The 56451-nt window shown below is 71.1% G+C and carries 53 protein-coding genes and 1 pseudogene (2 of these 54 cut by a window edge); 26 read left to right on the top strand and 28 right to left on the bottom strand.

The annotated features are described in order from the left end of the window. Nucleotides 1–457 carry the beginning of a carboxylate-amine ligase gene (locus tag IL992_RS15385; protein ID WP_193204021.1) on the bottom strand. 731 nt of this gene lie to the left of the window's left edge, so only the first 457 of its 1188 coding nucleotides appear in the window; its start codon is at nt 455–457; its stop codon lies off the left edge, out of view. Between the two features lie 263 nt (nt 458–720). Between IL992_RS15385 and IL992_RS15380 the strand changes: the two genes are divergently transcribed. Continuing rightward, a complete protein-coding gene (locus IL992_RS15380) occupies nt 721–1095 on the top strand; it encodes an STAS domain-containing protein (RefSeq protein WP_193204020.1) in 375 nt (124 codons plus the stop codon). Between the two features lie 83 nt (nt 1096–1178). Then, on the top strand, nt 1179–1619 hold the full coding sequence (locus IL992_RS15375) for an ATP-binding protein (protein ID WP_193204019.1): 441 nt from the start codon (nt 1179–1181) through the stop codon (nt 1617–1619). A gap of 876 nt (nt 1620–2495) precedes the next feature. Here IL992_RS15375 and IL992_RS15370 read toward each other — a convergent pair. Next, a complete protein-coding gene (locus tag IL992_RS15370) occupies nt 2496–2744 on the bottom strand; it encodes a hypothetical protein (RefSeq protein WP_193204018.1) in 249 nt (82 codons plus the stop codon). Between the two features lie 23 nt (nt 2745–2767). Then, nucleotides 2768–3814 (bottom strand): NAD-dependent epimerase/dehydratase family protein, encoded by a 1047-nt coding sequence (locus IL992_RS15365; protein WP_193204017.1) that lies wholly within the window; start codon nt 3812–3814, stop codon nt 2768–2770. A 221-nt stretch (nt 3815–4035) separates the two neighbouring features. On the opposite strand from IL992_RS15365, the gene mads6 reads away from it, so the two are divergent. From mads6 to IL992_RS15345, 4 genes and pseudogenes are all read left to right on the top strand, one after another. Continuing rightward, a complete protein-coding gene (mads6, locus tag IL992_RS15360) occupies nt 4036–5442 on the top strand; it encodes a methylation-associated defense system protein kinase MAD6 (protein WP_193204016.1) in 1407 nt (468 codons plus the stop codon). A 49-nt stretch (nt 5443–5491) separates the two neighbouring features. Continuing rightward, a pseudogene (locus IL992_RS15355) lies at nt 5492–5979 on the top strand (response regulator transcription factor). A gap of 75 nt (nt 5980–6054) precedes the next feature. Further along, nucleotides 6055–6462, top strand: coding sequence for a pyridoxamine 5'-phosphate oxidase family protein (locus IL992_RS15350; protein WP_193204015.1), 408 nt, complete (start codon nt 6055–6057; stop codon nt 6460–6462). A gap of 213 nt (nt 6463–6675) precedes the next feature. Next, nucleotides 6676–7302: a nucleoside/nucleotide kinase family protein gene (locus IL992_RS15345; protein ID WP_193204014.1), complete on the top strand. Its 627-nt coding sequence runs from the start codon at nt 6676–6678 to the stop codon at nt 7300–7302. Here IL992_RS15345 and IL992_RS48360 read toward each other — a convergent pair. From IL992_RS48360 to IL992_RS15330, 3 genes are read right to left on the bottom strand one after another with little or no spacing between them, the layout of a single operon-like run. Then, a complete protein-coding gene (locus IL992_RS48360; protein WP_319018557.1) occupies nt 7299–8726 on the bottom strand; it encodes a dihydrolipoyl dehydrogenase family protein in 1428 nt (475 codons plus the stop codon). The genes IL992_RS15345 and IL992_RS48360 overlap by 4 nt on opposite strands. Before the next feature lie 13 nt (nt 8727–8739). Beyond that, nucleotides 8740–9429, bottom strand: a complete 690-nt coding sequence (locus tag IL992_RS15335) for a response regulator (protein ID WP_193204013.1) — start codon at nt 9427–9429, stop codon at nt 8740–8742. Then, entirely contained in the window at nt 9429–10613 is a 1185-nt protein-coding gene (locus tag IL992_RS15330) for a sensor histidine kinase (protein WP_319018556.1), read from the bottom strand. Before IL992_RS15330 ends, IL992_RS15335 begins: the two co-directional genes overlap by 1 nt. Nucleotides 10614–10744: 131 nt before the next feature. Between IL992_RS15330 and IL992_RS15325 the strand changes: the two genes are divergently transcribed. After that, nucleotides 10745–11629 (top strand): ABC transporter ATP-binding protein, encoded by an 885-nt coding sequence (locus IL992_RS15325; protein WP_193204012.1) that lies wholly within the window; start codon nt 10745–10747, stop codon nt 11627–11629. Then, entirely contained in the window at nt 11626–12408 is a 783-nt protein-coding gene (locus tag IL992_RS15320) for an ABC transporter permease (RefSeq protein WP_193204011.1), read from the top strand. Before IL992_RS15325 ends, IL992_RS15320 begins: the two co-directional genes overlap by 4 nt. 4 nt (nt 12409–12412) lie before the next feature. Here IL992_RS15320 and IL992_RS15315 read toward each other — a convergent pair whose 3' ends face one another. Next, complete coding sequence (locus tag IL992_RS15315) at nt 12413–13534, bottom strand: hypothetical protein (RefSeq protein ID WP_193204010.1); 1122 nt, start codon at nt 13532–13534, stop codon at nt 12413–12415. A gap of 236 nt (nt 13535–13770) precedes the next feature. On the opposite strand from IL992_RS15315, the gene IL992_RS15310 reads away from it, so the two are divergent. After that, nucleotides 13771–14487 (top strand): maleylpyruvate isomerase family mycothiol-dependent enzyme, encoded by a 717-nt coding sequence (locus tag IL992_RS15310; protein ID WP_193204009.1) that lies wholly within the window; start codon nt 13771–13773, stop codon nt 14485–14487. Between the two features lie 552 nt (nt 14488–15039). On the opposite strand, the gene IL992_RS15305 is transcribed toward IL992_RS15310, so the two are convergent. The 9 genes from IL992_RS15305 to IL992_RS15265 form a co-directional block, all read right to left on the bottom strand. Beyond that, nucleotides 15040–15873, bottom strand: coding sequence for a CPBP family intramembrane glutamic endopeptidase (locus IL992_RS15305; RefSeq protein ID WP_193204008.1), 834 nt, complete (start codon nt 15871–15873; stop codon nt 15040–15042). A 39-nt stretch (nt 15874–15912) separates the two neighbouring features. After that, a complete protein-coding gene (locus tag IL992_RS15300; RefSeq protein ID WP_193204007.1) occupies nt 15913–16968 on the bottom strand; it encodes a polysaccharide deacetylase family protein in 1056 nt (351 codons plus the stop codon). 97 nt (nt 16969–17065) lie between these two features. Further along, nucleotides 17066–18172 carry a mannose-6-phosphate isomerase, class I gene (manA, locus tag IL992_RS15295; RefSeq protein WP_193204006.1) on the bottom strand — a complete coding sequence of 369 codons (1107 nt, stop codon included), beginning with the start codon at nt 18170–18172 and terminating at the stop codon, nt 17066–17068. A 39-nt stretch (nt 18173–18211) separates the two neighbouring features. Next, nucleotides 18212–20617: a glycoside hydrolase family 2 protein gene (locus IL992_RS15290; RefSeq protein WP_193204005.1), complete on the bottom strand. Its 2406-nt coding sequence runs from the start codon at nt 20615–20617 to the stop codon at nt 18212–18214. Beyond that, nucleotides 20614–21546: an ABC transporter ATP-binding protein gene (locus IL992_RS15285; RefSeq protein ID WP_193204004.1), complete on the bottom strand. Its 933-nt coding sequence runs from the start codon at nt 21544–21546 to the stop codon at nt 20614–20616. Before IL992_RS15285 ends, IL992_RS15290 begins: the two co-directional genes overlap by 4 nt. Further along, nucleotides 21547–22491 (bottom strand): ABC transporter ATP-binding protein, encoded by a 945-nt coding sequence (locus IL992_RS15280; protein WP_193204003.1) that lies wholly within the window; start codon nt 22489–22491, stop codon nt 21547–21549. A gap of 1 nt (nt 22492) precedes the next feature. After that, nucleotides 22493–23371: an ABC transporter permease gene (locus tag IL992_RS15275; RefSeq protein ID WP_193204002.1), complete on the bottom strand. Its 879-nt coding sequence runs from the start codon at nt 23369–23371 to the stop codon at nt 22493–22495. Next, the gene (locus IL992_RS15270) at nt 23368–24360 is read right to left on the bottom strand and encodes an ABC transporter permease (RefSeq protein WP_193204001.1); all 993 of its coding nucleotides are present in this window, start codon (nt 24358–24360) and stop codon (nt 23368–23370) included. Before IL992_RS15270 ends, IL992_RS15275 begins: the two co-directional genes overlap by 4 nt. A gap of 67 nt (nt 24361–24427) precedes the next feature. Further along, complete coding sequence (locus tag IL992_RS15265; RefSeq protein WP_193204000.1) at nt 24428–26200, bottom strand: ABC transporter substrate-binding protein; 1773 nt, start codon at nt 26198–26200, stop codon at nt 24428–24430. Between the two features lie 222 nt (nt 26201–26422). Between IL992_RS15265 and IL992_RS15260 the strand changes: the two genes are divergently transcribed. After that, complete coding sequence (locus IL992_RS15260) at nt 26423–27436, top strand: LacI family DNA-binding transcriptional regulator (RefSeq protein WP_193203999.1); 1014 nt, start codon at nt 26423–26425, stop codon at nt 27434–27436. A gap of 3 nt (nt 27437–27439) precedes the next feature. Here the strand turns inward: IL992_RS15260 and IL992_RS15255 are convergent, their stop codons facing one another. Then, nucleotides 27440–27940 carry a hypothetical protein gene (locus tag IL992_RS15255; RefSeq protein WP_193203998.1) on the bottom strand — a complete coding sequence of 167 codons (501 nt, stop codon included), beginning with the start codon at nt 27938–27940 and terminating at the stop codon, nt 27440–27442. A gap of 210 nt (nt 27941–28150) precedes the next feature. On the opposite strand from IL992_RS15255, the gene IL992_RS15250 reads away from it, so the two are divergent. After that, a complete protein-coding gene (locus IL992_RS15250) occupies nt 28151–29566 on the top strand; it encodes an LCP family protein (protein ID WP_193203997.1) in 1416 nt (471 codons plus the stop codon). A 10-nt stretch (nt 29567–29576) separates the two neighbouring features. On the opposite strand, the gene IL992_RS15245 is transcribed toward IL992_RS15250, so the two are convergent. Then, entirely contained in the window at nt 29577–30542 is a 966-nt protein-coding gene (locus IL992_RS15245) for a hypothetical protein (protein ID WP_193203996.1), read from the bottom strand. A gap of 192 nt (nt 30543–30734) precedes the next feature. Here IL992_RS15245 and IL992_RS15240 point away from each other — a divergent pair, with 192 nt between their 5' ends. The 8 genes from IL992_RS15240 to IL992_RS15205 all read left to right on the top strand — a co-directional run bounded on the left by IL992_RS15240 (nt 30735) and on the right by IL992_RS15205 (nt 37857). Beyond that, entirely contained in the window at nt 30735–31754 is a 1020-nt protein-coding gene (locus tag IL992_RS15240; RefSeq protein WP_193203995.1) for a sulfate ABC transporter substrate-binding protein, read from the top strand. A gap of 19 nt (nt 31755–31773) precedes the next feature. Beyond that, entirely contained in the window at nt 31774–32586 is an 813-nt protein-coding gene (cysT, locus tag IL992_RS15235; protein ID WP_193203994.1) for a sulfate ABC transporter permease subunit CysT, read from the top strand. Next, complete coding sequence (locus IL992_RS15230) at nt 32579–33376, top strand: sulfate ABC transporter permease (protein ID WP_193203993.1); 798 nt, start codon at nt 32579–32581, stop codon at nt 33374–33376. The genes cysT and IL992_RS15230 overlap by 8 nt, the downstream gene beginning before the upstream one ends. Then, nucleotides 33366–34328 carry a sulfate/molybdate ABC transporter ATP-binding protein gene (locus tag IL992_RS15225; protein ID WP_193203992.1) on the top strand — a complete coding sequence of 321 codons (963 nt, stop codon included), beginning with the start codon at nt 33366–33368 and terminating at the stop codon, nt 34326–34328. The genes IL992_RS15230 and IL992_RS15225 overlap by 11 nt, the downstream gene beginning before the upstream one ends. A gap of 18 nt (nt 34329–34346) precedes the next feature. Next, on the top strand, nt 34347–34739 hold the full coding sequence (locus IL992_RS15220; protein ID WP_079320363.1) for an RrF2 family transcriptional regulator: 393 nt from the start codon (nt 34347–34349) through the stop codon (nt 34737–34739). A gap of 63 nt (nt 34740–34802) precedes the next feature. After that, on the top strand, nt 34803–36305 hold the full coding sequence (locus IL992_RS15215; RefSeq protein WP_193203991.1) for a serine/threonine-protein kinase: 1503 nt from the start codon (nt 34803–34805) through the stop codon (nt 36303–36305). 97 nt (nt 36306–36402) lie between these two features. Beyond that, nucleotides 36403–37359, top strand: coding sequence for an ATP-binding protein (locus tag IL992_RS15210; protein WP_193203990.1), 957 nt, complete (start codon nt 36403–36405; stop codon nt 37357–37359). Between the two features lie 111 nt (nt 37360–37470). Next, entirely contained in the window at nt 37471–37857 is a 387-nt protein-coding gene (locus tag IL992_RS15205) for an SCO5389 family protein (protein WP_079320359.1), read from the top strand. A gap of 30 nt (nt 37858–37887) precedes the next feature. Here the strand turns inward: IL992_RS15205 and IL992_RS15200 are convergent, their stop codons facing one another. The 4 genes from IL992_RS15200 to IL992_RS15185 all read right to left on the bottom strand — a co-directional run bounded on the left by IL992_RS15200 (nt 37888) and on the right by IL992_RS15185 (nt 42657). Further along, the gene (locus IL992_RS15200; RefSeq protein WP_193203989.1) at nt 37888–38898 is read right to left on the bottom strand and encodes an LLM class flavin-dependent oxidoreductase; all 1011 of its coding nucleotides are present in this window, start codon (nt 38896–38898) and stop codon (nt 37888–37890) included. 16 nt (nt 38899–38914) lie between these two features. After that, nucleotides 38915–39673, bottom strand: coding sequence for a glucose 1-dehydrogenase (locus IL992_RS15195; protein WP_193203988.1), 759 nt, complete (start codon nt 39671–39673; stop codon nt 38915–38917). Nucleotides 39674–39759: 86 nt separating this feature from the next. Further along, nucleotides 39760–41808: an HNH endonuclease signature motif containing protein gene (locus IL992_RS15190; RefSeq protein WP_193203987.1), complete on the bottom strand. Its 2049-nt coding sequence runs from the start codon at nt 41806–41808 to the stop codon at nt 39760–39762. Between the two features lie 219 nt (nt 41809–42027). Then, complete coding sequence (locus tag IL992_RS15185; RefSeq protein WP_193203986.1) at nt 42028–42657, bottom strand: TetR/AcrR family transcriptional regulator; 630 nt, start codon at nt 42655–42657, stop codon at nt 42028–42030. 72 nt (nt 42658–42729) lie between these two features. Here IL992_RS15185 and IL992_RS15180 point away from each other — a divergent pair, with 72 nt between their 5' ends. Together IL992_RS15180 and IL992_RS15175 are read left to right on the top strand one after the other, a co-directional pair. Beyond that, a complete protein-coding gene (locus tag IL992_RS15180; RefSeq protein WP_193203985.1) occupies nt 42730–44295 on the top strand; it encodes an FAD-dependent oxidoreductase in 1566 nt (521 codons plus the stop codon). Nucleotides 44296–44477: 182 nt separating this feature from the next. Further along, on the top strand, nt 44478–45134 hold the full coding sequence (locus IL992_RS15175; protein ID WP_079320098.1) for a GNAT family N-acetyltransferase: 657 nt from the start codon (nt 44478–44480) through the stop codon (nt 45132–45134). Between the two features lie 75 nt (nt 45135–45209). Here the strand turns inward: IL992_RS15175 and IL992_RS15170 are convergent, their stop codons facing one another. Beyond that, a complete protein-coding gene (locus tag IL992_RS15170; protein ID WP_193203984.1) occupies nt 45210–45743 on the bottom strand; it encodes a hypothetical protein in 534 nt (177 codons plus the stop codon). Between the two features lie 227 nt (nt 45744–45970). Here IL992_RS15170 and IL992_RS15165 point away from each other — a divergent pair, with 227 nt between their 5' ends. Then, complete coding sequence (locus IL992_RS15165; RefSeq protein ID WP_193203983.1) at nt 45971–48955, top strand: AfsR/SARP family transcriptional regulator; 2985 nt, start codon at nt 45971–45973, stop codon at nt 48953–48955. A 257-nt stretch (nt 48956–49212) separates the two neighbouring features. On the opposite strand, the gene IL992_RS15160 is transcribed toward IL992_RS15165, so the two are convergent. From IL992_RS15160 to IL992_RS15150, 3 genes are read right to left on the bottom strand one after another with little or no spacing between them, the layout of a single operon-like run. Next, complete coding sequence (locus IL992_RS15160) at nt 49213–50691, bottom strand: DUF7059 domain-containing protein (RefSeq protein WP_404804755.1); 1479 nt, start codon at nt 50689–50691, stop codon at nt 49213–49215. Nucleotides 50692–50702: 11 nt separating this feature from the next. Then, nucleotides 50703–51293 carry a TetR/AcrR family transcriptional regulator gene (locus IL992_RS15155; RefSeq protein ID WP_079320080.1) on the bottom strand — a complete coding sequence of 197 codons (591 nt, stop codon included), beginning with the start codon at nt 51291–51293 and terminating at the stop codon, nt 50703–50705. Then, nucleotides 51290–51808 (bottom strand): GNAT family N-acetyltransferase, encoded by a 519-nt coding sequence (locus tag IL992_RS15150; RefSeq protein WP_193203982.1) that lies wholly within the window; start codon nt 51806–51808, stop codon nt 51290–51292. Before IL992_RS15150 ends, IL992_RS15155 begins: the two co-directional genes overlap by 4 nt. Nucleotides 51809–51888: 80 nt before the next feature. Between IL992_RS15150 and IL992_RS15145 the strand changes: the two genes are divergently transcribed. The 3 genes from IL992_RS15145 to IL992_RS15135 all read left to right on the top strand — a co-directional run bounded on the left by IL992_RS15145 (nt 51889) and on the right by IL992_RS15135 (nt 54445). Beyond that, nucleotides 51889–52356, top strand: a complete 468-nt coding sequence (locus IL992_RS15145) for a winged helix-turn-helix transcriptional regulator (protein ID WP_226872968.1) — start codon at nt 51889–51891, stop codon at nt 52354–52356. A 37-nt stretch (nt 52357–52393) separates the two neighbouring features. Next, entirely contained in the window at nt 52394–53179 is a 786-nt protein-coding gene (locus IL992_RS15140; protein ID WP_193203980.1) for an SURF1 family cytochrome oxidase biogenesis protein, read from the top strand. A 69-nt stretch (nt 53180–53248) separates the two neighbouring features. Beyond that, nucleotides 53249–54445, top strand: a complete 1197-nt coding sequence (locus IL992_RS15135; protein ID WP_193203979.1) for an amidohydrolase family protein — start codon at nt 53249–53251, stop codon at nt 54443–54445. On the opposite strand, the gene IL992_RS15130 is transcribed toward IL992_RS15135, so the two are convergent. Beyond that, nucleotides 54442–55308 carry an alpha/beta hydrolase gene (locus IL992_RS15130; RefSeq protein ID WP_193203978.1) on the bottom strand — a complete coding sequence of 289 codons (867 nt, stop codon included), beginning with the start codon at nt 55306–55308 and terminating at the stop codon, nt 54442–54444. The two genes, IL992_RS15135 and IL992_RS15130, sit on opposite strands and share 4 nt — an antisense overlap. Continuing rightward, on the bottom strand, nt 55305–55913 hold the full coding sequence (locus IL992_RS15125) for a GNAT family N-acetyltransferase (protein ID WP_193203977.1): 609 nt from the start codon (nt 55911–55913) through the stop codon (nt 55305–55307). The genes IL992_RS15130 and IL992_RS15125 overlap by 4 nt, the downstream gene beginning before the upstream one ends. Before the next feature lie 95 nt (nt 55914–56008). Between IL992_RS15125 and IL992_RS15120 the strand changes: the two genes are divergently transcribed. Further along, on the top strand, nt 56009–56451 hold the 5' end (the start) of the coding sequence (locus IL992_RS15120) for a TetR/AcrR family transcriptional regulator C-terminal domain-containing protein (RefSeq protein WP_319018553.1). Its footprint extends 553 nt past the window's final position; 443 of the gene's 996 nt are visible here — the first part of the coding sequence; its start codon is at nt 56009–56011; its stop codon lies beyond the right edge, outside the window.

The following is a 56451-nucleotide window of genomic DNA, read 5'->3' as shown; positions in this document are numbered from 1 at the left end:
TGTGGCAGCCGCAGACGCCCTGACCGTCCATGATCGCCCCGAACTCGCGGAGCATGGCCTGGTAACGGGGGCACGACGACAGGGGCGGCACTCCCGGGTTGCCGTCCAGTGCGGTGCCGCACGCGACGAGCGCGAGCCCCACGCTCGCGGCGGCGTCGGCGGCGGCGCGCCGCATCTCCAGCAGGTCGCCGTGCAGATCCCGCAGGCTGGTGTGCACGGCGCTGTTGCTCTCCAGTTGGAACTGCGTCAGTTCGAACACCAGCCTGTCCGCCCCCGGTCCGGCCGCCCGCTCGCGAATCTGCCGCGCCGCCGGGACGACCCGTCCGGTTCGCGGGTCGGCGAGCAGGAACTCCTCCTCGACTCCGAGCGTGAGCGTCGCCGAACTCACGGTTGCCTGCGCGACGAGGGAGGGTCCGTGCACGGTGTCGAACTGGACCTCCCTTGTCACGTCTGGCATAAGCGGTCTCTTCAGGAGGGGTCCAGTCGGTCAATCCCCCATTCCCCCCGACCATCGGGCGAAAACCCCCATATGGCGTTTCTTGACCGTCCAGCGTGACCGTCCCGCTTGACCGTCCATCCGGGGCTTTCCCCAGACCGTACGCCCCGGTCGAGGGGCGTCGCTGCTCTAGACTGACGAACCTGGCCGGGCCCCGGCCAGGCCCCACCCCCTGTTCCCCCCACCGTCCGACCGTCCCCGCAGCGTCCGCCGAGGTGTGCTCCGTGACCGCCGCCGTCGTACTGACCCCCGTGTCCGCCCCCGTCGCCGACCATGTGCTGGTCGTCGCGCTGGACGGCGCCCTGGACTACACGAACGCCGAGCGGCTGCGCCGGGACGTCGAGGCGTCCCTCGGCGAGGAGCACCGCGAGCTCATCCTCGACCTGAGCGGCGTGAACTTCTGCGACTCCACCGGCATCCGGACCCTGCTGTCCGTACGGAAGCTGATGCAGGATCGCAAGGGCGCGGTGACGCTGGCGGCCCTGAACGCCCGGCTGGCGAGGATCTTCAGAGTCACCGGACTGATCAGCGCCTTCACGGTCGCACCGGACCTGGCGGAGGCCGTCGACGCGGTCGGCGCGCGGTCGACCCCCAGGTGAAGGCAGGGAACGGGTAACGAGACGGTAGCCTCGGAGACATCGGGCGGCAGACCCAGCCAGGAAGACAGTGGCGAGGAGGACAGGTGGTGGATCACCGCCGGCAGTGGCCGATAACGGATGATCTCGCGGCGCTCCGCGAGAACATCCAGCGGTACGCCGTGCAGGCGGGCCTCACCGGCCCTCGGCTGGACGACCTCGTCATCGCCGCCAACGAGGCCGCCATCAACGTGCTCGAACACGGAGGGGGAGCCGGCACGCTGGCGATCTCCTGCGACGGCGGCGTGCTCGCCGTCGACGTCGCCGACCACGTCGGCGTCCTGCGGCCCGGCGCCGTGCCGAGCGAGCGGCCCAACGGCCGCGGCGACCGCGGCTTCGGCCTGTGGCTGATGGGCGAGCTGTGCGACTCGGTGACCATCGATCAGGTCCCCGGCCAGTCGACGATCCGGCTGTCCATGCACGTCGACGACGGCACCGTGGACGACGGCGGCGCCGCCTCGCTGGGGCGCAGCGCCCACCCGGTCTGAGCGGGCGCCTGCCCCTGTCGCCAGGCGGCGGCCCGTCGCGGACCCAGGCAGCGCCCAGGTCCCCCCGGGTTGCGCCCTGCTTGCCCCCGGTTGGCCCTGGTTATCGTCCCGATCCCGTAAACCGGGCCGTCACGGCTCTCCGGCCGCCTTAACCTGGGTCCGCGACCACCTCCTCATGGCTGCTGGACGGCTACCTGAGGAATGCCCATGACGCGGCGGCAACCGCGATCAGGGCGCAGAGGCGGATGGTCCGGGGTGTGCTGTCGACCACGTCCCGGACCGCTCTTGCCACCTCGCCGATCCACGAGCCGAACTCCGGGTCGTGAATCCGCCCTTCGTGACGGCGTCCCCCGCTCCCGCGGGGCCTGATAGCAGTCATCGGGGCCCCCTCCCCATATGCGCTGTCCGAGATCGCTGTCTCGGAACTGTCGATCGGCCCGATCAGGAATCCGTTCCCGGCCGGGCCGAAGCGCGCCATGGGCGGAATCCCCGCCGCCGTCGCGCCGCCGACCCGGTAGGAGGGATTCCGGACCTTTCCCTGATGTTCACAGGTGACCCACCGTGCACGCAACGAATACGAGCGGCATTCGAGGTTCCGTACGAAGAGTGACGATCAGATCACAGCTTGCGATAGCTTTTGATCCTGATTTGTCCTTCGATGCGAAGTTGCCTGTCCGTTTTGTCCGCAGCGCTTTCCGGAATTTTGGGTCAGCGCGCGACACGCCGTCATTTGTCTCAGAGGACGGCATCGGGCGGCATATCCGGGCCGCCCGCGCCCACGTCTCCACGACGTCCGGGACCGCGTACGGATGGGGGATGCCGAGACGATGTTACCGAACGTGACGCCCTCGTCACGCATCACGGCGAGTGGCGGTTTCAGGCGCCGAGGTCGCGCACAGTGTTCTCGAGGCACCGCGTGAGCGCCTCCACCCGCTCCTCCGTGACCGGCTCGTCGCCCTGGGCCTCGGGCAGGTCCGCGCGGCGCACCACCACGAGCTTGCGGTGCCTCTCGTCGATCTCGTCGAGCGGCAGCACGAGGCACTCGCCCCGGACGAAGACCAGCGCGACGTCAGGGTCGGCCGACTCCAGCAGCCGCCGTACGCAGTCGGGGTCGAGCAGCGCCATCGTGTCTCCCTCGCCGATGTCTTCTACGGCCGCATGCCCACGCCCGTCGTGACCTCCTTGATCCGCGTGCGGCCGGAGTCGGGCGCGAGCGGCGGGGTCTCCATGCCCGCACCGCGCCGCATGCCCTCGATCACCGCGCGCAGGGCGTCCACCGCGCTGTGCCGGGGGTGCCAGCCCAGTTCCTCGCGGGCACGTGTGGTGACCATGATCGGGATCTGCAGGGCCAGCTCCACCATGCCCGGCGAGGCGGGGATCAGCCGCAGGTGCCAGCCGGCCGACACCGCCGTACGCACCACCGCGGCCGGGACCGGCACCCGCCGCGCGCCGAGCAGGTCCGCCAGCACGGCCGGGTCGATCACGGGGTCGGCGGCGATGTTGAACGCGCCCCGCACGTCGCGGGTGAGCGCCAGCCGGAACGCCTCTCCGGCGTCCTGCGAATGGAGCGCCTGGAACCGCAGCCGCGGCATGTCCGGCACGAACGGGATCAGCTCCGGCCGCACCAGCCGCTGCGGCAGGAACGGCCCGGCGAACAGCCGCCGCTGCTCGGTCGCGGCCTCCTCCTTGAAGATGAACCCCGGGCGCATCCGCACCACGCGGATGTCGGGGTGGTCGCGCTCGAAGATGTCGAGCACGCGCTCGAGGTAGGCCTTCTCCCGCCCGTAGGCGGCGTTCGGCCAGCCGTGGGTCGGCCACGACTCGTCGACGGGCGGGTCCTTGGGCCCCGGCGAGTACGCCCCCACCGACGACGAGTGGACGAGGACCGAGACCCCGGCCCGGACGGCGGCGTCGAAGACGCGCATGCTGCCGAGGACGTTGGAGTTCCAGGTGGTGACCGGGTCGTGCGTGGGCTGGAACAGCCAGGCCAGGTGCACGACCGCATCGGCGCCGGCGAAGATCGGATCGAGGTCGTCCCGGAAGACGTCGGCCGTACGCCATTCGGTCTTCGCCGGTTGCCAGCCTGGCATCCGCCTGGCCACCCCGACGATCGAGGTCACGCTCGTCTCGGACTCGAGGGCGGCGAGCAGGCTCGTGCCGACGTTTCCGCTCGCACCAACCACGACAACTCGCATGAAATACTCCGTTTCCTGGCATCAGCCGCTACAAACCGCGATAGCGCCCATCCCCGACAAAAAGGCGATCATGCACTCCGCGATCGTCCGGCCAGAGCGGGCCCGAAGATGGGGTTCCAGATTTCCCCTGGGACAATGCGGGGGAATCAGTGGTGGCGCGGGAATACCGCTACCTAGGAGGATTAAGTTCTCAATCTGGTCAGAGAGGCGGAGCAGCAGAGATGGCTCAGATCGTCGGTGGCGGACGCCCCGTCAATGACGCCGAGCGAAGGGTCATCGCGCACCTGCGGGACAACGCCCCTGACGACTGGCTGCTGCTGCACAACATCGAGATTCCGCGCGGGGCCGACCTGTTCGAGGTGGACGTGGTCGTGCTCACCGGCCACTCCCTCGTGGTGATCGACGTGAAGGGAGCCCGGGGCCGGTTCGAGGTCTCGGGCACCCGGTGGTTCCCCCAGCACCGGGAGGCGTTCGGCTCGCCGGTGGCCAAGCTGCGCGGCACCGCGCGGGCGCTGAAGGGCCTGCTGATCGAGAAGCACCGCGAGCTGGAGCGGTTGTACGTCGACAACGTGGTGGTGCTCACCGCGCCCGGAGCCGTCCTCGTCGATCCCAGCGGCCGCGACGCCCGGCACGTCACCACGATCGCCGGGCTCATCCCCATGCTCAGCGACGTGTCCCGGGTGAGGCACGGGTGCAGCCGCGACGCCGTGCCCTATCGCACCGCGATCATCGAGGCGCTGAACGGCACCGTGCGCCGCTCGACCGCGCCGCCGCGCTTCGGCAACTGGGAGGTGGAGGAGCAGCTCGGCGGCGACAGCCGGGTCACCGAGTATCGCGCCGTCAACGCGACCGCCCCGACCAGCGGGACCGTGCTGCTGCGGGTCTACCGCGCCGATCCGATGGCCGAGCAGCGGCGGCGGGTGGCCGAGCAGCGCCGGATCGCCAACGCCTACCAGTCGCTCGCCAAGATCCCGCCGCATCCCTGCGTCGTACGCTCGCGGGACTTCTTCGCCATCGACGACGAGAGCCGGTTCGTGCTCGTGCTCGACGACGTCCACGGGCAGGCCCTGCACCTGCACCTGACCGGGCGGAGGCTGGGCATCGACGCCAAGCTCGGCGTGATGGAGGACATGCTGGACGGCCTCGCCCACGTCCACGCCAACAACGTCATCCACCGGGCGCTGACCCCCGCCTGCGTGCTCGTCACCGACGACGGCAACGCGCTGCTGACCGGCTTCGACTACGCCAAACCCGGCCCGCGCAAGCACACCGTGGCCAACGAGCTGCCCAACATCCTCGACGTCCACTACGTCGCCCCCGAATGCCGGGCGCGCCCCGACCGGATGACCCCCGCCGCCGACGTGTACTCGGCCGGGGTGATCGCCTTCCAGCTCCTCACCGGCGAGCTGCCCGCGCCCGGCGTGGACGCCGAGCCGGACGCCGGCGGCGTCGCCCCCGAGGTCATGGACCTCGTACGGCGGATGCGCGACCCCACACCGGCCAAACGGCCCGACGCGATCACGGCCCTCGCGGAGCTGCGGGTGGCCCGCGACGCCCAGCCTCGGCGGCGCGCGCCGTTCGGCGGCAGGATCAGGAGCGCCCTGCGCCGCCTGTCCCGCCACTCGTAGGGACCTTCGTCACTGTTACGGCCGTCAAAGTACGGCTAACGTCCAGGTCATGATTCGGGTGTTTCTGGTGGACGACCACGAGGTGGTACGGCGTGGGGTGGCGGCGTTGCTGGACGCCGAGGACGACGTCGAGCTGGTCGGCAAGGCGGGAACGGCCGAGTCGGCCGTGGCCCGCATTCCCGCGCTGCGGCCCGACGTGGCGGTGCTCGACGTGCGCCTGCCCGACGGCAGCGGGGTGGACGTCTGCCGTGAGGTGCGCTCGAAGGTGCCCGGTCTGGCCTGCCTGATGCTGACCTCCTACGCCGACGACGAGGCGCTGTTCACCGCGGTCAGGCCGGGGCGGCCGGTTACGTGCTCAAGCAGATCCTGGAGTTGATCGGCGAGGGCCTGACCAACCGCCAGATCGGCGAGCGGATGTTCCTGGCCGAGAAGACGGTCAAGAACTACGTGTCCAACCTGCTGAGCAAGCTCGACATGCAGCGCCGCACCCAGGCCGCCGCGCTCGCCGCCCGCCTCAAGGCCGGGCAGGAGAGCTGAGCCGGGCCGATCGACGTCGACAACGGGACCTTCGTCCCTAACCCGCGTGGCGGTCGATCCCTCAGGCTTGCAGACATGAAGCTCGACTCGGCCGGCCTGGAGATCCTCAGCGGAGGGGAATGCCTGGACCTGCTGGCCTCCACCCCCATCGGCAGGATCGTCTTCACCGATCGTGCCCTCCCCGCCGTCCAGCCGGTCAACTTCTGCCTGCTCGACGGGAACATCGTCATCCGCACCGCCCCCGGTTCCAAGCTCGCCGCCGCGGCGCGCAACGCCGTCGTGGCCTTCGAGGCCGACGACTTCGACGCGACGTTTCGTACGGGCTGGTCGGTGACCGCGGTCGGGCACGCCCGCGCGGTCTCCGACCCGGAGGAGATCGCCCGCCTGTCCGCGCTGCCGCTCACGCCGTGGGTGCCCGGAACCCGCGACCACTTCATCGTGATGGACCCCGAGCAGATCTCCGGCCGCCGGCTCAACCGATAACGCACGTGAAGAACGCCCGCCTCGTCTCCCGGGGCGGGCGTTCTCGCGTGCGTCAGCGGGTGACCGTCAGACGGCGGCGGAACACCCAGTAGGTCCATGCCTGGTAGGCGAGGACCACCGGAGTGAAGATCGCCGCGACCCAGGTCATGTACCCAGGGCTACCTGACCCCGCCCCGGGGGGACCTTGGTCACTCCGTGGGAAATGATGGGGGCGTGCGTGCCCGTCCCGTCTCCCCGTCCCTGCTCGTGGAGGAACTCGCCGACCTGATCGCCGACCGGCCGCGCGACGCGTGGGTGCGCGTCGCGGTGGACGGCGCTCCCGCCGCCGAACCGGGACGGCTGGCCGACGACCTGGTGGAGCCGCTGCGCCTGCGCGGCCGGGACGTCCTGCGGGTGCCCGCGGCCGGGTTCCTGCGCCCGGCCTCGCTGCGGCTGGAGTTCGGCCGGACCGATCCCGACGTGTTCTACGACGAGTGGCTGGACGTGAGCGGTCTCACCCGCGAGGTGCTCGGGCCGCTGGAGCCGGGCCGTACGGGCCGGGTGCTGCCCTCGCTGTGGGACAGCGTGCGCGACCGGGCCACCCGTGCGGACTACGTGACGCTGAAGCCGGGCGGGGTGGTGCTGCTCGACGGCGCGCTGCTGCTCGGGCGCGGACTGCCGTTCGACCTGACCGTCCACCTGGCCATGTCGGCCGCCGCGCTGGCCCGCCGTACGCCGCCCGAGGAGCGGTGGACGCTGCCCGCCTACGAGCGGTACGAGCACGAGACGGGCCCGGTGCGGGCCGCCGACGTGGCCGTCCGCGTCGAGGACCCGCGCCACCCCGCGGTCATCAGTCTCTAGAGCCCGTACGCCTCCAGCAGGCGCAGCCAGACCTCGCTGACGGTCGGGTACGCCGGGACGGCGTGCCACAGGTCGTCCAGGGTCACCCCGGCGTTGATCGCGATCGTCGCGGCGTGCAGCAGCTCGGCCGCCCCCGGGGCCACGAACGTCACGCCGAGCAGCACCCGGCGGCGCTCGTCGACCACCGCCTTGGCCCTGCCCCGGTAGCCGTCGCCGAGGAGGTAGCCACCGGCCACCTGCTCCATGTCGTACTCCACGACCCGCACGTCGAAGCCCTCCGCGCGGGCCTGCGCCTCCGTGCGGCCCACCGCGCACACCTGCGGGTCGGTGAAGACCACCTGCGGCGCCCCGGCGCGGTCCGCGCGGTCGCGCATCCCGGGCCGGTCGTCCGCCTCGCCCCGGGCACGGGCGACGATCACGTCCGCGGCCACCCGCGCCTGGTATTTGCCCATGTGAGTGAGGAGCGCGAGGCCGTTGACGTCCCCCGCCGCGTAGAGCCAGCCGTCCGCCACGCCGGTGGCCCGCATGCTCTCGTCCACCTTTATCGGACCGGACTCCGGCAGCCCGACCGAGGCCAGGCCGAGGTCGCCGGTGGCGGACCGGCGACCGGCGGCGACCAGGATCTCGTCGGCCGTGACCGTCCCCCCGCTCGCGAGCCGCACCGTGACCTCGCCGCCCGGCTCCGGCCGCTCGACCTTCTCCGCGCTCTCGTGCGTGCGGATGTCGATCCCCTGGTCGGCCAGCGACCGCGCGACCATCTCCCCGGCGAACGGCTCCATCCTCGTCAGCAACTCGCCGCCCCGGACGAGCATCGTGACCTCCCGGGCCCCGAGCCCGCGCATGGCCTGGGCCATCTCGCATGCGACCACGCCCCCGCCGATCACGACGAGCCGCTCCGGTACGGCACGCACCCCGGTCGCCTCACGGTTCGTCCACGGCTCGGCCGCGGCCAGACCGGCCACGGGCGGGATCACCGGGCGGCTCCCGGTGGCCAGCATGACGGCGTGGTTCGCGACGAGCGTGCGGGTGCCGCCGTCGGCCGTCGTGACCTCGACCCGCCGGGGGCCGGCGAGCCGTCCCGTGCCGCGTACGAGCGTCACGCCCGCCGAGTCGAGCCACCGGGCCTGCCCCGCGTCGTCGTAGTGCGAGACCACGGCGTCACGCCGGGACAGCACCGCGGCGGCGTCGATCGGCCCGCCCTCGACTGCGCCGGCCAGCCGCAGCCCCGTGACCCTGCCAACCTCTCCCGCGAGGTCCACCGGCCGCAGGAGCGCCTTGCTCGGCATGCAGGCCCAGTAGGAGCACTCCCCTCCCGCCAGCTCGCTCTCCACGATGACGGTGCTCAGGCCGGCCGCCGCCACCCGTCCCGCCGCGACCTCTCCCGTCGGACCCGCGCCAATCACGATCACATCGAAGACTTCCACGGGCTCCACCCTGTCACGGGTGCGGCCGTGACGTGGAGACGAGCCCCCCTTCGTAGGCGGCGATGACCAGCTGGGCCCGGTCGCGCGCGCCGAGCTTGGCGAGCAGGTGACCGATGTGGGTCTTCACCGTGGCCGTGCTGACATGCAGGTGCGCGGCGATCTCCAGGTTGGACAGGCCGCGCGCGACGAGCGTGAGCACCTCCCGCTCGCGGCCGGTCAGCCCGTCGAGCGAGGGGCCGGGCCGAGGCCGGTCCGCGGCGGTCCGGGCGAAATGGGCGAACTGGGCGATCAGCCGTCGCGTCACGCTCGGCGCCAGCAGCCCCTCGCCCGCGGCGATCACGCGGATCGCCGCCAGCAGATCGGCGGGCGGGGTGTTCTTCAGCAGGAACCCGCTCGCCCCGGCCCGCAGCCCCGCGTAGACGTACTCGTCGAGGTCGAACGTGGTGAGGATCAGCACCTTCACGCCGCATAACTCGGCACAGATACGCCGGGTCGCCTCGATGCCGTCCATGCCGGGCATGCGCACGTCCATCAGCACGACGTCGGGACGCTCGGCGCGGGCCAGTTCGACGGCTCGCGCGCCGGTGCCCGCCTCGCCGACCGCGACCAGCCCCGGCGTGCTGTCGACCAGCAGGCGCAGGCTGCCGCGCAGCAGTTCCTGGTCGTCGGCGAGCAGCACCCGGATCGGCTCGGGCTCGTTCATCACGTCCTCTCCTCTTCCAGCGGCAGGCGTGCGAGCACGCGGAACCCGCCGCCGGGCAGCGGACCGGCCGTGAAGACCCCGCCGTACGCCGTGACGCGCTCGCGCATGCCGATCAGGCCGTGTCCCGGCGGACCTGCGGGCAGGACCCGGCGGCCCGGCCCGTCGTCGGTCACCTCGACCCGCACCTGTCCTGCCTCGTCGTCTATCAGGACCCGGCAGGCCGCCGGGGCCGCGTGCCTGACCACGTTGGTGACGGCCTCCTGGACGATCCGGTGGACCGCGAGCTCCAGCGCCGGGGACAGGCCGTCCGTCACCCGCACGTCCAGCTCCACCCGTACGCCCGCGGCCGCCGCACGCTCGGCGATGTCCGGCAGCGCCGCGAGGCCCGGCGCCGGGGACAGTGCGCCGGTGCCAGCTCCGGTGTCGGCTCCGGTGTCGGCTCCGGGGGCCGTACGCAGCACGCCGAGCATGTGCCGCATCTCGGTCAGCGCCTGCCTGCTCGTGGTCTCGATGACCCGCAGCGCCTCCAGCGCCTCCTCCGGCCGCCGGTCGGCCACATGCGCGGCGACCCCGGCCTTGACCCCGATGAGGCTGAGCGTGTGGGAGACCACGTCGTGCATCTCCCTGGCGATGCGCAGCCGTTCCTCGGTCACCGCGTGCTCGGCGGCCTGCTCGGCCCGGCGCGCGGCGTACGCCCGGCGCTCCCGCACCGCCCGGCCGATCGTCCACGCGCCGCCCAGCGCGAGCGAGCCGAGCACGACCGTCTCCACGATCCGCCTGACCTCCGGATCGGCCGCCACGCCGCCGAGCACCGCCAGCAGCAGCGCCCCGACGGTCAGCGCACCGATCGCCGCCGTCGGCTCCCACCGGCGCCGCCGCGTCGTGAGCGCGACCGGATAGAGCGCGTACGCCGCGGCGGCCAGCGGTTCCCGCGCGACGCCGAGCGCCATGGCCGCCACGGACGCGACCGCGACGAGGCAGAAGACCGGCAGCGGCCACCGCCGCCTGACCACGAGCGGCAGCGTCATCACGGCGATCAGAGCCCAGGCCGCCGGGTGATGCACGTCTCGGGAGTTGACGACCAGCACGAACGCGTACCCCAGCGCGGCCAGCATGTCGAGCGCGACCAGTTCGCGGGGGCGCAGCGGCCGGGGGAACAACGGCCGTACGTCCGGATCGTCCACGCGCCCACGCTAGCCATACGCGCGCACGCCCGCCTCCTGCCCCGGTCTGTCATGCCACGGTCGGAGATGTGTCCGGCGAATCGCACCGCGCTCCGACGCGGGGGACGGGCGGCCCGCGAGACCGTCGAGACATGATCGAAGTCAGAGAGCTGACCAAGCGCTTCGGCCGCACGGTCGCCGTGGACGGGCTGACGTTCCACGTGAAACCAGGCCGCGTGACCGGGTTCCTCGGGCCGAACGGCGCGGGCAAGTCCACGACCATGCGGGTGATCCTCGGCCTGGACCGCCCGGCGAGCGGCGAGGCGCTGGTGGGCGGCCACCGCTACGACCGTCTCCGCCACCCGATGCGGGAGGTGGGCGCGCTCCTGGACGCCGGCGCCGTCCAGGGCGGCCGTACACCCCTCGGGCACCTGAGCTGGATGGCCCGCGCCAACCTCATCGGCCGGGACCGGGTCGTGTCCGTCATCGAGCAGGTGGGCCTGGCCGGAGTGGCCCGCAAACGGATCGCAGGCTTCTCGCTCGGCATGCGCCAGCGCCTCGGGATCGCCGCCGCGCTCCTCGGCGACCCCGCGGTGCTGCTGCTCGACGAGCCGGTCAACGGCCTCGATCCGGACGGCGTGCGCTGGATCCGCGAACTGCTCCGCGGCCTCGCCGCCGAGGGACGCACGGTACTCCTGTCGAGCCACCTGATGAGCGAGATGGAGCTCACCGCCGACCACCTGGTCGTCATCGGCCGTGGGCGGCTCATCGCGGACACCCCGATGCGGGAGCTGACCGCCGTACGGGACGTGTTCGTCCGCAGCAGCCGCGCCGGTGACCTCGCCGCCGCGCTGTCGTCCGCGGGCGGAACGGTCACGGCCGAGGACGGCGGAGGCCTGTCGGTGCGCGGCCTCGACCCTGCGGAGATCGGCGACCTCGCCGCCCGGTACGCGATCCCCCTCCACGAGGTCACCCCGCGCGGCGCCTCCCTGGAGGAGACCTACATGCGGCTCACGGCAGAGGAGGCGGACCGGTGATCGACGCCCTCGCCGCCGAATGGCTCAAGCTCCGCACCCTTCGATCCACCTCCCTCGTCCTCGGCGTCGTCGGCGTCGTCGTCGCTCTCATGGCCCTGCTGGCCTGGTACGCCGCCCACCTGTGGGACGGCCTGCCGTCGGATCAGCGCGACCGCCTCGAGGTGTCGTCGCTGCCCGAGCTCGCCAACTGGCTCGCCTCGCTGTGCCTGGCCGTGCTGGGCGTCCTCGCCTTCTCCGGCGAGTACGGCACCGGCATGATCCGCACCACGTTCACCGTGCTGCCGTCACGCGGGCGGGTGCTCGCCGCCAAGGCCGGCGTCGTCGCGGTCGTGGCCTTCTGCACGGGGCTCGCGGCCGTGCTCGCGACGTACGCCGCCGGGCGGCTCATCATCGGTGACCGGCCCATCCGGGGGCAGTCGGCCGAGGCGCTGGGCCGCCAGATGCCGCTCTTCCTCGCCTTGAGCCTGTCCATCACGATGTTCGCACTGCTGGGCCTGTGCCTGGCCGCGATCACACGATCGGCCGTCGCCGCCGTCGCCACACTCGTGGCGGTCTGGTACGTGGTCCCGATCATCGTCAACAACATCCCGGCGCCCTGGAACGAACGTATCGGCTCGATCCTTCCGGGCGCCCTCGCGGGCCAGCTGGCCGGCACCGGCAACCCCCAGTCGCTCGGCGGCGCGCTCCTGTCGCCGCTCGCCGCGCTCGCGGTGATGGCCGCCTGGGTGGCGGTGCCGTACGCGGTGGCCGCCGTCCTGCTGGCCCGCAGGGACGCCTGACGGATCAGCTCGCGCTCAACGGCACGCAGGCCCCGGTGGTCACGGTGGCCGGCTTCGCGGCCGTGCTCGCACCCGCGTCCGCCGCGAGGGACACCTTGGCCGTGAGCGAGAGGGTCAGGGGCAAGGAGAGGAGACCGGGCGAACAGGCGGGAGCGCACGTCGCGGGCGCGGGCTTCACCACCGGCTTCACGACAGGCTTCTCGATGGGCTTCGGCGCGGGAGCGGGAGCCGGGGCCGGCTTCTCGATGGGCTTCGGCGCGGGCGCGGGCGCGGGCTTCACCACCGGCTTCACGACAGGCTTCTCGATGGGCATCGGCGCGGGCGCGGGCGCCGGCTTCACGACCGGCTTCTCGATGGGCTTCGGCGCAGGCACGGGAGCCGGGGCCGGCTTCTCGATGGGCTTCGGCGCGGGAGCGGGCGCGGGCTTCACCACCGGCTTCACGACGGGCTTCGGCGCGGGCGCGGGCGCCGGCTTCACCACCGGCTTCACCACCGGCGCCGGGTCGGGCTTCGACGCGGGGGGCGTGGGCGTCACGTCGACGGGCCGCTTGCCGGGATCGACGTGCGGCCGGGGCGCCGGTCGGTCCTGCTTGCCGTCCTGCTTGCCGTCGTCCTTGCGGTCCACCTTGGCGTCCACGTCGACGGAGCGATCCACGTCGTGCTTTTCCGTCTGCGGGGCGACCGTGGTCTTGCTGTTCTCCTCCTGGCCGTCGCGGTTGATCTCGACCGTCTCGGGCGTGTCCAGCATGGCGGCCAGCTGGTCCTGATCGGCGAACTGCAGGGCGGAGACGCTGTCGTTCTGCCAGTTGTACGGCAGGGCCCGCGCGTCCGTCTCCTCCTTCTGGAACGGGACGAGGACCAGCGTGAGGTCACGCATCAGGAACTGGTGCTGGCGCTGCTGCTCCCGCAGCCGCTGGTTGTGCCGATGTCCGTTCTTCTGGCGGTTGCGCTGGCCCCGGGAGTGCGGATGGCCGAACCGGACGAGGCCGTGCTGTGCGAACATCCTGGCGGACATCGTGGCGGCCCCCGCCGGAGCCGCGACGAGAGGAGCACTCGCGATCACGGCTCCCCCGGCGAGGACGGCGCCGATCGCGAGGATCCCGGCGACGCTCGTGCTTTTTGCCATTTCGTTTTCCCCCTAGAACAACCACAGAACAGCCACTGTGCTTACCGATCTCGGGGTTTCCGCGCAGATCACCGGACAAACGAGCTAAGACCCGATCTTTCCCTTCCCCTGCGCATTGTTGAGGCCGCCGCAGGTTTAAATGTCCGGCTTATCAGAGAAATGTCCCGACACCACCCGATGTCGTCCGCCGTACCGCCGCGAAGTGAGGGCGAGGCGGGTCAGGGTACGGCTCAGGCATGACCTCTGCACGGGACGAACTGGCGGGGCTCGACCCCTTCGACATCTTCGACACCGAGGCGGCGCGGCTGGACCGCTTCTTCTCCTCTCTCGATGAGGACGGTTGGAACCGCCCCTCCCGGTGCGACGGCTGGACGGTCCGCGACGTGCTCGCGCACCTGGCCGGCGAGGAGTTGTACAACCACGCGTGCCTGGACGACGACATCGACGGGTTCTACGAGCTGCTCGAACACGAGGGCGTGCGCGGCGGCTTCGACGGCTTCAACGAGTGGTGCGTGCGCAAGCGGCACGGCCTGCCGGTGGAGCAGGTGCTCGACGAGTGGCGGACCAAGAACAGGGAGACCCGGAGGCGGATGCGCGCCCTCGGCCGCGACGGCACGCTCCACACGTCGGCCGGCCCCTACCCGGCCGGTCTCCAGACCTTCCACTACGACTCGGAGTACGCCACACACGCCGACGACGTCGGGGCTCCGGTGACGGCGGACGAGGCCGGCGACCGCCTCGGCTGGCGGGTCAGGGTAGGCGAGTTCGTGCTGGAGGAGCAGGGGTCCAAGGCGCGGATCGAACACGCCTGCGGCCGGTTGCAGGTGCAGGTGGACGACGGCCTGACCGCCGATCTCTCCCCCGAGGAGTTCGTCGAGGCGACGGTCGGCCGTCTGCCCGCCGGGCATCCTCTCGATGCCCGTGTCCGGGGCGCGCTGCGCTGCCTCGCCTGAGCTCCGGCTGAGTCTCCGGCATAACGACACGCCGGGCGCCCCTGCGGGCACCCGGCGTGCGGGACATAACGGATCGGAGCGCGCCCTCGGCACCGGTGGTAATAAGACGCTCGTCTGCCGCCTCGGCGGGACCTCCGCCCACGACCCGGTGCACCCGGGAGCGCGCCGTACGGGCGGGGCCGCGCGCACGGTCACGGCACTCGTATCGTCAGCACTGGCGGTGACGGGCACGGCGGAGTTCCGGCTCGCGGATCCGCCTCCCACACGGCACCGGTAGGGCAGGCTGACCGGACGCCCGCGACCGGGCGGCCGGGTGCGACCCCCGGGCCGGCGGTCGACAGCGGCGCGACGGCGCGCCGGATATGGAATGCGTGTCGATAAACGCCTCATGGAATTCCCCGAATGAAAAATTCGGCCAGGACAGGCCGGTTTTGCCCGGGGGGATCCAGACGTGCGGCGGCCCGTCAACGATGCACCGGGATCGGGCCCAAATCAATCAGGCGCGCCGGAGAGAACGCATTCCGCCCGATTAGACAGGAGATCAGGGCAGCGTCAGGGCAGCCAGGAGACGCGGCCGCGCAGCACGCCGTACCCGACGAAGGCGACCACGTCGATCAGCGTGTGCGCGACGATCAGCGGCATGGTCCGCCCCCAGCGCTGGTAGAGCCGGCCGAAGACCAGGCCCATCGCGATGTTGCCGACGAAGCCGCCGAAGCCCTGGTAGAGGTGGTAGGAGCCGCGCAGGACGGCCGACACCCCCACCGCGCGCCACGGCGACCAGCCGCGCTGCCGTAGCCGGTGCAGCAGATAACCGGCGACCAGCACCTCCTCCAGCACGCCGTTCTGGGCGGCCTCGGCGACCAGGACCGGGATGCGCCACCAGATGTCCGGCAGGCTGTCGGGCACGACGTTCAGGTTGAACCCGGACCGGAAGGCGAACAGGTAGAACACCAGTCCGCTGCCGCCGATCACCGCCGCGAGCGCGGCGCCGCGCAGGGTGTCACGCCCCGGCTCGCGCCAGTCGGCCCCGATCGTGCGCATGGACTCGCCCGATCGGGCCAGCAGGTAGGCGACGAGCCCCACCGGCGCCACGTTCACCGCGATCCCCGCGAGGTGCAGCGAGAGGTCCAGCCACGGGCGCCCGGGGGCCAGCGAGCCGACGAGCACCGCGTGCTGGTCGCCCAGGTCCTTCGGCGCGGTCAGAGCGCCGATGAGGCGGATGAGCGACAGCAGGGCGCTGGCGCCGAGCGAGACCGCGAAGACCGCGATGATCTCCGGGCCGATCAGCCGCGGCGTGAGTCCGCGCAGGGCGGCCGCGTCCGGCTCAGCGGACACGGCGGTGACCGGCCGTCCCTGGGCGGTGGCGTCGGCGGTGGCGTCGTCCATGCTGGCAGGGTAGCCGCCCCCGCACGGTCATCCATCCCGTCAGTACGGCAGCGCACGGGACGTGAACGACGGTGCGACGAAGGCCGCCTTGAACTTCGGGAAGGCGACCGTGTTGGGGTTGCCGTCCGAGGTGTAGCGGTCGGTCGGGTTGGCCTTGAGCCAGTCGAGCCACGCCATCGAGCAGAACTTCTTGCAGTCGCCGACCTTCTCCTTCGACCTGATCCGCGGGATGCCGACGGGGTCGAAGTCCTTGGTGTACGGCGACGGCGCCGGCGTGTAGCCCGCGAGGAACACGCCCTTGTAGTCGTAGCGGGTGCCGCCTGACGCCCCCTGCAGCGCCCACTTCTTCTCGTGCGGCTGGTTGCCGTACGGCAGGGCGAGCGTGACCGGCGGCGTCTTGATCAGCGAGGTGATCAGCGTCTGCCCGGCCGCGATCTGGCTCTCCACCTGGTCCTTCGGCTTGCCGAGCAGGTTGAGGTGGTCGCGGGTGTGGTTGCCGATGTCGAAGTTGTGGTCCTTGAGCCACTGCAGGACCTGGATCTGCTCCTCCTGGCGGGCCTTGCCGAACAGGTCCTTGATCACGTACATGGTCGCCACCGGCCGGAAGCCCGGGTGCTTCTTCGCGACGTCCATCAGGATGCCGATCGCGCAGTCCGGCGCCGGATTGCCCATGCCGTCGAGCGTGAGCTGGGAGGGCGAGGAGTCGTCGAAGGTCAGCACCACCGGGTGCTTGCCCGCCGGAATGTCGATCTTTCCGGTGACATACTCGGCCGCGGTGACCGGCACGTAGTCCTCCGCCGCGAGCCGCTCCAGCTCGTCGCGGAAGTCCTTCGGGCTGCGGTCGTCGCCCGGCGGCGGGTTCTTGACGATCCGGTGATACATGAGCACCGGGACCTGCCCCAGCTCGTTGGCCTTCACCTGAGCGGCGGCGGCCGTCTCGGACTTGCGCAGCGCCGCCTCGGCCGCCGCGTTCTTCTGCTGGTGACCGGCCGGGCTCGCGTGCGTGATGTGCTTGCCCCCACCGGCGGCGCAGGCGGAGAGCGCGACCGCCCCCAACGACGCCGCGGCGATGCCGGCAACCCTGAAGCGCCCCATGGATCCCCCTCATCGGGCCGCGCTTGACGATGAGGGGCTCTTACCCGCGGGACGTGGTCACATCACGCGGCGTAGGACAAACATCACGCTAAGTGAGTCACAGGTGGGGCTCGGCGCAGAAGGCGACGCCGTCCCCGCCGATCTCGACGGGCCCCTCGGACGCGGCGGCGAACACCGACTCACCCGGGCGCAGCTTGACCTCCGAACCGGCCGTGTCCACGTTCACGACACCCTCGGTGCACAGCACGATCCTCGGCAGACCTCCCGGGAGCGCCTCGCCCGCGCCGGGCGCGATCCTGCGGAGCAGGAATTCCGGGACCGGAGGCACGTACGCGCCGCCGACCGGCTCGACCGGCAGAGGCTGCGCCGCGGCATCGGTGATCCGCAGCAGTTCCTCCACGTCGATGTGCTTGCCGGTCAGGCCCGCCCGCAGCACGTTGTCGGAGCAGGCCATGATCTCCACGGCGAAGCCGTCGAGGTAGCAGTGCAGCACCCCGGCCCCGAGGAACAGCGCCTCGCCGGGAGCCAGCGTGTGACGGCGCATCAGCAGCGGCGCCAGCACGGCCGGGTCCTCCGGGTAGCGCCGGGCCAGCCGTACGACCAGCGCGTAGTCGGGCGTGTGGCAGGCGGAGGCCGCCCACACCACCGACTCGACCAGCTCCCTCCGGGAGCCCGGCCACTCCAGCAGCACCCGCAGCGCGCCGAGCACGTCACCGCCGCGCAGCGTCGCGACCACCGGCCGGAGCGCGTCGACGTGCAGCCGCTCGACCAGCATCGCCGACTGCTCGGGCGGCCGGAACCCGGCCAGCCCGGTGAACGGCGTGAGCGCGCAGACCAGCTCCGGCTTGTGCCAGGGGTCGGTGTAGTTCGCGTTCCCCCGGGCGTGGCCGTCGGCGGCCTGCCCGGCGTCGGGGTGGACCTGCAGCGACAGCGGCGCGTCCACCGCGATCAGCTTCATCAGGTACGGCAGCCGCTCCCCGAACCGGCCGGCGACCGCCTCACCGAGGGTCCCCACCGGGTCGGCCGCGACCGCGTCGGCGAGCGTGGTCTCGGCTCCGTCCCTGGTCAGCCGGGAGGACGCGGCCGGATGGGCGCCCAGCCACATCTCGGCCTCCGGCCCCGAGGCGGGCCGCCCGGTCAGCTCGGCGATGGCCGTCCGGGAACCCCAGGGGTAGTCCTTGATGACATTGGTGAGCAGATCCACAGGCGTCCTTCGGGCGGTCAGGGCGGGGGCGATCCGAGACTAACGGGATTCGTTGACGCACCGGAGCACCGGGTGACGGACGAGCGCGCCGGGATCCACCTCACCGCCCGTGACGTGGAAGACCGCGGTCTCCCCCGGCAGCAGCGTGACAAGCTGGTCGTCCACGATCGCGCGGGGGTCGAGCCGGTCGGGGAAGATCGCCAGCTCGCGCACGATCGTCCGCGCGGTCACCCGCACCCGCAGCCCGCCCTCGATCTCCTCGACCACCGTGTCCAGCTCCGCCGGCGGGTAGTCCATGGCCGGGTCCTCGCTCGGGAACCGCAGCGCGCGTACGTCGCCGAGGGTGGCCACCAGCACCTCGCCCGCCGGGTTCCCGGCCCGCGCCACCCCCTCGGGCAGCTCCACGGACGCCGTGCCGCGCGCCGGGACCGACACGTCGAAGCGCTCCTTGGCCAGGATCTCCCCCGCCAGGCTGAGCCGGTCGACGGCGAGCTCGCCCGACCACGGCTCGTCGGTGTCGTTGACGACCGCCACCGTGTCACCCTGGTCGCCCTGGAAGGTCAGCAGCCGCTCGGCGTACGCCCGGCGCAACGCGTACCACAGCGGCTTGCGCCGCCCGCCGCCGTCCACGGCGGCCCAGGAGGTGACCGGCCAGCAGTCGTTGAGCTGCCACACGATCGTGCCCATGCAGTAGGGCGCGAGCGCCCGGAACCGCTCGATGCCGAAGGCCATCGCCCTGGCCTGGTTGACCTGGGTGTAGTAGTGCCAGTCGTCGAACCCGTCCGGCTGGGGCAGGTGCTCGCCGAGCCCGCGCAGCAGCTTGAGGTTGCCGTCGATCGCCTTCTGGTGGTGGCTCACGCCCGGGGAGACCGGCGTCAGCGGGTGGTCGGAGACCGCGGCGCGCAGCGTCGCGTACGTCGGCGGCCCCTGGAAGCCGAACTCGGCCACGAACCTCGGCGTGTAGGTCGCGTAGTGGGTGTAGTCCTGGTGGTTCCAGACCGTCCAGATGTGGATCGTGCCCTTGGCCGGGTCGTTCGGCGGCAGGTCGGGGGCCCCTGAGTAGGGGCTGCCCGGCCAGTACGGCCGGGTCGGGTCGAGTTCGGCGACGACCCGGGGCAGCAGGTCGTAGTAGAAGCCGCCGCCCCAGCTGCGGCCCTCCAGCGTGTCCTGCCAGCCCCAGTCGGCGTGGCCCTCGATGTTCTCGTTGTTGCCGCACCACAGCACGAGGCTGGCGTGGCGGGCCAGGCGGGCGACGTGCTCGCGGGCCTCGGCCTCGACCTCCGCCGTGAAGCGGCCCTCCTCGGGGTAGGCCGCGCAGGCGAACGGGAAGTCCTGCCAGACGAGCAGGCCCATCTCGTCGGCGAGGTCGTAGAAGTCCTCGCTCTCGTACATGCCGCCGCCCCACACCCGCAGGCAGTTGGCGCCCGTGGCGGCCGCCTGGGCGAACCGCTCGGCCAGCCGCTCGCGGGTGATGCGGCTGGGGAAGCAGTCGTCGGGGATCCAGTTGAAGCCCTTGACGAAGACCGGCCTCCCGTTGATCACGAACGTGAAGGCGTCGTCGGTCCGGTCCAGTTCGACCGAGCGGAACCCGATCCGCCCGGTCCACTCCTGATCTTCGAGCCGGACCGTCAGGTCGTACAGCGGCTGCTCGCCGTACCCGCGCGGCCACCACAGGTCGGCGTCCGGCACGGTCAGCGTGACGACGGCCCGGCGCTGCCCGGCGGCGACGGTCACGGTCTCGGTCACGCCCGCCACCGAGGCCGTGAGCGTGAGTGGCCGCTCAGCCGCCCGCTCGACCGCCACGTGCACCTCGACGGTGCCGTCCGCCGAGGCGAAGGGACGCACCTCGGCGATCCTGGCGGTGCTCCAGGTCTCGATGCCGATCGGCCGCCAGATCCCGGCGGTGACCACCGTCGGCCCCCAGTCCCAGCCGAAGTTGCAGGCCATCTTCCTGATGAACTGGTAGGGCTCGGCGTACGCGCCCGGGCGGTCGCCGAGGGCCGCCTTCTGCGCCTCCGCGTACTCGTACGGCGGGTCGAACAGGATCCTGAGCGTGTTCTCGCCCGCGCGCAGCAGGTGCCGCACCGGGAAGCGGTACGACCGGTGCATGTTGGCCGTCGCGCCGATCTCGATGCCGTTGAGCACGAGCGTGGCGGCCGTGTCGAGTCCCTCGCAGACGAGGTCCGCCCGGTCGTCGTCGATTCCGTCCCCCTTGAACTCCCACGTGAAGGTGGTCTCGTACGACCATGCCGTACGGCCGATCCAGGTCAGCCGGTCCTCGTTGTCGTCCAGGTACGGGTCCTCGATCAGCCCGGCGGCGAGGAGGTCGGTGTGGACGCAACCGGGAACGGCCGCGGGCAGGCCCGCGACCACCGGCCGGAGCTGCCCGGTCGACGACACGGCGGTGACGGTCCACCCGTCGTGCAGGGGACGGTACGAGCTCACGCTTTCTCCTTAATCTTCTTCTCCTCGAGCGCGGCTCCCGCGCAGCCGGAGCAGGCCACGAAGTGGCCGCCTTCCACCTCGGCCAGCCCGGGGCGGGTCCGGCTGTCCTCGGAAGCCTCGTGGTAGGCGCAGGGCACGTCCTCGACCACGGCGTCCGTCCACTTGGCGTGCAGCCTGGGGACCGAGGCCAGCAGCGAGCGCGTGTAGGGATGCGCCGGGTTGCCGAAGACGAGGTCCGTCCGGCCCATCTCCACGATCTTCCCGTGGCGCAGCACCACGGTCCGGTCGCTGACGTAGTTGCCGAGCGACAGGTCGTGGGTGACGAACAGGATGCCGAGGCCGCGCGCCCGCAGGTCGGCGAGCAGGTTGAGCACGTCGATGCGCGTGGACGCGTCGAGCATGCTGATGATCTCGTCGGCGACCAGCAGCCGGATGTCGAGGAGCACGGCCCTGGCGATCAGCATGCGCTGGAGCTGGCCGCCGCTGAGCTGGTGGGGATACTTGCCGAGGACGTTGCCGGGGTCGAGCCGCACGCTCTCCAGCGCGCCCTCCACGCGCTTTCGCCACTCGTCCGCGCCGGCCTGGGGGAAGTACTGCTCCTTGATCATCGCGAAGACGCGGTCGGCCCGGAAGACGGGGTTGTAGCAGCTGAAGGGGTCCTGGAAGACGCCCTGCACCTGCCGGTAGTACTCCTTGCGGTCCTTGATCGAGGTGATGTCCCTGCCGTCCAGGGTGATCCTGCCGCCGCTGATCGAGGCGAGGCGCAGGATCATCCGGCCGAGCGTGCTCTTGCCGCTGCCGCTCTCGCCGATGAGCGAGACCACCTCCCCCTCGCCGACCTCGAAGCTGACGTCGGAGACGGCTCTGAGCTCGCGCCCGCCGAACGCGCCGACGCGGTAAATCTTGGAGACACCGTCCAGCTTGAGCATCTATTCGGCCTTCCAGCAGGCGACGAAGTGGCCGGGGGCCACCTCGGCGAACGGCGGCTGCTCGGCGCACTGGTCGAACGCGAGCGGGCAGCGGTCCCTGAACCGGCATCCCCCGGGCGGCTTGAGCAGGGACGGCGGGTTGCCGGGGATCCCCGTCAGCCGGCGGTCCTCGTAACGCACCCCCACCTCGGGCAGCGCGGAGATGAGCTGCTTGGTGTACGGATGCCTCGGGGCGGTGACGAGCACCTCGGCGGGGGCCTTCTCGGCCAGCCGCCCGGCGTACATCACCATGATCGTGTCGGCGATCTGGTAGACGAGCGAGATGTCGTGGGTGACCACCATCATGCTCGTGACCAGGCCGCGGTCGCGGAACCCGAGCAGCGTCGTGGCCACGGCCTTCTGGCTCGACACGTCGAGCGCGGAAGTGACCTCGTCGGCGATCAGCAGCGAGGGGTTCAGCAGCGTGGAGATGACCATGACGACTCGCTGCTTCATGCCGCCGGACAGCTCGATCGGATAGCGGTCGAGCACGTCCTTCGACAGGCCCACCAGCTCCAGCCGCCGCTCCAGCTCGGCCCTCTCCAGCCGCTCGCCGCGTGAGTCCAGCAGCTCGCCGACCATCTTGCCGATCTTCCTGGTCGGGTTGAGCGCGCTCATCGAGTACTGCGGGATGAGCGACACCTCGCGGAAGCGGAACCGGTCCATCCCGGTGTCGTCCGACAGGGGCATCGTCTTGCCGTCCAACTCCACCGTGCCGCCGACGTGCCGCATGCGGCCGTCCAGCCGGATCAGGCTCTTGGCGAGCGTGGACTTGCCCGAGCCGGACTCCCCGGCCAGGCCCATGATCTCGCCGTCCGCGACGGAGAACGTGACGCCGTCGAGCGCCTTCACCTCGCCGCGCAGCGTCCGGTAGTAGACCCGGAGGTCGGTGACATTCAGCGCCACGTCACATCTCCCTCAGCTTCGGGTTGAACACCTCGTCCAGCCCGACGTTCATGACGTAGAGCGCGCCGACGATCGCCGTGATGCCGGCGCCCGGCGGGATGAACCACCACCACAGGCCGAGCTGGAGCGCGCTCCACCGCGCGGCGTTGTTGAGCATCAGGCCGAGGGAGACCCCCTCGGTGGGTCCGAGGCCGATGAAGTCGAGCGAGGCGGCGATCAGGATCGCGCTGCCGAACAGCAGGATGAACGTCAGGAACAGGTACGAGCTCATGTTCGGCGCGATCTCACGAAGGATGATCTTCGGGGTGCGCACGCCGCTCAGCCGGGCGAGGTCGACGAAGTCGCGCGAGCGCAGCGAGAACGTCTGCGCCCTGATCGCCCGCGCGGCCCACGGCCACGAGGTCAGCCCGATGAACAGCGCCTGCACACCGATGCTGCGCACGCCCAGGTAGGCGTTGACGATCAGCAGCACCACCAGCGCCGGCAGCACGAGCACGATGTTGGTGAGCATGTTGAGCAGTTCGTCGACCCACCCGCCGCGGTAGCCCGCGACGAACCCCACGACCATGCCGACGATCGCCGCCAGCACGCCGCCGAGCACGCCCACGAGGAACGTCGAGCGCAGGCCGTACACGAACTGGGCGAAGACGTCCTGGCCGAACGTCGTGGTGCCGAACCAGAACTCCCCGGACGGCGGCGCCATCGGCGGCCCGACGTAGTCGTTCGGCCCGTGGTCGAACAGCACCGGCCCGGCCAGGCCGGCCACGAGGAACACGGCGACGATGACCGTGCCGACGACCAGCTTGCGGTTGCGCAGCGCGAAGTGCAGCGCCTCGCGCCGCGCCGTCGGCGGCTGCGGCTGGGGCAGGACCTCGCTCACGCCGCTCCTCCCATCCCGGTCCGGGTGCGCGGGTCCACCAGGACGTACGCGATGTCGATGACGAAGTTGGCGATCAGCACGCCGATGACGATGAACAGGAAGGTGCCCTGCAGCAGGAAGAAGTCCTGGTTCTGGATGGCCTGGAGGATCAGGTGCCCCAGCCCGGGATAGCTGAAGACGATTTCGGTGACCAGCGCGCCGGCCACGAGCACGCCGAGTTGCAGGGCCAGACCGGTCACCTGCGGCAGGATCGCGTTCCTGAAGGCATAGCGCCGCACCAGCCGCATCGGCGCCCCGAGCGCCCGCAGGTAGTTGACGTAGTCCGCCTCGAGCTCATAGATGATCATGTTGCGCATGCCGATGGCCCAGCCGCCGAACGCGACGAGGAACAGCGAGGCGAACGGAAGGAACCAGTGCTGGGCGAGGCTGCCGAGGAAATCCCACGACAGGGACGGCTGCATGTCGAAGCCGTAGGCCCCGGCGACCGGGAAGACGCCCGCGACGATGCCGAGCGCCCAGGCCAGCAGGATCGCCAGCCACATGTACGGCGTGGCGGTCAGCACGTAACCGACGGGGAGCACGCTGTTGTCGAGCCACTTGCGCCGCGCGGCGAAGGCGCCGAACCGGTTGCCCGCGAACCAGCTCAGCAGGATGGACGGGATCAGCAGGCCCAGCGTGTACGGGACCGCCCGGATGATCACGTCGGACACCGGCGTCGGGAACAGCCAGATGCTGATGCCGAGGTCGCCCTTCAGCAGCGAGCCCCAGAAGTTGAGGTACTGCTGCCACAGCGGCAGGTCGAAGCCGAACATCGCGGTGTAGTGCGCCCGCATGGCCTCGACGGCCGCCGGCTGTGCGACGTTGGCCCGCGAGAGCATGCTCTGCACGGGGTCGCCCGGCATGAACCGCGGGATCATCCAGTTGATGGTCACGGCCACGAAGAACGTCAGGCCGTAGATGAGAAGCTTTCTGCCGAAATAGCGGCGCAATTCGACCTCCCGGTCGCGGAACGGCGCCCCCCTCCCGTACGCAGGATGGAAGGGGGGCGCGAGAAGATCAGCCTCCGGAGGCCGGCTGGAGTTCGGTGAGCATGAGCGTGCCGCCCATCTCCAGCCAGTTGCGCCACACCGTCGGCGGGTACTTCGGCGTGTTCGGCGCGCTGCTGGGCCAGTTCTTCCAGACCGAGTTGGTCGTCTGGGACCACAGGCCGTTGTACCAGAGCGGGATGACCGGCATGTCCTCGAGCTGGATCTTCTGCAGCTGCGAGGTGATCTTCTTCATGCCCTCGACGTCCTCGGGCTTGACCTGGTCGAGCTGCTGGGTGAGCTCCCACGCCCGCTTGTTCTCGTACCGGCCGAAGTTCGTCGTGGTCTGCAGCTTCTGCACCGGCAGGCGGAACAGGTAGTCGTAGTACACCCAGGGGGTGTTCGCGAGCTGCTTGTCGTTGTTGATGACCATGTCGTACTTGCCGGAGTTGCGGACGTCGACAAGCGCGTTGTAGTCGGGGAAGTCGGCCTCGATGTCGATGCCGACGGCCTTGGCGCTTGAGCTGATGACCCGGGCCGCCTCCATCCAGTCGGTCCATCCGGCGGGCACGATCAGCTTGAGCGAGATCTTGCCGCCGCTCGGCGACTCCACCAGCCCGTCGCCGTTGCGGTCCTTGTAGCCGGCGTCGGCGAGCAGCTGCTTGGCCTTGTCCGGGTTGTAGGAGAAGCCGAGCGTGGAGGTGACGTTCTTGTCGACGTACTTGTCCCACTGCGGCAGCAGGCCGGTCGGGTCGGATGCCTTGACCAGGTTGCCGTAGACGCCCTCGACGATCTTCTTGGTGTCGATGGAGTAGGCGACCGCCTTGCGGAACTCCTTGTCGTCCATCGGCTTCTTCGTCGTGTTGAGCCACAGCCACGCCGTGTTCGCCGACAGCATGTACGGCGGCTGGTCGTAGTAGGTCTCGATGCCGAAGCTGCCCTTGACCAGGTTGGCGATGCCCGGCAGGAAGTTGGTGCTGAGGTCGAGGCCCTTCTGCAGCAGCAGGCCCATCGCGACCTCGTTGCTGGAGTTGACGATGTCGACGATGTACTTGGGCTTCACGTCCTTGTTCAGCGCCTTCGTGGCCCACCAGCCGTCGCGCTTGACCCAGACCATGCGGTCCTGGTCGTGGGACTGGTAGGCGTACGGGCCGGTGCCGACGGGCTTCTCGTTGACCCCGTTCATCACCTCGTCCTCGGACCGCCCCTCCCACAGGTGCTTGGGGACGATGGCCCGGCTGTAGAGGTGGTTGGCCCATTCCTGGTAGTTGGCCGTGGTGAAGGTGAACTTGATCGTGTAGTCGTCGACCTTCTCCGCGCTCTTCATCCAGTCCCAGAGCGGGTGGTAGGGGACGGTCCCCATCTTGCCGAGCTCGAACGTGAAGATCACGTCGTCGGCGGTGAACGGCTTGCCGTCCGACCAGGTGATGCCCTTGCGCAGCTTGAGCGTGTACTCCAGGTCACCGGTCCAGTCGCCGCTCTCGGCCAGCCACGGCGTGAACTTGTCGGTGTTCGGGTCGTACATGAACAGCGTCTCGTAGACGAGGCCCTTGGTGCCGGTGGCGAAGTCCCATTCGCGCAGCGGGTTCCAGTTCGCGGGTGGTCCCCACTGGGTGCCGCTGGTGTAGAGGGTCTCGTTGCGGGGGAAGGCCCCGCCGCTGCCGCCCGCCGGGGCGGCCGCACCGCCTCCCGCCGCGCCGCCCGCCGGACCGGTCGGCGTGGACGAACCCCCGCCTCCCGAACAGGCCGCGCTTAACAGGCCGGCTGCCAGCACCGGTATAAGAAACCGCGTTCGGTTTCGCATGGTGACTCTCCTTCCCCCACGCGACACCGCGCGGGGTCCGCACTCCTGCCAGGCCCCGATGATCAGCGGTCCGCACCACTCGCCTCGCCGCGCCTCAGGTGCTGAACCGGATAAGTACCGAGACCGTAAAATCCGGATGTCACCGGTGTCAATAGGGGAAGATGTAGGCAAAGTAACGGTAGTAAGGTGAGGGTCACTGGACCGGTTCAGCCGAGGGGACACGTGAGAAGACCGACCATCGCGGACATCGCACGGCAGGCGGGGGTCTCCAAGGGCGCGGTCTCGTACGCCCTGAACGGCCAGCCCGGGGTGTCCGAAGCCACCAGGGCCCGCATCCTGGCCATCGCGAACGAGATCGGCTGGCGCCCGAACATCGCGGCCAGGGCGCTCAACGGCGCCCGCGCGCACGCCGTGGGCCTCGCCCTGTGCAGGCCCGCCCGGTTCCTGGGCGTCGAGCCGTTCTTCATGGAGCTGATCAGCGGCATCGAGGCGGAGCTGTCCGCCCGCTCGTATGCGCTGCTGCTACAGGTGGTGGGCGACCACGAGGCCGAGATGGGCGTCTACCGCCGCTGGTGGGGGGAGGGCCGCGTGGACGGCGCGATCCTCGTCGACCTCCACCTCGACGACCCCCGCGTGCCACAGGTGGAGGAGCTGGGCATGCCCGTCGTCGTCCTCGGGCACCCCTCGGCCGCCGGCTCCCTCGTGCCGGTCTGGGCCGACGACAGCGCGGCCGTACGCGAGACGGTGGAGTATCTCGTCGCGCTCGGGCACCGGCGGATCGCCCGCGTCGCCGGGCTGCCCCAGCTGTCGCACACGGCGATCCGCGACCGCGCGTTCGGCGACGTCTGCGCGGGTCTCGGGCTGAACGCCTGCCCGATCGTGCACACCGACTACACCGGCGAGGAGGGCGCACGGGCCACGCGGCGGCTGCTCAGCTCGCCGGAGCGGCCCACGGCGATCGTCTTCGACAACGACATCATGGCCGTGGCCGGCCTGTCGGTCGCCCAGGAGATGCGGCTCGACGTGCCGGCCGACCTGTCCGTCGTCGCCTGGGACGACTCTCCGCTCTGCCAGGTCGTCCGCCCGCCGCTGACCGTGCTCACCCGCGACATCCCCGCCTACGGCGCGCACGCGGCGCAGCGGCTGCTCGCGCTGATCGACGGCGTGGAGGCCAGGCCGCTGGAGGACGAGGCCCCGCGCCTGACCACCCGCGGCAGCACGGCTCCGCCCGCCTAGATCTCACGCCTGAGCGGGCAGCGCGGACCAGTCGATCACCAGGCGCTGCGGGTCCGCGGGGTCGGTCCACACCTGGACCGTCCGGCCCGGCAGGACGGCGCCCATCAGCAGCCGGGGGAGGATCTGCCGGTGAGCGACCACGTACGGCGCGCCGGAGGCGGGCTGCACCCGCAGGTCGAAGGCGACGACGAGCTGGTCGTTCACCATGGTGCCCGTGTCCCGCATGCTCGCGACCTGGGCGGTGGCCGGCAGCCCGGTGCCGACGAGGTCCTGGTTGCCGGTGCCCAGGAAGCTCTTCATCTGGCCGAAGACGCCGCCGGACGGGCCGCCGCCGCCTACCAGCCTGGTGGCCAGGATGACGACGTCGCCGATCAGCAGGAACATCCCGACGATGAAGGCGGGCAACCCCCACGACATCGTGGAGATCGAGCCCATCCCGTAGATCCCGGCGAACAACAGGACGATGCCGGCGCTGGCGCCGACGACGAAGACGTTACGCGACATTGCTCTCAACCCTCCGGATTCCTCGTACGTCACAGGAATAGGCGGACGGGCTTGATCAGCACTTGCACAGCGCTTACTCGCGCCTCCGGCACGGTGGTTACTCCGTTTGAAAGGTGACGTTCAGGAGAGATCGCTACACTTGGCCCCGTTTGCCGCTACTGGCTTTCGACCAGGTGAGAAACGCCTGGTCCGACCCTCAGGAGCACGACAGTGGGTCACGTCGACGTCCGTCCCGCGCCCCCGGCGGAGGACCTCCCGGCGCCGCCGCCCCGGACGCCGCCCAAATGGCGGGCATGGCTGTGGGTCACGCTGTCGGGAGCGCTGGGCGTGCTCACGGGTGCCGCCACGTTCGCCGTCGGCGGTTACGTCAAGCTGAGCGGCAACGTGAAGCACGAGGCGGTGACCCAGAAGGATCTCGGGGGCGAGGCACGCCCGCAGAAGATCAGCAAGGCGCTCAACGTGCTGATCGTGGGCTCTGACCAGCGCAACGGCGCCAACGCCAAATACGGCAAGTTCCCCGGCGAGCGCACCGACACGATCATCGTGGCGCACATCTCCCCGAACCGGGACGGCGCGGTCCTCATCAGCTTCCCGCGCGACTCACTCGTCCGCCTCCCCGCCTGCCCGGCCAAGGGCAACCTGCCGGGCCAGCGGCCGCACGTCGGGATGATCAACGAGTCGTTCAACTCCGGCGGCATCGGCTGCACCTGGAAGACGATCGAGGGCCTCACCGACATCCACATCGACCACTTCGTGAAGGTCGACTTCACCGGCTTCAAGGCGATGGTGAACGCACTGGGCGGCGTGCAGGTCTGCCTGCCGCAGGCCGTCCACGACAAGAAGGCGCTGCTCGACCTGCCCGCGGGCAAGCAGACCCTCAAGGGCGAGCAGGCGCTCGGATACGTCCGCGCCCGCTACTCGCTCGGCGACGGATCCGACATCGGCCGGATCCAGCGCCAGCAGATGTTCCTCGCCTCGATGGCCAAGAAGGCCATGAGCGGCGAGACGCTGACCGACCCGGCCACGTTGTTCGGTTTCCTCGACGCGGTGACCAAGTCGATCACCACCGACCCCGACCTCACGATCGGCGTCATGAAGGACCTCGCGATGAGCGCGCAGGGCCTGACCGCCGGACAGATCCGCTTCGTCACCACCCCCTGGCGCTACTCGGTCACGAACCCCGGCCGCGTCGAGTGGGTGCAGCCGCAGGCCCAGCGGCTGTTCAGGATGGTCGCCGCCGACCAGATCGCCAAGAACGTCAAGAGCGGCGAGCAGAAGATTCCCAAGTCGCAGATCCACATCCTGGTCCGCAACGGCAGCGGGCAGCAGGGGCTCGGCACCCAGGTGGCCGCCGAACTCGAGCAGCGCGGCTACCACATCGTCAAGGTCGAGTCTGCGCCCAAGCCGTACGCCAAGACCGTCGTGGCGTACTCGGAGAACGGCGAGAGCCGGGCGTCCCGGCTGTTCCGCGAGCTCAAGAAGTCGCGCTCCCGCCTGGTGCGCACGGCCACCACACAGACCCTCGTGCTGGGGATCGGGGCCGACTGGCAGGGAATGAAGCCCCCCAAGACGCTCGACGACGTGGAGGGCTTCGACGCTACCCAGGACAGCTGCACGGCTTCCTGAGCCGCGAGTCTCAGAAGAGCCAGCCGAACAGGCCACCGCCGTGGTGCGGCGCCTCCTGAGTGGGGGCGGGCGCGGCGGTCGGGGCCGTGGCCGCCTGCTCCTCGGACGCCGTGTCCGTTCCCGAGGCCGTTCCTTCGGCCTGCTCATCGGTGTGCTCGTCGGCGGGCGACTGCCCCTGCGTGTCAATCGACAACCGCGACCGCGACGGGTGCGTGGAGGCGGGGGTCCGGGAGCCGGGGTCCTGCCCGCGAGACCGGGGCGTGTGCGTGGGCGCGGACGACGGGTCCGGCGCCGAGGTCCCGGACGCGCCGGGCCGGGTCCGCGTGGGCTCGGCCCTGGGCGCGTCGCTGGAGGTGTCACTGGGGGCGTCGCTCGGCGCGGTCCCGGTGGGCGCGGCCTCGGTCGGTGCGGCGTCGGTGGGGGCCGGGGAGACCGGCGCCGTCGCGGCGGTCCCCGCCCCGGCGGCGCAGCCTGCCCCGCCGTCGCACTCCGCTCCGGAGGGCTGCCCGACCCACAGCGCCAGTGCCCAGATCGCGCCCAGGACACCGACCGCGATCAGACCGGTCCGCAGCAGCATCCCGCCGCGCCGCGAACCCTCGTCCTCGTCCTCGTCGGCGTCGGGGGCGCTGCGCCAGCCCGAGCCGAGGAAGCCGCGCGGATCGGTGTCGCCGTCGCTCACCAGGTCCCCGGTCTCCTCGTCGCTCGCCAGGTCTTCGGGGCGGAGCCGAGCGGTGCGTCCGGCGGCGTAGTCATCCTGGTCGGCATGGTCGGCGGGGGTCTGCGCGGGCTGGTCCGGCCGCCAGCCCTCCGACAGCACGTCGCCCTGGTCGCCAGGCCTCCCACCGAGAGCCCGGTCGTCCTGCTCCTCGGACCAGAACCGGTCTCCCTCCCCGCCGTACTGGCCTTCGCCGGCGATGTACGGCCGGATGAACGAGTCGTCCTGCTCGTAGGCGTCCTCGGTGGCCGGGTCGCGCATGAAGGTCCTTCCTCAGTGAGCTTTTGGGTCATGTCTCAATAGCGAACGTTCCTAGCACTGATCGACACGTCCTGTCTGGAAATTTCACAACAATCACAAAAACCCATCGGGGTTGACGGGAATCCTGGAACGGTCTTTAATATCGACTAAACCGACTGACTTGGTAGGAATCTCTCGGAATAGAGGACAGGCATGAGAGTGCGCAGGCTCGGGGCCATCGCAGCCGCCGTCATGGCGACGACCACCCTGGTCACCGCCTGCGGGGGCGACGACAACGCCGGCGGGGGCAACGGCGGCGGAGGCAAGGTCCAGTTGGCGCTGGTCGCCTACTCCACCCCCCAGGCGGCGTTCGAGGACATCATCAAGGCGTTCCAGAAGACGCCCGAGGGCAAGAACATCACCTTCACCCAGTCGTTCGGCGCGTCCGGCGACCAGAGCCGCGCCGTGGCGAACGGGCTCAAGGCGGACATCGTCGAGTTCTCCCTGGAAACCGACATCACCCGGCTCGTGAAGGCCGGCATCGTCGCGCCGGACTGGAACTCCGGTCCCACCAAGGGGATCCTCACCAAGTCCGTCGTCGTCATCGGCACCCGCAAGGGCAACCCGAAGGGCATCAAGACCTGGGACGACCTCGTCAAGCCCGGAGTCGAGGTCATCACGCCCAACCCCTTCACCTCCGGCGGCGCCCGCTGGAACCTGCTCGCGGGCTACGGCGCCAAGTCGAACAAGGGCGCCGACCAGGCAGCCGGGCTCGCCTACCTGGACGCGCTGCTCAAGAACGTGCCGGTCCAGGACGACAGCGGCCGCAAGTCGCTGCAGACCTTCACCGGCGGCAAGGGCGACGCGATCCTCACGTACGAGAACGAGGCGATCTTCGCTCAGCAGAACAACCAGGAGATCGACTACACGGTCCCGGACTCGACGCTCCTCATCGAGAACCCGGTGGCCGTGACGAAGAACAGCGCCCACCCCAAGGAGGCCGCGGCCTTCCTGAAGTACCTCTACTCGGTCGAGGCTCAGACGATCTTCGCCAAGAACGGCTACCGCCCGGTCGCCGACGGCGTGACCGGCTTCAACTGGCCCGCCCCTCCGCAGCTGTTCACGATCCAGGACCTCGGCGGCTGGGACAAGATCACGACCGACTTCTTCGACTCGAAGACCGGCAAGGTCGCGGAGATCGAACGCAAGCTCGGCGTGGCTACCGAGAAGTGACGAGGGAAGTGACGCGGAAGTGACCGCGATCACCGTACGCCCCTCCTCGCGCGTGGCCGGCGGCACCGCCGCCGGCCTCGGCACCGCGGTGCTGTACCTGAGCCTGATCGTGCTGATCCCGCTGGCCGCCGTCGTCTGGCGCTCGGCCGACGAGGGGCCCGGCTACTTCTGGCGCTCGGTCACCACCCCCGACGCCTGGGCGGCGCTCACCCTCACCGTCGGCGCCTCGGCACTCGTCGCCCTGGTCAACCTGGTCGTGGGCACGGTCATCGCCTGGGTGCTGGTCCGCGACCGCTTCCCCGGCCGGGCGGTGCTCGACACGATCATCGACCTGCCGTTCGCGCTGCCGACCATCGTCGCCGGTCTCGTCCTGCTCGCGTTGTACGGCCCGCAGTCCCCGCTCGGGGTCAACCTGGCCTACAGCAGGGCCGGAGTCGTGCTGGCGCTGCTGTTCGTCACGCTGCCGTTCGTCGTCCGTACGGTGCAGCCGGTCCTGCTGGAACTCGACACGGAGATGGAGCAGGCGGCGGCCTCCCTCGGCGCGAGCCCGTTCCAGACCTTCCGCCGGGTCATCCTGCCGAACCTGATCCCCGCGATGCTGTCCGGCACCGCCCTCGCCTTCACCCGGGCGATCGCCGAGTTCGGCTCGACCGTGCTCATCTCGGGCAACCTGCCGTTCAAGACGCAGGTCGCCGCGGTGAACATCTTCAGCCAGATCGAGGGAGACAACACCACCGGCGCGGCCGCGATCTCGACGGTCCTGCTCGTGGTGGCCCTGGTCGCGCTGATCACGCTCGACGTCCTGCAGCGCTGGGGGAGCCGCCGTGGCTAAGCACGTCCTGCGCGTGGTCGCCGTCGTCTACGTCCTGTTCCTGCTGGTGCTGCCCGTGGCGCTGATCATCTGGCGGACCTTCGGAGACGGGCTCGGACCGTTCGCCGAGGCCCTGGCCTCCCCGTCGGCCCTGCACGCCTTCAAGGTCACGCTGACGGTCGCCGGCTGGGCGGTCCTGGCCAACACGGTCTTCGGTGTCGGCGCCGCGCTCCTGCTCGTCCGCCACGAGTTTCCCGGCAAGCGGCTGCTGGGGGCGTTCATCGACCTGCCGATGGCCGTCTCGCCGGTCGTCGTCGGGCTCGCCCTCATCCTCGTGTACGGCCGGTTCTCCCCCTTCGGCGGCCTGCTGGAGAGCTGGGGAATCCAGGTGATCTTCTCCACCCCCGGCATGGTGCTGGCCACGGTGTTCGTGTCGCTGCCGCTCGTCGTGCGGGCCGTCGTACCGGTCCTGGAGGAGCTCGGCGACGAGCAGGAGCAGGCCGCGCACACGCTGGGGGCGAGCCGGCTCCAGACGTTCGTCCGCATCACGCTCCCCGGCATCCGCTGGGCCCTCGGCTACGGCGTCGTGCTCTGCCTGGCCCGTTCGCTCGGCGAGTACGGCGCGGTCGCGGTGGTCTCCGGCCGCCTCGTGGACCAGACCCAGACGCTGACGCTGTTCGTCGAGGAGCGGTTCCAGAACTTCGACCAGCCGGCCGCGTTCGCCGCCGCCACGGCCCTCGCCCTGATCGCCGTGGTCACCCTGCTGCTCACCAAGCTCCTGCGCCCGAAGGATCGCATCGATGGCAATTGAGGTACGCGACGTGAACAAGTCGTTCGGGACGACCCCCGTCCTGCACGACGTGTCGCTCGACGTCGCCGCGGGGTCGCTCACCGCCCTGCTCGGCCCGAGCGGCGGGGGGAAGTCGACGCTGCTGCGGGTGATCGCCGGCCTGGAGCGGCCCGACACCGGCACGGTCCGGATCTCCGGCGTCGACGCCACCCGGCTGTCCCCGCAGCGGCGCAACGTCGGCTTCGTGTTCCAGCACTACGCCGCCTTCAAGCACCTCACGGTCTTCCGCAACGTGGCCTTCGGGCTGGAGATCCGCAAGCGGCCCAAGGACGAGATCCGCAAACGCGTCATGGAACTGCTGGAGCTGGTCCACCTGGAGAAACTGGCCGACCGCTACCCGTCCCAGCTGTCTGGGGGCCAGCGCCAGCGCATGGCCCTGGCCCGGGCCCTCGCGGTGGAGCCCCAGGTGCTGCTGCTCGACGAGCCGTTCGGCGCCCTCGACGCGCAGGTGCGCAAGGAACTGCGGACGTGGCTGCGCCGGCTGCACGACGAGGTCCACGTCACCACCGTGTTCGTCACCCACGACCAGGAGGAGGCCATCGAGGTCGCCGACACGATCGTGGTTCTGGCGGGGGGCGAGGTCGTGCAGGCCGGCAGCCCCGGCGAGGTGTACGACAACCCGGCCAACCCGTTCGTGATGCGCTTCCTGGGCCCGGTCACCGAGATCGGCGGCAGCCTGGTCCGTCCGCACGACGTCGAGATCAGCCCGGACCCCGTTGAGGGCGGCTCGCCCGCCGTGATCTCCCGCGTCGTACGGCTCGGTTTCGAGGTGCGCGTGGAGGTGGAGATCGGCGGGCACGAGGCGTGGGTCCAGGTGACGCGGGAGCAGGCCGACCGGCTCGGTCTCGGGCCGGGCGACACCGTGCACGTCAGGCCCGCACCGGGCGCCCGATCCCTGGCCCTCGCGCTGTGATGGACGCAGCGTAAGAAGATGCGGCTTTCCGTACGGACCCAGTACGCCCTGCGCGCCGCCGCCGAACTCGCCGCGGCGGCGCCGGGGCCGGTCCCGGCCGAGCGGATCGCGGCCGCCCAGCGCATTCCCCGGCGGTTCCTCGACAACATCCTGCTGCAGATGCGGCGGGCCGGCCTCATCCACAGCCAGCGCGGGCCTGAGGGCGGCTACTGGCTCGCGCGGCCGGCCGAGCAGATCACACTCGCCGACGTGGTCCTCATCATGGAGGGGGCGCCCCAGGACAGCGAGGGTTTCCACGGGGTCGCCGAGCCCCTCGGCGACGTCTGGACGGCGCTGCGCGACCACGAGCAGGCGACGCTCACCGAGGTCACGCTCGCCCACATCGCCACCGGTTCACTTCCGCCCCTCTGATCCCGGTACTTGTGCAAGACTCCACATTCAGGTGGAACGTGCCGTGGCGTAGAGGCAGGCGGGATGGGTACTGCTGGGCAGCTCATCGTCAGGCGATACCGGCTGGTCCGCGCCCTCGGCCACGGCCGCACCGGACTGGTGTGGGAGGGCCGTGACACGCTGCTCGACCGGCCCGTCGCGATCCGCGAGGTCCTGCTGCCCCCGGACCTGGGCGAGAGCGCGCGGCTGCGGCTCGTCCAGCGGATCTCCCGTGAGGCCCGCCAGGCCGAGCGGCTGCGACACCCCCACATCGCCGCCGTGTACGACGTCGCCGAGGAGGGCGACACCCCGTACGTCGTGACGGAACTGGTCCCCTCGCGCTCGCTCGACGGGGTGGTCTCCGGCGACGGGCCGCTGCCCCCGGCCGAGGCCGCGCGGATCGCCCGCACGGTGCTGTCCGCGCTCACGCACGCCCACGCCGCCGGCGTACGGCACGGCGACGTCCGGCCCGCCAACGTGCTCCTCGCGCACGACGGGCGCGTGCTGCTCGCCGACTTCGGCGTGTCGATGCTGGCCACCGATCCGGCGTTCGCCCGCGATCCTGTACCAAGCGGCCCTCCCGTCGGCCGTGCCACCGAGACGTACCTCGCCCCGGAACGGGCCGCCGGCGGACCGCGCACGGTCGCCGCCGACCTGTGGTCACTGGGCGCCACCCTCCACCTGGCCGTCACCGGCAGACCGCCCAGGGGCCAGGGGCCGCCGGAGGACGTGCCGGGGGAAGTACGCGCGGTGCTCACCGGGCTGCTGGCCCGGGAGCCCAGGCGGCGGATCGACGCGGAGACGGCCGACCGTCTGCTCGCCGAGATCGAGCCGCCCGCCTCGCCTCAGCCCGTACGCCGGGGCCCCGGCCGTACTCGTCTCATCACCGGGATCGCGGCGGCCGTGCTGATCGCTTGTGCTGTCGGGGGGTGGGCGGTGCTGCGGCCCGGCGGCGAGAGCCGGGCCGGTGCCCGGGCGGTCACCTCCGTCACGCCATCGGCCCCGGTCTCCCCGTCGGCCTCTGCGTCGCCCTCTGTGTCGGCCTCTGCGCAGCCATCGCGGCGGTTGAAGCTGAAGTGGCACACGTCCGACGCCGGCTGGCGGGCCGGTGTGCCCCGCGACTGGACCCTCGAGGAGAGGCCCTACTCGACCTCGTGGCGCTCGCGGGAGGGCGGGGCGACGTTCACGGTCGAGGTGACCGCGCAGCGCGGCACCGATCCCCTGGCCGCGCTCGGCGAGGCGGAGGAGATTCTCCGTCCGGCCGCCAAGGCCTATCGCAAGCTCCGGCTCAGGGCCGTGACCGGCGAGCACGGCCCTTCCGCCGACTGGGAGTTCACCTGGACGCCCCGCAAGGCGTCGGCGCGGGACCACCTGGCCAAGGGAGTGGAGTATCACCAGTACCGCCGGGTGATCTCCACGGGCACGACGACGAGTGTGCTCACCTGGACCACTCCCACCGCCGACTGGGACGCCCTGCGGCCCACGCTCGTCAGGGTGCTCGCGCTCTTCCAGCCGCCCTCGCTCGTCCCGACGCCTTCCGCGGCCTGAAATCCACGCACGCTCTCCTCGTGTGTGCCATGATGGCGCACAAGTGAAAGTGACAACGGTTTTCATTTCGCCGTTTCAGTTTTGGTTGGGGGCCTTCATGCGAGTGGCGTTCGTCGGCAAGGGCGGAAGCGGCAAGACCACGCTGTCGTCGCTGTTCGCGAGGTACGCGACGCGGAGGGGGCCGGTCGTCGCCATCGACGCCGACATCAACCAGCACCTCGGCCTGGCCCTGGGCCTGGCCGCGCGTGCGGATTCAGACGCGGCCGAGCACCCCGCACCGCTGGGCGCGATGCTGACCGAGATCAAGGACTATCTGCGCGGCGACAATCCGCTGATCCGCGACGCGGCGTCCATGGTCAAGACGACCCCGCCCGGGCGCGGCTCACGACTGGTCCGGCTGGGCGACCCGTTCTTCCCGTCGTGCTCCGTCGAGGGCGTCTCGCTCATGGTCACCGGCCCGTTCGAGGAGGACGACCTCGGCGTCGCCTGCTACCACTCCAAGCTCGGCGCGGTGGAGCTCTATCTCAACCACCTGGTCGACGGCCCCGGCGAGTACGTCGTGGTGGACATGACCGCAGGGGCGGACTCCTTCGCCTCCGGGTTGTTCACCCGCTTCGACCTCACCTTCCTGGTCGCCGAGCCGACCCGTCAGGGCGTGAGCGTCTACCGGCAGTACCGCGACCACGCCGCCGGGTTCGACGTCGAGATCGCCGTCGTGGGCAACAAGGTCCACTCGCCGGAGGACATCGACTTCCTCCGCGAGCACGTCGGAGACAACCTGCTGACGTGGTTCGGCCACTCCCCCGCCATCCGCGGCATGGAGCAGGGCCGGCCGTTCACGCTCGACGACCTGGAGCCCGCCGGTCACCTGGCCCTCGCCACCATGCTCGACCGGCTCGACGCACAGCCCAAGGACTGGCCGAAGTTCGGCCGGCAGGCGGCCGAGTTCCACATCAGGAACGCCCGCGCGTGGGCCGACCGGGCGACGGGACAGGACCTGGCCGCGCAGATCGACCCCGGCTTCGTCTACGGCCCGGCCGTCGCCGCCCCATGAACGTGTCGCCTCCGCGCCAGATGGAGGCTCGCCGCGTTCGACATACCGTCAACTGCGTTCCCCGCTTGTCCGAGGAGACACGGGGAAACGCCGTCGAGAGGAGAACAGCTCATGTCGCTGTCCGTGTCCAACGACCTGCTCGACCAGGCCCGCGCCGGTGAGGTGGACGACGCGGCCTTCGTCGCCTGCGTCCGCGACTCGCTGCCGTACGCCTGGGCGACGATCACCGCGCTGGTGGAGCGGCGGGACCGGTCCGGCGCCGACTTCGCCGACAACCAGGTGCCGCCGCCCGACGAGGCCGCCCGCGGTCAGTTGCTGCGCTGCCTGGCCAGCGACGCGATGCGCGGCGCCCTCGAAAGGCACTTCGGCGTACGGCTGGCCTTCCAGAACTGCCACCGCGTCGCGGTGTTCCGCCCGGAGGCCACCGAGGCCTACCGGGAGTTCGTCACGCCCCGGGCGCAGATCCTGAACCAGAGCCCGGAACTGGTCGACTGCTGACCTGATGTCGGCCGGGGGCGGCGCTCCGGTTCACGCCGCCCCCGGCCCTCGCTGTCTCACGGCCGGAAGCACCTCCGCACCCAGGCGTGCGATGTTCTCCAGCGTCCGCACGCGGTCTCCGGCGCCCTCGACCATCAGGATGAGGTGCCGCAGCCCGGTTCGCGCCGCCGTGGTGGTGATCTTCTCCACGCAGTGCTCCGCCGATCCCACCGGGTGGATCCGGCACAGCAGGTCCACGTACTCCGGAATGTTCCGCCGCGGCGGCGGCCGGCCGTCCACGGGGACGTACCCGGCCAGTCCCGGCCCGAGCCAGCGCGGCAGCGACTCCCGCATCTCCCGTACGGCCTGCTCGGTGGTGTCCGCCACGTAACCGAGCGCGGCGCCGATGTGCGCCGCCGGGCCTGTCCCGTACGTCTCGTAGGCGGCGATCATCTCCGCCTTCTCGTCGTCGCCGATGTGCATGCCGAGGAGCATGGGCAGCCCCCGTTCCGCGGCGAGCCGGACCGTGCCGGCCGACGTGCAGGCGACGACCGGCGACATCCGGGCCTGCGGGACCATCGTGACTCCCCGGAAGCGGAAGAACTCGCCGTCCGCCGCCACCGGGCCGCCGTCTGCCTCACTCGCCAGTGCCGTGCACAGCAGGTCGAGCGACTCGGGGAAACCCCGCTCGAACCTCGCCGTCCCGGTGCCGAAGACCTCCAGCTCCAGCCACGGACCCCCACGCCCCACACCAAGCCGGAACCTGCCGTCCGACACGTGGTGGAGGATCGCCGCCTGCTCCGCCAGCGCGACCGGATGCTGGGCGGACAGCACGCTGACCGCCGTCCCCACCGTGATCCGCGAGGTCCGGCCCAGCGCCACGGCCGCCAGCGTCACCGCCGACGGGCAGACGCCGTACGACATGAAGTGGTGCTCGGCGATCCAGGCGTCGTCGAAACCGGCCCGCTCGGCGGCCTCGATCGCCTCCACCGTGCCGCGCAGCACGTCCCCGGGTGCCATGCCCGGGAAGCCCGCCGCGACGAGGAAGACTCCGATCCTCATGCTCGCGGCCGCGTCCCTACCGAGGGCCGCCGTTGACGTAGAGCGTCTGGCCGGTGACGTACGACGCGTCGTCGGAGGCGAAGAACGCCACCACTGACGCGATCTCGGTCGGCTGGCCGACCCGTCGCAACGGCACGGCCTGCGCCATGGTGGCCTGGTGCTCCTCCGGGGTCACCCCCAGCCGCACGGCCGTCGCCTCGGTCATCGGCGTCGCGACGTACCCGGGCGCGACCGCGTTCACCCGGACGCCGTACGGGCCCAGCTCGATGGCCATGGTCGCGGTGAGCCCCTGGATGCCCGCCTTGGCCGCCGAGTAGTTGGCCTGCCCCCGGTTTCCCAGCGCCGACCGGCTCGACAGGTTGACGATCGCTCCCGACCGCTGCTCCACCATGTGCTTCTGGACGGCCCGGCTCATGAGGAAGACGCTCTTGAGGTTCACGTCGACGACCTTGTCCCAGTCTTCCTCCGACATACGGAACAGCAGGTTGTCGCGGGTCAGCCCGGCGTTGTTCACGAGCACGTCGATCCGCCCGAACTCGGCCATCACCCCCGACACCAGCGCCTCGACCTGAGCGCCGTCGGAGACGTCACAGCCGAACGCGACCGCCCTGCCCCCGGTGACGGTGATCTCGTCCACGATCGAGGCGCATCCGTCCGGAGTGAGGTCCACGCAGGCCACCGTCGCGCCCTCCGCGGCCAACCGGCGTGCGATCGCCGCACCGATTCCCCGCGCCGCGCCGGTGACCACCGCGAACTTCCCGATGAACCGTGACATCCGCCAGCCTCCTCACCCCGATTCGATCACAACGTACTTCGAGTCATCCTGCACCCCCGCCGTGCGGCGCGTGAGCACCTGCCCGCCTAGATCTGTAGTCGCCGGGCCCTGTTCGGGTTGTGGTAGGTGAAGGCCCAGCGGTCGGCGCCGGCCTTGTGGCGGGTGTAGCGGTCGGGGTGGCGGTAGCGGTCGCGGTTGTGGAACTGGCAGGCCGGTCCGAGGAGTTTCAGGTCGGTCAGGCCGCCGGTGCTCCAGTTGTCGGCGTGGTCGATCTGGCACATGGTGGCCGGGAGTGGGCAGCCGTCGATCCAGCAGGTGGCGTAGCGGGCGAAGACGGCCCGGCGTTGGGCGGGGGTGGCCAGGCGGACCTTGCGGCCCATGTCGAGCACCTGCCCCTCGGCATTCATCACCAGGCGCACCAGGGTGGAGGTGCGGGCGAGGCGGTGCACGCTGGAGACGGGCAGCATCTGCCCGGTCGCCAGCAACAACCCCGGCGCCGTCCCCAACAACGCCCCCTGCAGCACCCCCGGTGACGCTCCCGGTGGCGTCCCTGGCGCTGTACCCGGTGGCGTCTCCGGCTCCGGTCTCGGCGTCCCCGGTGCTGCGGACGAGCACCGCGCTCCCCCGCCGCACTCGTATCCGCCCTCGCCATATCCTCGCTGCTCGTGGCCGTGACCTCCAGGCGTGGCCTGCCCATGCCGGCAGTCCCCCGCAGGCCGATGCCCGGCGTGAGTGTGATGTCCAGGTGCGTCCTCGGGAGGAGGGTCCGGCTGGGCTGTGTTCGGAGGCGCTGTGGTCGGATGCCCGCTGCCGCCGCGCGTAGGCCGTGCGGGCGTGCGCCTGGCGTGCGTCGCTCCAGTGCGGGCTGCGGCACCGTCGCCCCCGGCAGCGGCGGTGCTCGCGGCGTCGCGCGGCCCGCACTCGCTGGCCTGCCGCTCACGGGCCCGCTCCTCACCGCTCCCGCGCTCACCGGCTCCGGGGCCAACAGACTCCGCATCGCGGGCGGCGGTGGTGGCACGGTCGGCACTCTCTGCACCGGCACCCGCGGCTACACCGACCTCCGCCCCTGCCTCTGCCTCTGCAGTACCGGGGTCGGCGGCGGTGCCGAGGTCGCCGTGGCCGCCGGTGTTGTCGGCCTCGCTGGAGTCGGCGGCGCTTCCGGTGTCGCTCGGGGTGCAGCCGCTGGTGTTGTCGGCCTCGCTAGGGCCGGCGGCTTCGGCGTGGCCGGGGTGCTCGGGCTCGGGGTCGGTGGGGAGGGATTCGGCGTTGACCAGGACCAAAAGCTCGGTGGCGATCTCCTGCTCCAGCAACGCGATGAACGCATCGGCGTTACGCACACTTGGCGGGCGGTCATCACCCTCCGCACGGGGTTTGGCGTAGGCGTCCAGCAGGGCCCGCAACCGCGCGGCCGCCTCCCGCGGCAGATAAAACTCCCCCTCCAACCCCCCGCCCCGGGCAGAGCGCACCCGCAGGAACCGCCGCCCGTAATCGGCCTGCTCATCGCGCTCCTCCCCATCAGGGTCGAGCACCGCACGCAAGTAGCGCCCGGCCTTGGCCACCTCCCCAGGGCCCGCCTTGCCCGCCAGCTCCAGCAAAATCGGCTCAGCCAACCCCGCCTGCTCATCGCTCAACCGGGCGGTGGCGGTGCAGATCGCCTCCACCACCCCCGCCGCCAACTCCCCGGCCACAAACGCCGCACGCACCCGCGGCAGACGGGCCAGCTCCACCGCCACGGTCAGCAACCGGCCCGCACCCGCCACGCCCATCCCCCCGGCCGTGCGCAACCAACTACGGGTGGAGGCATGCCCATGCCGCTTGGCCTGCCCCGCACGATGCACCCGCCCCACACGGTCCGCCAACGCGCAGGTGATCCGATCCCGCGCGACCATCAACTCCTCCGCCTCGGCCAGACAGATATCCACATCATCCGGCAGCGGCGCCAGCGCCAGCTCCTGCGCCGACTCACGCAGCGAACCCACCAACACCCACGACGACCGGGCCCGCTCTCGACCGGCGCTGTCAGCGCTCGTGCCACCGGGCGCGCCACCGTTGGTGTCCTGGTTCGCGTCCTGCCGCACCTCGGGGTCGACGATCGGAAAGTGCTCGCGGGCGGCTGAGCCCTCGGACGACCACAACGGCGAACCGGAAGTCCACCGAGCCCACCAGCCGTCAGAGTTATCAGAACCATTCGAACGACGAAGGCGCTCAGGATCCAAGTCGAGCAGATCCACAGCACCTCCTCATAGAATTCGAAAACCTGTGTGAATTCTTTCACCCGCTCATCACTGCAGCAACCGCCAGAAGCGAATAGTTGGAGCAGCAGGTCAACCCGAAAAAGGGGCATCAAGCGTTGTTCAGAAGGCGGCGACGGCGCGTTCGACGGCTGCCAAGGCGCGGTCGAGCAGGGCGATGCGGTCGGCGAGCACGTCCTGCATGGGATCACCGGCCCGGATCCTGTCGATGCTGGTGACGTATACGGCGCGGTAGGCGGCGACCACCAGGGCGGCCGTGAGCCTCGGGGCCGGCTCGGCCGGGTCGGCCCCGGCCGCCTCGGCGAACAGACCGGCGAGCACGCCCTCGAACTCCTCGACCAGTTCCCTCGCCCGGGCCCTGAGCGCGGGCGAGTCCAGGATCACCTGCCAGAACACCTGATATCCGGGGGCGATCCCGCCGAGCGGGTGTCCTTCCCTGAGCATGCCGAGGAACAGTCGGCGCAGCGCGGCGAGGGGGCTCTCCCCCTCGGCGCGTTCCCGTACGGCCCGGGTGACCAGCTCGACCGCCTCCGGATAGCGGTCGAGGAACAGGTCCTCCTTGCGGGGGAAGTAGTTGAAGACGGTCTTGGTCGAGACTCCGGCCGCCTCGGCGACCTCGGCGACCGTGACGTTGTCGAACCCGCGCTGCATGAACAGGCCCGATGCCACGTCCGAGATGAGCGAGCGGGTCTGCCGCTTCTTCCGCTCCCGCAGCCCCAAGGTTTCCGTCACCCAGCTCACTCTAGTTGCTGAAAACTTATAGCGACAGTAAGTTTATAGCAACGGTAACTACGGGGAGGACAGATGTCGTACGACGTCGTTGTGGTCGGCGGGGGACCGGTCGGCCTGGTGCTGGCCTGCGAGCTGCGACTGGGCGGGACGTCCGTCGTGGTGCTCGAACGGCTCACCGAGATCGACCCGACGATCAAGGCGGGAGCGCTGAACACGCCCAGCGTGGAGGCGCTCTACCGGCGCGGCCTGCTGCCGGCGCTCAAGGAGGCCCACGATCGGACGCTGGAGCTGGTGGCCACCTTCATGCGCGGGCGGGCCCCCGGCGAAGGACCACGCCGAACCCCGCCCAGGTTCGCCGGCCACTTCGCCGGGATGATGCTGAGCGCCGATCGGCTGGACGCCGACGACCCGGACCTGTCCGGTCACGGACCGGCCGCCGAGATCGGTCTGGTGTCGCAGCAGCAGCTCGAACAGATCCTCGCCGTACGCGCGGCCGAGCTGGGAGTCGAGGTGCGGCGCGGCGTGGAGGTGACCGGCTTCACCGACGACGGTGAGCGGGTCACGGTCACCACGACCGGCGGCCCGGTGCACGGCCGCTGGCTGGTGGGCTGCGACGGCGGCAGGAGCACGGTGCGCAAACTGGCCGGTTTCGAGTTCCCCGGGACGGACCCGGAGATCACGGCCTACCAGGCCGTCGCGGAGATGGAGGGCACAGAACACCTCGGCGTGGGCTGGCAGGCCACCCCGACCGGGGTCTACTCCCACGGCCCGGTGCCTGGTCGCGTCCTCGTCGCGCGCTTCGACGGCGTCGCCCGCAGCGGGGCCGACAGGACCGCGCCGGTGACCACGGAGGAACTGCAGGACGCGGTCAGGCATGTCACGGGCGCCGACGTGGTCGTCAAGGAGATCAGGACGGCCACCCGGTTCACGGACAACGCCCGGCAGGCGGCGACCTACCGGCTCGGCCGCGTGTTGCTGGCCGGTGACGCCGCGCACGTCCACTCGCCCTTCGGCGGGCAGGGGCTGAACCTGGGGCTGGGCGACGCCGTGAACCTCGGCTGGAAGCTCGCGGCCGTCGTACGAGGGCAGGCGCAGGAAGGGCTGCTCGACACCTATACAGAGGAGCGGCACCCGATCGGCGCCTGGGTGCTCGACTGGACGCGCGCCCAGATCGCCCTGATGCGTCCCGACGCCCACGCGCGGGCGGCGCGGGCGGTGGTCGCCGACCTGATCGAGACGGTCGCCGGCACCACCTACTTCGTCAAGAAGATCTCGGGCGTCTGGCAGCGGTACGACATGCCCGGCGACAGCGGGCATCCCCTGGTGGGACGCAGCGCGCCCGACTACGAGTTCGAGGACGGCTCACGGCTCGCCGATCACCTCCACGACGGACGCGGCCTGCTCGTCCGCCAGAGCGGATCCGGACTCGGCGGCACGGCGGTGGACGGCTGCGGAGACCGGGTCACCATCGTCACGACGGCGATACGCGACCCGCACGCCCCCGGTGCTCTTCTCGTACGCCCGGACGGGTTCGTCGCCTGGGCCGAGGACCCGGACGGCACCGATGCCGAGGGGCTCGCGAACGCGCTGGAGACCTGGTTCGGCGTGCCCGCGGACGTCCCCGTCGCCCTCCGCTGAATCGTTCGCCGGGCACCGTGGATCTTTGGCCAAATCTTTACCCTGGCCGCCCGCCACGCGAGACCCGGATCAAGGCGCTGACCTGCGGTTTCTCTTCCGGGCGCACCCCTTAACCCATACCCCGCCAAGATGTCTCGTGTCATTTGGTATCAGCCGTGGTCAGCAGCCCCCATCATGTGCTCATGCCCGCTTTTGTCACCCTGTCCGGGCGCTCCGTGCGCCTGGAACCGCTCAGCTTCGCGGTGCTCGACGACCTCGTCGCCGCGGCGAGTGAAGACCGTTCGACGTACGCCTTCACTCGCGTTCCCGCTGGCCGGGATGAGATGGTCTCCTACGTGGAGGCCGCCTTGGCTGAGCAGGCGGAGGGCCGCACGCTCCCCTTCGCCATCCGGTGGCTGCACACCGACCGTGTGGTCGGTGCCACCCGTCTGATGAACCTGGAGTACTGGCAGGGCCCGATGCCCTGGCCACCCGGTACGAAGGGCGCGGTGGGCGAGGTCCCGTCCGTCGCGGACATCGGCTACACCTGGCTCGCCGCGTCGGCCCAGGGCACCGGTGTCAACCGGGAGAGCAAGTATCTGATGCTCTCCCTGGCCTTCGAGACCTGGCAGGTTCACCGGATCACCCTCAAGGCAGACGTACGCAACACCCGATCCCGGGCCGCCATCGAGGCCCTCGGCGCGCACCTCGACGGTGTGCGACGAGCGGACAGCCGAGGCGCCGACGACACGGTCCGAGATACCGCGTACTACTCGATCCTCAGTCCCGAATGGCCGGCCGTACGCGAACGTCTCCGCGTGAGGCTGGGTCTTCTGGAAGCGGCGTCGGAAGCAGCGTGATCAGCCCATAGAGAAGAGCGGCCCGTCCCGGAAGGGACGGGCCGCGTCATGCGGGGTGCCGGGAGGGAACGGTCGTCAGGCGTCGTAGCCGAAGTCGTCCTCGTAGGCGTTGTAGATGTCGTGCCAGGAGCCGCACTTGACGGGGAAGCTGCTGTACTGACCGATCTGGCAGACCCTCGCCTGGACCTGGGCGACGTCGTAGCGCCAGAAGTTGATCTGCTTGTAGCCGCCGGCGCCGCAGTACTTGTACGACTTGAAGCTCGAGGACCAGTCGTCCTCGCCGTCGTCCCAGGACGACACGCGGAACTTGATGTACGCGCACTTGCCGCCCTCGCTGTAGGTGCGGTTGTCGTTGTCCCAGAGCTTGCCGGTGATGTGGACCCGGTTCGACTCCTCGTCGTCGTAGTTCACGTCGACGTAGCCCTTGGCCTTGGCGAGGTGGTTGGAGGACCAGTAGGTGCCCCACCAGCCGTCGTAGTCCCAGTCGTCGTGGTGGGAGGCGGAGGCGGCGGAGGCGGGGGCGGCGTTGGCGGCGGTCGCGAGGGCCGGCAGCCCGAGGGCGGCGACGGCGGCGGCTGCGGCGAGACCGAGGGTGATGGTGCGTCGCATTTCGGTTCTCCTGTTCGAGGACGATCCCCCGATGCGGGGTGCTGTCGGGGTTGCACCTCAGTGATAGGCCCGCCCGCCTGCAACCTGCTTTCAGCGCTCTCCCCGTGGTTTGCAGGCCGCTTTCAAGCACCTGAACGCACACTGAACCGACGCGCTCGGTCCTACTGCCGCCGAGCGACACGATCTATCATTTGGTCGGAAATCTTGCCATCGGGAGACAGGTCGACATGCCTGATCACGCCGCCGCGGACGGCCTGCGCTTCGCCGTGCTTGGACCCGTCCTCGCGTGGTGCGACGGCGTCGAACTCGACCTCGGCACGCCCTTGCAACGCTCCATTCTCGCGATGCTCCTGCTGCGGGAGGGCCACGCGGTCACGCCGGACGAGATGATCGACGGCGTGTGGGGCGAGGACGCGCCCCCGCGCGCGCTCGGCGCGCTGCGCACCTACGTCTCCCGCCTGCGCACCGTCCTGGAGCCGGACCGTTCCCCGAGGACCCCGCCGCGGCTGCTGACCTCCGTGGGCCGGGGCTACGCGCTGCGGCTCGACCCCGCCCGCTTCGACCTCGCCGTCTTCGAGCGCGAGTGCGGCGCCGCCGAGTCCGACCGCCGTACAGGCCGGGCCGGGGAGGCCGCCCGGCGGCTGCGCGGGGCCCTGCGCCTGTGGTCGGGCGAGCCGCTGGCCGGCGCTGTCGGCCCGTACGCCGAGCACCAGCGCGACCGGCTGGCCGAGCGCCGGATGAGCGCGGTCGAGACGCTCATGGAACTCGACCTGGAGCTGGGCCGGCATGCGGAGATCGTCTCCGAGCTGGTCGCGCTCTCCGCCGAACACCCGCTGCGCGAGCGGTTACGCGCCCAGCTCATGCTGGCCTACTACCGCTGCGGCCGGCAGGCCGAGGCGCTGTCGGTCTTCACCGAGACCCGGCAGGCGCTCGTGGAGGAGCTCGGCATCGAGCCCGGGGCCGAGCTGGCCGATCTGCACCGGCGGATCCTCGCCGCCGACCCCTCCCTCGCCCCCGCGCCTCCTCCCGTACGGCTCTCGCACCAGGATGTCCAGGATGACGCCGCGACGGCCGAGACCGGCCCCGCGATCGAGATGCCGAGACCGGCGCAGCTCCCGGCGGCCGTGCCCGACTTCACCGGACGCGCGGGCCTGGTGCGGAGGCTGCTCGCGCTGCTCCGCGGGGAGGGGGCGGGAGAGGGCGTGCCGATCGCGGCGATGTCGGGCATCGGCGGTGTGGGCAAGACGACCCTCGCCGTCCATGTCGCCCACCTCGCCGGGGACCTGTTCCCCGACGGCCAGCTCTACGCCGACCTGCGGGGATACGGCGCCGAGCCCACCGCGCCCGAGACGGCGCTGGTGGCGTTCCTGCGCGCTCTCGGCATCCCGATGGACGTGATCCCCGACGGCCTGGCCGAGCGCTCCGCGCTGTTCCGTTCGCTGCTCGCCGAGCGCAGGATGCTGGTGCTGCTCGACAACGCCCGCGACGCCGAGCAGGTCGAGCACCTGCTGCCCGGCTCGGCCGGCTGCGCCGCGATCATCACCAGCCGGGGCAAGCTGGCCGACCTGCCCGCGGCCCGGCTCGTCGACCTCGACGTGATGGAGCCCGAGGAGGCGCTGTCGCTGCTCGCGGCGGTCGCGGGGCCCGAGCGGGTGGCGGCCGAACGGGCCGCCGCCATGGACGTGGTCGCCGCCTGTGGCTTCCTGCCGCTGGCCGTGCGGATCGTCGCGGCCCGGCTCGCCTCCCGCCCGTCGTGGACGGTGGCCTCGCTCGTCCCCCGGCTCGCCGACGAGCGCCGCCGCCTCGACGAGATGAAGATCGGCAACCTGGCGGTCTCGGCCACGTTCGCCCTCGGGTACGGTCAGCTCGACGCCCGGCAGGCGCGGGCGTTCCGGCTGCTGTCGCTGCCGGCGGGCTCGGGCATCTCGGTCTTCGCGGCGGCGGCCGTGCTCGACCTCACCCCGGCCGAGGCCGAGGACGTGATCGAGTCGCTGGTCGACGCCAGCCTGCTGGAGGCGCCCGCACCGGGCCGCTACCGCTTCCACGACCTGCTCAAGCTGTTCGCCCGGCGGCAGGCGGAGGACGCCGAGGAGCCCGCGGCCCGCGCGCTCGCCCTGCGGCGGCTGCTGGGCTTCTACCTGGCGTCGGCGGGCGCGGCCCACCGGCTGGCGTACGAGGGCAGCGCGATCGCCGACAACCTCACCGGCCTGGGCGTGCTCGGCCATTCCTTCTCCTCGGCCGACGAGGCCGTGGCCTGGTTGTCGGCCGAGGCCGAGGACATGTTCGGAGCAGTCGCCCAGGCGTACGACTCGGGGGAGGACCTGCTCGCGGCGGCCGACCTGCTGTTGGCGATGGAGCCGCTGCTGGAGTCGGGCACCAACCAGCGAGACTTCGAGCAGCGCACCTCGGCCCTGCTGACGGCGACCCGCAGGGCCGGCGAGCGGCGCGGCGAGTTGCGCTGCCGCTACGTGCTGGGCCGGGTGCTGTTCGGCGCGAACCGGCTGGCCGAGGCCGAGGCCCATTTCCTCGCCGCGCGGACACTGGGTGAGGAGACCGGCGACCACATCGTGCTGGGCGAGACATGCAACGCGCTGGCGGTCGTCGCCGGCCGGCGGCGCCGCCACACCGAGGCGCTCGAATGGTTCGACCGGGCGACGGCGGTCCACCGGGAGACGGGCAACCCCGCGGGTGAGGCGCTGGCGTCGTGCTACTCGGCCCGCGACCACCTGGGCCTCGGGCGGCCCGACGACGCCATCGCCGCGGCCGAGCGCGGACTGGCGGTCTTCTCCGAGATCGGCAGCGGCGCCGGGGTGGCCCGCGCCCGCTACCACCTCGGCAACGTGCTGTCGCACGTCGGGCGGCTCAACGAGGCCGTCGTCCACCACGCCGAGTGCCTGGCCTTCTTCCGCGCGAGCAACCAGCGGGTCTGGGAGCAGCGGGTCTGCTACCGGCTGGCCGCCACCTTCATCGCCGCCGGACGGTTCGCCGAGGCAGCCCGGCACGCCGAGCAGGCGCTGACCGTGAGCCGCGAGATCACCCACCCGTACGGCGAGGCGCAGTCACTGGCCGCCCTCGGCAAGGCCCTCGCGAGCCTCGGCGAGATCGATCGGGGCAGGGACGCCCTGGTCAAGGCCCTCGACATCTTCACCCGGCTCGGCTCTCCCGAAGCCGACGACATCCGCGCGCTCCTGCGCGAACAGGTCGAGACCTGACTCGAGTCGCAGGTCGTCGTCGAGCCGGCTCATCCGGACATGGTTGATCACATCGATCACCGATCTTCGCTTGGGGGGACCGGAACCGCCCGGCCGGCCGCCCGTCGCCACTGGGGCGCGCAGGGGCCCGGATCCTTCCGGTGCGCCCCGTGGCGACTCGCCGCCTCACGTTGACGACCGGCCGGGCTTCCGCGCGAGCTTCGAACCCCCCCGAAGCCCGCACAGGACCACTGTCGCCCGGGCCGTTCAAGCTTCGATCAACGGAGGCTTGCAACCGTCAGGAAGCCCTCGGCGATCAGGGGGCGCAGTGCCGCGGGGGCGTCGCGGAGCACCGCGGCAGGGTCCTCACCGGTCAGCTCGGCGATCGCGGCGAGCAGCGGGCGCGTGGGCAGATCACCGTCGCACACCCCCGCCAGGGCCGCCTCCACCGTCCCCACGGGGACCGTACGGCGCGCGCCCCGGGTCTGCCGCAGGACGATGCGGGAGGGGTCGTCGGCGCCGGGCGGGCCGACGCGTTCCTCCACGACGCCCTCGGCCACCTTCAGCCGCGCGTCGAGCAGGTCGTCGTCGGACAGTTCGTGGGCGGCGCGCGCCGCGCGCAGGACCTCCTCGACCAGCGCGCCGGACGGGGGCTCGACCGGCTGCGTCATCTCCTCCACCCGCACGAGCGGGCTCAGCGTGCCGGAGTCGTGCAGGGCGATCCAGCCGAAGCCGACGCCGGTCACGTCCATCGACTCGAACCAGCCGAGCCACTCGTCATAGCGCTCCCGGTAGGCCGACGTGCCGTGTTCCGCGGAGTCCCGCAGCCACAGCTCGACGTACTCGGCCGGGTCCTGCACGTCGCGCTGCACGGCCCAGCCGTCGCAGCCGGTCTCGGTGAGCCAGCCGCCCACCCGGTCCTGCCAGTCCTCGCCCTTGACGTGCAGCCAGTTGGCGAGGAAACGCGCCTGGCCGCCCTGGGCGAGATGCCGGGGCGTGCGCCGTACGAGGTCGCGGCAGAACTCGTCGCCGCGCCGCCCGGCCTCCCGGTAGGTGTACCTGGCCTCGGGCGCGATGACGAACGGCGGGTTGGACACCACGAGGTCGAACCGCTCGTCGTCCACCGGGTCGTACATCGAGCCCTCGCGCGCCTCGACGCCGGCCACGCCGGACAGGCCCCAGCTGAGGCGGGCCAGCCGCAGGGCCCTGCGATTCACGTCGGTCGCGACGACGTGCTCCGCCCTGGGCGCCAGGTGCAGCACCTGCACGCCGCAACCGGTGCCGAGGTCGAGCGCCCGGCCGACCGGGGCGGTCCAGCCGAGCTGGGCGAGGTTGGCCGAGGCGCCGCCCGCTCCCACCACGTGGTCGGGCCGCAGGGAGGGGTCGCCGGGCCGCACCTTGCGGTCGGACACGACGTACGCCGGGTCGCCCGTTCCGGTGTCCCAGGGCTGGAGGTGCACGGTGGCCTGCACGGAGTCGCCCAGGCGCACCAGCAGCCCGGCCTCGATGAGGTCCTGCACCGGGAGGTCGGCGGCGGCCATGCTGACCGGGGCGCCCAGCCACCACAGTCGGATCAGCGTGGCGAGGGGGTCGGCGTCCCTGGTGGCGCGCAGCGCGGGCACGATCTCCTCACGGGCCAGGGCGGAGGCGGCCATGTCGCCCAGCCGCTCACGCACGCCGTCGATCGTGTAACCGGCCTCCACGAATCTGTCGCGAAGCCGCCGGACCAGGTCAGAAGGGGCGTCCACGCCTCGAATCTATCGCGGGGCTACGGCATCTTGAGGCTGTTCCAGGCGGCCTCGCCCAGCTCACGGATCTCCTCCTGCGTGGGCTGGTGGGCGCCGCTGAACCACAGGCGGCACATCTCCTGCGCCGGGCCGAGCCACAGCACGTAGCACATGGTGGCCGGGACGGGGCGGAGCACGCCGTCCTTCATGTGCGGCCGCCACCAGTCGGCGACCTGCCGGAAGAACTCGCGCCTCGACTCGGCGACCTCCGGCCCGCCGGGCTCGTTGCGCCGGGGCGGGCGCTCGCTGATCAGCAGGCGGGCGCGCTCGGGGTGCTCGCCGCACCAGGCCATGTGCATGGCGACGATGGCCTCGATGCCGGCGCGGGCGTCCTCGTGGCGGACGAGCTCGCTGACGAAGGCGTCCTGGTACATGTCCAGGATCTCGGCGTAGAGCACGCCGAAGACGTGTTCCTTGCTCGTGAAGTGGTGATAGAAGCTGCCGACGCTGACGCCGCTCTCCTGCCGGAGGCTGGCCAGGGTGGTGGCCGACACCCCGCTCTGGCTGAACCTGCGCAGGGCGCCCTCGATGATCCTGGCCCTGCCGTCTCGCCCGCTCTTCGCGTTCTTCACATAGTCAATGGTGAACCAACAGAACCTTGTTCTGCAAATGCGAGGTCGGCTTTGATCTCGACAGATGTGCCCTGTGTGTCGATTGTGGCAGAGGGCCAGGCCCTGCGCACCATGGACAGGACCCGCCGGTTCTCCGTCATGACGTCCATGCCGACGACGACCGCGCCGCGTACGGACGCCCGCCGCAGGAGGGTGCGCACGAGCCGCGAGCCCACACCGAGGTTCTGCCACCGGTCGTCCACCACGACCGCGATCTCCGCCTCGCCCTCCGCCAGGTGGCTCATGGCGTGCCCGATCACGGCGTCGCCGTGCAGCGCGAGCAGCGCGTCCCGCCTGTCGTCGCGCGCGATCATCGCGCGGATCAGGCTCGCGCTCGGCCGGCCTGGGCCGACGAAGAAGCGGTTCGTCAGCGTGGCCTGCGACAGCCCCTCCAGGAAGAGCCGCACCCGCTCCTCGTCGTCGCCCGGACGCGCCACCCGGATGTCCACCAGGGGCATCACCTGAGTTCCCAACATGGACTCAGCCTCTCCTGGGCCTGCTGAGTCTGTCAAGTAGACTTAGATGCCGGGAGGATGTTGTGGTTACGATGCGCGACATGCGGCGTTACCGGGTGGACAACTGCTCCATCGAGCGAACCCTCGCCGTGCTCGGCGAGAAGTGGACGTTCCTGGTCCTCCGGGAGGCGTTCAACGGCGTCCGGCGGTTCGCCGACCTTCAGACGCGCACCGGCGCGCCCCGGCAGGTGCTGAGCGCGCGGCTGTCCCGGCTCGTGGACGAGGGCCTGCTGCGCAAGGTGCCCTACCAGGAGCCCGGCCAGCGCCAGCGCGACGAATACCGGCTCACCCAGAAGGGCCTCGACCTCTACCCGATCATGATCGCGCTCATGCACTGGGGCGATCGCTATCTGGCCGATCCCGAGGGGCCGCCGGTCGTGGTGACCCACCGCGACTGCGGGGCGCCCGTCGCGCTGCACCTGGCATGCGAGGAGGGCCACGAGGTCGGCGGCCCGCGCGAGGTGACCCCCCGCCCCGGCCCCGGCGCCCGTCTCAGCACCCCAGCCTGAAGGTGAGACCAGTCATGGCGCTGCCTAGGCTGGTCACGTGTACCGGTTCCTCCTCTCGCGCCGCTGGGTCGGGCTGCACCTGCTCGTGCTCGTGCTGATCCCCGCCTTCTTCTTCCTGGGAAGGTGGCAGTGGGGGCGGTTCGAAGAGCGGTCGGCCGACAGCGCGAGGATCACCGCCAACCTCGCCGCCGCGCCGGTGCCGCTCGACCGGCTGGACCGGACCGGGGCGTCCGTGCCGGAGAGGGACAGGTATCGCCTCGTCACCGCCACCGGACGGTACGACCCCGCCCACGAGCTCGTGGTGCGCAGGCGCACCCTCAACAGCCGCGTCGGGTTCTACGTGGTCACTCCGCTCGTCACGCCGCAGGGCGCCGTGCTGGTGAACCGGGGCTGGGTCCCGGCCGGGGCGACCGCCGACACTCCGCCGCAGGTGCCCGCCCCGCCCACCGGAGAGGTGACGGTCACCGGACGGCTCCGCCCGGCCGAGACGCAGGACAACACCGGCATCAGGAACCGGTCCGGGCTGCCGTCCGGCCAGATCCTGCTGATCGACACGCCCCGCATCGCCGAGGGCCTGCCGTACGCGGTCTTCGGCGGGTTCGTGGAGCTCACCGCGCAGCAGCCGCAGGGCGATCCCGCGCCCGAACTCCTGCCTCCGCCCGACGTGGGCGCCGGAGGCGGGCTCAACCTGGCGTACGCCGTGCAGTGGTGGCTGTTCATCGGGATCGCGGTGGGCGGCTGGGTGCTGCTGGTGCGCCGGGAGGCCCGTGACCTCCGGACGGAGCAGGAGTCACAGGATGTGACCGTACGCGCCGCAAGGTGAGCGAACGGATACCAACCGGAGACCTCGCAGCTTGTACCGTGTTATCCCTTGGCCCTACCGTTTACTACCGTGACTACGCCGCTGCATCCCGACCCAGAGCCGAGGCGGCGGGACTACGTGATCATCTCAGTTGATGATCATTTGATCGAGCCGGCCGACCTCTTCGAGGACCGCCTCCCGGAGAAGTACAAGGACCTCGCGCCCAAGGTCGTGGAGACCGACTCGGGCCACCAGGTGTGGCGGTACGGCGGGGCCACCTATCCCTGCGCCGGGCTCGACGTGGGCGCGGGCCTGCCCAAGGAACAGTGGACGCTCGACCCCGTCCGTTTCGAGGACATGCGGCCGGGCTGCTACGACATCGAGGCCCGGATCGGCGACATGGACCGCGCCGGGATCTGGGCGGCCCTGTGCTTCCCCGGCATGCTGGCGAGCCAGGCGGGGGTGGCGTTCGGCCGCACCCGCGACCAGGATCTCGGGCTCGCGCTCGTGCGGGCCTGGAACGACTGGCACGTCGACGTGTGGGCCGGCACCTACCCCGAGCGCATGATCGCGCTCCAGCTTCCCTGGCTCCCCGACCCTGAGATCGCGGCGAAGGAGATCAGGGCCAACGCGTCACGCGGTTTCAAGGCCGTCGTGTTCCCCGAGTTCCCCACCCGGCTGCGGCTGCCGTCCATCCACAGCGGCCACTGGGACCCGTTCTTCGCCGCCTGCGAGGAGACCGGGACGGTCGTGTGCCTGCACACCGGCGCGTCCTCCTGGGCGCCGGTGCCCTCACCGGACACCCCGGTCGAGGCGATCACCACACTGATCCCGGCGAGCGCGATGTTCGCCTGCGCCGACTGGCTGTGGTCGGGGGTGGCGCTGCGCTTCCCGAAGCTGCGCATCCTCATCGTGGAGGGCGGCGTCGGGTGGCTGCCGATGCTGGCCGAGCGGGCCGACTACGCGCTCGACCACCCCGTGGCGGGCGAGCCGAGCTGGGAGGGCGGCCTCAAGCCCAGCGAGGTGCTGCGGCGCAACTTCTTCTTCGGCACGCTCGACGACAGCGCGCTGAGCTCGGTGCGGCTCGCCGTGGGCATGGAGCGCGTGCTGCTGGAGGCCGGCTACCCGCGCGCGGAGTCCACCTGGCCCGACACCCAGCGCGCGGTGGCCCGCAACCTCGGCAGCCTGCCCCCCGCCGACATCGCCAGGGTCTCGTACGGCAACGCCGCCCGCCTGTTCGGCCACCCCCTGCCCTCGCGGGCCTGGCTGCGGCAGGAGCAGCTCTAGGGTCGGGGCGTCATAAGTTCGACGAGGATGTCCACCAGTTCGGGCCGGTCGAACGGGCCGACGTGAGGGGCGGCGACGCTGCGTACGTCGGTCGGGTTGCCGGGGGTGAGGCGGTCGGCCTCGGCGATGAAGCGGTCCTGCAGGGCCGGCGGGATCAGCCGGTCCTGGGTGAAGCGGATGTAGGTGCGGGGGATCCGGCCCCAGGTGTGCGCTTCGCCCCGGGCGTCGGCCACGGGGATGCTGACGGGTTCGTCCGGCTGGAACGTGTTGAGCAGCCGGGTCATGGCCTCGTCGGTGAAGTCGCCGGCCAGGCACTCCCTGATCCCGTCGATGAGCGCCGGATCGGCCGTGCGCCAGTTGACCCGGGCCACCCCGAGGACCGCGGGGTCGCCGGCCATCGCGGCGGTCACCTGCGGGAGCAGGCTGCCGGCGTTCTCCGGGGTGGAGAGGTAGGCGCTCAGGTTGGGCAGGTCCACGCAGCAGTACGCGGCGGCGTAGATCACGCGGTCGAGCAGCTCGGGGATCGCGTTGCCGACCCTGCTCACCACGACGCCGCCCTGGCTGGCGCCGGCCAGGATCACGGGGCCGTGGCGGCGGGCGCGGCGCACCACGTCCACGACGCGTTCGGCGTAGTCGTCGATGGTGAGCTTGGCGAGCGGGGACGGCTCGGTGGCCAGGGCCCGCAGATCCTGCGGGGCCTGGTAGGCGCGGGGGTAGAACCCGTCGCCGCCGTGTCCGGGGAGATCGACGGCCACGGCGCGGTGTCCGCGCAGGGTGAGCTCGGTGATCAGGCCGGAGGCCAGGTACGACGAGGAGTGGGTGCCGTGGATGAACACCAGGGTCGGCTGTGCTTCACGGGTCATCGGTTGTCTCCTTCTTGTGCTGGTTGACGCCACATCGGCCACAGGAGCGGGCCGTCGGCCACGCGTACCGGCTCGCCGAGATCTGCGAAACCGTGCCGCAGGTAGAGGGCGCGGCTGCGGGCCGAGCTCGCCTCCAGGTATGCGGGGACCCCGTCGGCGTCCGCCCGCTCCAGGCGGTGCCGCAACATCGCCGAGCCGAACCCGGCGCCCTGCCGTCCGCCGAGCACGCCGATGCAGGGCAGGTAGAGGTGCGGCTCGCGGGGATGCCGGGGATCCAGCGCCTCCCCCAGGGCCCGCAGCCGCAGGCCGCTGTCGCCGAAGACTCTCGGCTCGAACGAGTTCTCGGTGAGCGCCCGCTCCCCGGCGGCCAGCGTCAGCCACACCGAGGCGCCCTCGCGGTCGCCGGCCAGGTACGCCTCGGCGGCGGGGTGGGCGAGCAAGGGGCGGTAGTAGTGCCTTTGGAGGCGGCCGCGGTCGCCTGCCGTGGGGAAGAGCCAGCGGACGAGGGGGTCGTTCATGAACGCCTCGGTCAGGACGTCCAGCACTGCCTGGGCGCCCTCGTCACCGGCCCGCCGCACGGTTGCGTACGACGTATCAGCTGTCATGCGTACAGCGTATAGAGAATGGCTTACGAAATGCCGTTATGCCCCAAGAAAGTGTACTGGACGGCACCGAAAGTGAACTAGTACACTCTAACCTCGTGCCGTCCACGATCCCGCCCTATCAGCAGATAGTCGCCGAGATCCGCACCCGGATCCTGATCGGCGAGCTGCGTCCCGGCGAACGCATGCCCTCCATCCGCCAGATCGCCGGGCGTTGGGGCGTGGCGGTCGCGACCGCGACGAAGGTGATGGCGGCCCTTCGCGACGAAGGGCTGGTAGAAACGAAGGTCGGCGCCGGTGCGGTGGTCACCGCCGGCCGTGGGCAACCGGCCGCACCACGGCAACCGGCCGCGCGGCATCGGCAGGCGGGTGGCGCCATTCCCAAGCAGGCGCTGAACCGCAAGCACACTCTCCGCACCGCCATCGCGATCGCCGACAGAGAGGGACTCGACGCCGTCTCCATGCGCCGGATCGCGGCTGAGATGGGCGTCGCCCCGATGTCGTTGTACCGGCATGTGGCGGGCAAGGACGAGCTGGTCAT

This window comes from Microbispora sitophila (assembly GCF_014892245.1).
In the GTDB taxonomy this organism is placed as follows: domain Bacteria; phylum Actinomycetota; class Actinomycetes; order Streptosporangiales; family Streptosporangiaceae; genus Microbispora; species Microbispora siamensis.
Note: the sequence above shows the minus strand (reverse complement) of the source record. Positions and strands in the feature narration are given on the sequence as shown.

Bases quoted from the DNA above. Each gene is read 5' to 3' on its own strand.
- IL992_RS15370 (WP_193204018.1), bottom strand. From the start codon at position 2,744: ATGGCGCTGCTCGACCCCGACTGCGTACGGCGGCTGCTGGAGTCGGCC.
- IL992_RS15365 (WP_193204017.1), bottom strand. From the start codon at position 3,814: ATGCGAGTTGTCGTGGTTGGTGCGAGCGGAAACGTCGGCACGAGCCTG.
- mads6 (WP_193204016.1), top strand. From the start codon at position 4,036: ATGGCTCAGATCGTCGGTGGCGGACGCCCCGTCAATGACGCCGAGCGA.
- IL992_RS15350 (WP_193204015.1), top strand. From the start codon at position 6,055: ATGAAGCTCGACTCGGCCGGCCTGGAGATCCTCAGCGGAGGGGAATGC.
- IL992_RS15335 (WP_193204013.1), bottom strand. From the start codon at position 9,429: ATGAACGAGCCCGAGCCGATCCGGGTGCTGCTCGCCGACGACCAGGAA.
- IL992_RS15325 (WP_193204012.1), top strand. From the start codon at position 10,745: ATGATCGAAGTCAGAGAGCTGACCAAGCGCTTCGGCCGCACGGTCGCC.
- IL992_RS15315 (WP_193204010.1), bottom strand. From the start codon at position 13,534: ATGGCAAAAAGCACGAGCGTCGCCGGGATCCTCGCGATCGGCGCCGTC.
- IL992_RS15310 (WP_193204009.1), top strand. From the start codon at position 13,771: ATGACCTCTGCACGGGACGAACTGGCGGGGCTCGACCCCTTCGACATC.
- IL992_RS15305 (WP_193204008.1), bottom strand. From the start codon at position 15,873: ATGGACGACGCCACCGCCGACGCCACCGCCCAGGGACGGCCGGTCACC.
- IL992_RS15300 (WP_193204007.1), bottom strand. From the start codon at position 16,968: ATGGGGCGCTTCAGGGTTGCCGGCATCGCCGCGGCGTCGTTGGGGGCG.
- IL992_RS15285 (WP_193204004.1), bottom strand. From the start codon at position 21,546: ATGCTCAAGCTGGACGGTGTCTCCAAGATTTACCGCGTCGGCGCGTTC.
- IL992_RS15265 (WP_193204000.1), bottom strand. From the start codon at position 26,200: ATGCGAAACCGAACGCGGTTTCTTATACCGGTGCTGGCAGCCGGCCTG.
- IL992_RS15255 (WP_193203998.1), bottom strand. From the start codon at position 27,940: ATGTCGCGTAACGTCTTCGTCGTCGGCGCCAGCGCCGGCATCGTCCTG.
- IL992_RS15245 (WP_193203996.1), bottom strand. From the start codon at position 30,542: ATGCGCGACCCGGCCACCGAGGACGCCTACGAGCAGGACGACTCGTTC.
- IL992_RS15240 (WP_193203995.1), top strand. From the start codon at position 30,735: ATGAGAGTGCGCAGGCTCGGGGCCATCGCAGCCGCCGTCATGGCGACG.
- IL992_RS15225 (WP_193203992.1), top strand. From the start codon at position 33,366: ATGGCAATTGAGGTACGCGACGTGAACAAGTCGTTCGGGACGACCCCC.
- IL992_RS15220 (WP_079320363.1), top strand. From the start codon at position 34,347: ATGCGGCTTTCCGTACGGACCCAGTACGCCCTGCGCGCCGCCGCCGAA.
- IL992_RS15215 (WP_193203991.1), top strand. From the start codon at position 34,803: ATGGGTACTGCTGGGCAGCTCATCGTCAGGCGATACCGGCTGGTCCGC.
- IL992_RS15210 (WP_193203990.1), top strand. From the start codon at position 36,403: ATGCGAGTGGCGTTCGTCGGCAAGGGCGGAAGCGGCAAGACCACGCTG.
- IL992_RS15205 (WP_079320359.1), top strand. From the start codon at position 37,471: ATGTCGCTGTCCGTGTCCAACGACCTGCTCGACCAGGCCCGCGCCGGT.
- IL992_RS15200 (WP_193203989.1), bottom strand. From the start codon at position 38,898: ATGAGGATCGGAGTCTTCCTCGTCGCGGCGGGCTTCCCGGGCATGGCA.
- IL992_RS15195 (WP_193203988.1), bottom strand. From the start codon at position 39,673: ATGTCACGGTTCATCGGGAAGTTCGCGGTGGTCACCGGCGCGGCGCGG.
- IL992_RS15180 (WP_193203985.1), top strand. From the start codon at position 42,730: ATGTCGTACGACGTCGTTGTGGTCGGCGGGGGACCGGTCGGCCTGGTG.
- IL992_RS15175 (WP_079320098.1), top strand. From the start codon at position 44,478: ATGCCCGCTTTTGTCACCCTGTCCGGGCGCTCCGTGCGCCTGGAACCG.
- IL992_RS15170 (WP_193203984.1), bottom strand. From the start codon at position 45,743: ATGCGACGCACCATCACCCTCGGTCTCGCCGCAGCCGCCGCCGTCGCC.
- IL992_RS15165 (WP_193203983.1), top strand. From the start codon at position 45,971: ATGCCTGATCACGCCGCCGCGGACGGCCTGCGCTTCGCCGTGCTTGGA.
- IL992_RS15150 (WP_193203982.1), bottom strand. From the start codon at position 51,808: ATGTTGGGAACTCAGGTGATGCCCCTGGTGGACATCCGGGTGGCGCGT.
- IL992_RS15145 (WP_226872968.1), top strand. From the start codon at position 51,889: ATGCGGCGTTACCGGGTGGACAACTGCTCCATCGAGCGAACCCTCGCC.
- IL992_RS15130 (WP_193203978.1), bottom strand. From the start codon at position 55,308: ATGACCCGTGAAGCACAGCCGACCCTGGTGTTCATCCACGGCACCCAC.
- IL992_RS15125 (WP_193203977.1), bottom strand. From the start codon at position 55,913: ATGACAGCTGATACGTCGTACGCAACCGTGCGGCGGGCCGGTGACGAG.